Raw genomic sequence first — 57,671 nt, 5'->3', positions numbered from 1 at the left:
GAAGTCCATAGCTTGGCAGAACTTGACCGTGTGTTAGCCTTAGATGGAGTCTCCTTAGTAGGAATCAATAATCGCAATTTGGAAGATTTCTCTGTCGATCTGCAAACTACTTGCCAACTTTTGGCTGCAAGAGGTAGACAATTGCAAGAGAAAAATATCCTTGTTGTCAGCGAGTCAGGACTACACAACCCAGAAGATTTGAGTTTAGTGCTGACAGCAGGTGCATCTGCTGTACTCATTGGAGAATCTTTGGTAAAACAATCAGATCCCGGTGCTGCGAGCGCTCGTATATTACCGAGGAATTTTTAAAATAAACACCCCACCTGCCCTAAAAGGCGCAGGGCTGCACATAATAGTTGAGCAATTGGGCATACTATGCGTATACACGCAGCACTTTGCTATCAAATATCATCAATATCTTTGCCAAATCTTCATTGCTAATCAAACCAAAGCCATAAGCAACTAGTTATTTATTATGTAACAATTTATTAACAAGAAATAAACTGTAACTCATACAAAATCCCAAATATGAAATCAAAAGTTAACTTCATGGAGCAAATTCCTCTACCTTCGCCTATTCACTACGAACTTATACTTCAACTCTTAGAAAGACAAACTATGTTAGCAGTAAATGATAACCCAGATTTACGGCATCAGGTGAATCAGCTAATTATTACTCTCCGTAAAGCTGCTGTACAGCAAAAGCGACTAGAAGAAATTTGCGAGTTTTCCTCTGTAACTATCGATCACCGTTGGTCAATCAACCATCATAACGATAGCAAAGTTGTTGCCCCCGATTGAAAAAGATTGTCATCTTTATAAGATTTTAGTTCAGAGAAAGTTCATCTTGATTTAGACAAAACTGTAGATCGGTTAAAATAAAATATTGATGAGATTCTCTCTCGAATTTGACGAAAGATGAAATACAACAGCATTGATGAACTCCTCAGAAATAATCAGGCTTGGGTTGCCGAAAAGTTAGCTCTAGATCCAACTTACTTTCAAGAATTATCTAACGGACAAACACCACCTTTTCTATACATTGGGTGTTCTGATAGTCGTCTGGCGTTAACAAAATTTACCCGTACAGAACCAGGAGAGTTATTTGTACATCGTAATATTGCCAATCAAGTTTCTCTAACGGATATAAACTTTTTAGCCGTTTTAGAATACGCAATTTTACACCTAAAAGTGGAACACATTATCGTTTGTGGTCACTACGATTGCGGAGGAATTAAGGCAGCTTTAGAAGGGCGAACGATTGGAATTCTTGATAACTGGGTAAATCCAATTCGGGAACTGTATCTACAGAAACAAGAAGAAATTGATGCTTTGCCAACAAGAGAAGAACGTTTGAATCGCTTGGCAGAAATCAATGTTGTGGCGCAAGTGAAAAATATTTATCAAACTTCCATCATGCGTCAGGTACTCCATGAGCGAAAAGCGCCTATGGTTCATGGCTGGGTACTAGATATACACACTGGGTTAATCAAAGATTTAAACGTTTCAACTGTGCAATGGCAATTGCACATTTGCCCCTTGCTTTTAGAGTTTAGACTCTATGCCATGTTAACACATGAGAGTTAATTCGGTATTTTCAACCACACCGAAGCGTGCATTATAGAGTTGATAAATCGTGTTTTTACAAATCTTATTTAGATATCGAGTTTTATTGGGCAGTGCTTACGTGTATTTAAAAAATAAAATAGTATTTTTAGAGTTTTTTGTTTATTAAAGTAATGTCAAGATCGGGTGATTACTGATAATAAAATCTAGCAATATAAGTTGGATTAAATGTCAGTGAAACTGAACATAAACAAGCATCAAATATTGACTTTTCTCTTTCAAGAGAACCTACAAACATTATAAGTATTAAGTAAACCTGATATTACGAATGAATATATAACAGTAAATTTACTAATATTTTTTATAGAGGCAATTCATGAATTGCCTCTATTAGAATTAGTAACACCGATATGGATACGCTTAACCTACTCCGACAAAAAATTATTTCTTCGCAATTATCCACACTGCATGAATAATTCCAGGAATGTAACCAAAAAGCGTCAAAAGTATATTAATCCAAAAGTCTATACCAAAACCTACTTGTAAAAAAACTCCCAAAGGTGGCACGAAAATGGCACACAGAATCCGAACTAAATCCATTTAAACCTCCTGTTTATCTCAGAAAAGACAGCTTGTTGGCAAACTGATTCACCACTGTTCAAGTATATTTGTACATTTCAAAGATAACATTTCCTCTCTTCATCTAGATCGCGGTTTATATACGGTAAACCGCACTCAAGATTAGCCACCGCTAATTTTGACTTTGTAACCTAGCTTGGTCAAAATCTCAAGAATTTTCTGTTTGTGTTCGCCCTGAATTTCAATTTCGTTATCTTTAAGTGTCCCGCCTGTCCCACACTGGGTTTTTAACTGCTTCACCAAATCTGCTAAGGTTTCCGGTTTGGCTTGAAAACCGCTAACGACTGTGACGGTTTTGCCTTTGCGTCCTTTGCGGGAAGCTTGTACTTTCAAGTTTTGTTGTTGTGGGGGTAGTTCTGGAATTGGTCTTTCTGTGGCGGCGGAGTTGTCGTTGCCAAATTCACGGTAGACAAAGCTTTTGTCAGAAGATTGAGAATTGGAAGAAGACATAAATGAATGTTTAAGAAAAATTTCAAAAGCAGTGGAAAGTTCTACGCAACTATTCTACTGGGATACAATTTATAGGCTAACATTACACTTCCATACATCATAACCAAATTGACGTAATACTTGAATTAATCTTTCCTTCAGTAGAAAGTAGATTGAAATGGTTAAACTGATTCCAGAAAATGGCTTGTATATATCTATAATTCAACCTAATTTTACTTAAACCATCTCAAACTCTAATTGATGACTCTTGAGAAAATCATGGGTGAAATGATCCACCATATTTGTATCAGCCAGTTCCAAATTATAAAAATCCACAGCTTCATGGTCAAAATGAGGGCCAGCGTGCCAAGTACCCTCATGTAGCTTGATAAAACAATTCCCCGGAATGCGGAAAGCAGCAATTTCTTCTAATGTTGGTTCACTCACATCATTATGAGGAGGACAAACTGCAATTAACCAATCCTTCCCTTCCAAAGAACCCAGACATTGAGTGCATTGCATATGGCGAGTAATTTTGTGGAACTTTCGTCCTATTTTCTCCAACCGCATAAGATAAAATCGTGGAATCCCGTTTTGCAGGTTTAACTGGGCATCTTCCCCATCGTAAGTTTTGCCATCAAGACTTGCAAAAATAACCTGTCCATAACGCCGAAAGTTTTCAGGAGTCACCCATTGCACTTGCAACTGTTGCACTGTCTTTGATGTGCTCATATCAAATCATTAAGAGAGATTATCTAAGTTTATTTTCGCCCATAATGACTGAATTTTACATAGTTATGATGGTGACTTCCTGAGTTTAAATGCCCTAAACTCTGAAAAAATAACCTCAGCTAGCTAGATAACTACGTACTTGTTCTTTTTGGCGCCGGAGGAGACTAAGAGCTTTTTGTTCTATTTGACGCACCCGTTCTCGACTAATACCCATGCGATCGCCAATCTGTGCTAAAGAAAGTTCATACCCATCCGTTAGACCAAAGCGCAGGGTTAATATTTCTCGCTGCTGGGGAGACAGCTTTGCCAATAAGTCTTGTAAGTCTTGGTGGAGAGATTCTTCAACGGCATAATCTTCGGGAGAAGGGCCATCATCCTCCAGTATGTCTTGCAATTCTGTATCTTGTTGTTCGCCAACTCGCGCCTCTAAAGAGAAGGGTTGACGAGCTAAGTACAAACACTCTCGAACTTGGCTAGGTGTCAAAGATAAGGCAGTGGCAATTTCAGCAGTAGTAGGAACGCGACCTAAGTGTTGAGATAATTCTCGCTGTACCCGTTTAATTTTGTTCAGTTTCTCAAAGACGTGGATAGGTAAACGAATTGTACGTCCTTGTTGAGCGATCGCCCGTGTAATTCCTTGACGAATCCACCAGTAAGCGTAGGTAGAAAACTTATAACCAAGGGCGGGATCGAATTTATCTACCCCTCGCTCTAAACCTAAAGTACCTTCTTGAATTAAATCCATAAATTCCAGATTACGGTGCTGGTATTTCTTTGCCACAGCTACCACTAACCGGAGATTAGCCTGAATCATTTTCTGCTTGGCCTGGTGTCCTAAATTTAGCTGTTGCTCTAGCACCTCCACACTTAACTCCACCCGATCTGCCCATTCTTGTAGCGTGGGTTCGTGGTTTAATTTGACAGCCAATTCTTCCTTAGCAGCTAATAAATTCATCATCTGCTGCACTTGTTGGGCAAAAATAACCTCTTGTTCGCGAGTCAACAAATCTACACGCCCGATCTCTTGCAGATAACTACGCACAATATCATCTGTAGATCGAGGCTTTTTATCTGCGGTTAAACTTTTTTTCTTCGTTTTTTGAACTTCGGTATGTGGAGATGTTAAGTTGCTCATGGTTATTTGCTCCTCTGTAACCTCATCAATTTATTGGTATCAAGTCTAGATATTCAGACCCACAGCCATTTCACACTGCTAATCATAGATATCTTGCAAAAGTACTTAACACCCCATCCTTTAATTTCCTTCCCACTTTTGGGGAAGGTAGACAAAGCTACGCTTTGGCGAGGTGGGTTTGTTAGTTTGTAATTTATGCAAAAGGTCTAATCAATTTGCAACACTGATGAATTCTGGTCTATGATACATTACAAGTTAATTGTTGGAGATAATAAACCCAAAATCAACCTACCCCTTAATAATAACATCATCACCGATCGCAAATCAAATACCTAAAGTATCATTAGCATATCCTTTGAAGTGATTACATTCTTCTATCATTGATTTTTGCATATTTTAAAATACAATTAATAATTAAATTTAGTCTAGTTATCCAATGCGTTTACTGTAAAAGTAAAAAATCCTGAGCCACGATTCTATTTTCTAAGAGATAAATTATTAATACCAACTTTTAAAATATCACAAAAACTTTATTTCTTTAATTTTTCATAGTCTACTTATAAATCAATGTAATCTCATTAAATAAAAATTTATTAAGTATAAAATATCCATTTCTTAACTCGTTTTTTTTGTAATACAATCTAAGCATATCAAGCCAGATATATAGTGGGCGATCGCTAAACATGAAAGAACTTCTCCTGCTTCCCTCTTTAATAACCGCTTTCTTTAAGAATCTGGTCAAATACTTTAGTAATGAGGCATCTGGTGAAATTAATTATGCGGTATCCAGAACACTTGCACAGACTAGCACTGCTACATCTGTACATTCATTCTTACTCATATCTCTTTCCTGGGATTTAGGACGATCGAGAAGACGCAGATATCTGTGACAATTGCACTTATGTTATAATTTAACGCAGACATCTGTACTGGATGCGGTATAATCAACTTGATTACTTCTAGAGAAATTTTATGGACTAAAAGTGCTAACAGTGGTAACACTAACATCAAGGATGATACTTGGCAAGACAGTAACACCCGCGATCGCCCTAACTAATATCCTCTTGAAGCGAAAAGATTTTTGTGTAAGGGTATCTAGTTGATTGTTATGCAGCATAGCTTAAACAACAACATTCCCACTTTTTGGAGAAGTCGGAAATAGTCTAAAACTCCTAATGAAGGAATATCTTACAGCTTTCTCGCTTACTAGTTTCAACTTTTAGTTGCACAAAAGCACAGTTATGTATTTACAAAGATGGTTGGCTGATTGCAAATATTTTTAGGAAAATGGTATGATATTAAAGTTTTAATTTAACTCTTCAACTATGACTTTAGTAGATATTGGCTAAGAAAAGCATTCACCTCATTGGCACATAACCCAACATTAACTATTTTTCCTGCAATTCTGAGAATATCTAATCCTTTACCATTATTGCGGTGGTCTGGATCGAGTATAGATACATATATTTCATGTATCCGACAATCTTTAGCGATCGCTAAAGCACATGCAGGTGTGCGTCCATGAAAAGAACAAGGTTCAAGAGTTACATACATTTTCAACGAGTTGAAAGCTTTGCCTTGAATCTGTTTAAGTGCGTCAGCTTCAGCATGGTGTTTTCCTGGTGCTTGCGTGTATCCTTGAGCTACGATCTCTTGGCCATCTACGATGGCACAGCCTACTGGTGGGTTCGGCAAACATTCCGGCAAAGCTTTTCTACTTTGAGCTAAAGCAGCCAGCATAAATATTTCATCCATATTTGAGCTTAAATTATCTAGATAAATCACATAACCAAGAATTAGCTATTTTTTGTTAAAAAAGTTCCCATATCAAAATTTAGTAACTGTCACACTAATACCAGAATCCAGTTTCGGAACCTTGAGATATTCAATTGGTTCAGTACTTGGAGTCTTGATTGGCTCCTGACATTGCTTAAAAAAAGCGCTTGGGTTATTGATGAACTCAAGCGGGTTAATTTTTTGGCATCCTCGCTCCTGCATTAGCGAAATTGATTCAGCAGTTTGTTTTGAATTATTAGTCTGTCCGAGAAAATTACTCCATGTAGTATTAATCGTAGCTGGTTCTGTCAATAAAACTCCAGCGCGATCGCGATCGCCTATTGTTATGGAAACATTTTCTTGATTAGCATAGGCACTCTGACTGAAAGTGAGTGCGCTAATCACAACGGCTAAGATAATATAAGAGGATTTCATCATTCAATCTCTCAATATTTAATGTCAGTTTAATAATTACAATTGCCTAGATACAAAAACCAAGAAATAGCAGCCTAGCTTGAGTACCTTAGATTAACACAGGTAATAATAAATATAGGGAAATTTTATTAAAAATATAGTAAAATCTGACGGAAGTTTGCCTACGTTGAACAAGTTGTTTGAGCTATTTGTCTGCTTAATTGAGATAGTAGCTGGATTTTTGCTATTTTGTACTAGTCTGATGTAAACTAATTTTTTGCTCTAACCACGCTGTTATTTGATACTCCTTTGCTAGGCTACGTTAAATCTAAGCTGAAGCCAATTTACTTACTAGCCGTCTATATTTCATGCGTGTTACCATACAGGTACATTTATATTAAAAAATGTAATGTGTTTTTACATAAAGGCAAATTAAACTGATTGCGAACCTTTATAGGTTCAAGACTCAAATCATGCAATTTTATGATTGCTAGTCCTGTATTATTCCCAAAATTGACTATTATTTAGAGCAAGAATTAATTGTTAATTAAAGTTTTGAACTAGCTTATGTAAAGATTCATCCAGTCTTTATAAGTATGTGTTTTCACTGTCCAAAGTCTATCTCTGAAGTGCTTCCATTGTTTATAGAATGGCACAATTGCTCTATTCCTTACCCTGAACGAATTAACTCCTCTTGTCTTTTCAAAATCAGAAAACCGAGACTGAATATATTAGTATATTGTATAAATTTTTTGTAAAGATATAAAAATCAATGTTCTTACATAATATGATAGTGATTGTTAGCTTACTAATCAATACTTGTATTAGTAGTAAGACAAAACGAAATTAACTAAAATTAAGCCCTAAAAATGTAAAGTAACTAAATCAAGGATAAAATTGTGATTTATCCTGTTTTTGCTCTCACTATAATATCAATTTAAGTTAAAATTGCGGCTTACAAAAGTATATAGTTTACTTCAGATATTGAAGAAATCAGCAGCAATGTATTAACTAAGAATTAACGCAAATATTAATATCGCAAACTAGACTTCATTAGCACTGTAGTCAAAATTCTGAGAACAATTTTCTGTAAATAAATAGTCTTTTTATAAGAGTTTAGATATATTATGACGATGGAATCTTTACCAAGTTTTGAAGAAGTAAATATTCAGAAATACTTAGAAGTTATTCGACGGCGTTGGCTACCTCTAGTTGGAATTTTCACTATATCTGTTAGCCTTGGATGCTTGTATGCATTTTCACTAAAACCTTCATACAAGGCAGAAGGAAGTTTGATGATTAAAACAAATCGCTCTTCTTCACTCACAGGCTTACCAGATGACATAGGACGCCTAGAAGCTTTAAATGTGAACGACAATCCCCTGGAAACTCAGGTGAGAGTTATTGGATCGAATCCAGTAATTGAGAAAACGATTAATTCCCTCAATCTTAAAGATAGCCAAGGCAAACTGCTCTCGATTCCCGATTTGGCAAAACAACTAAAAATAGAAGGAATTAAAGGCACTGATATTGTACAACTTTCTTATAAAGGTGGCGATCCAGAACTAGCTGCCAAAATCGTTAATGAAGTTATTGACAGTTATATCGATCTAAATATCAAGGCTAATCAGAATGAAGCGCGAACAGCCAAACAGGTTCTTGTAACGGAAGTACCTAAAGCTGAGGAAGTTGTCAGAAGAGCCGAATCAAAACTGCGGCTATTTAAAGAAACGAATAAAGTTGTTGTTTTGGAACAAGAAGCAGCCGCAGCAGTCGATACCATTTCTAAGTTAGGAAACCAAATTTCTCAAGCTTTAGCTCAACTAGATGATGTGAAGGGTCGTCTAGAACAGTTAAGCAGTGAAGCTCAGATAGATTCACGGCAAGGTGTAATCGAATCTGAATTGAGTCAAGCACCTGGAGTTCAGAAAGTGCTAGCCCAACTTCAAGAAACAGAAAGCCAACTTGCACTAGAGCGTACCCGTTTTTCACCTGAACACCCTACAATTACTAACTTAGAAGAAAAAGTCTTAGCTCTTAAGAACTTGTTAAAAGAGCGGACAGGACAAGTAGCTGGTGGAGCACAGATAACACAGGGAAGTTTACAGGTTGGACAACTGCGGCAAAGCCTAATTGCAGATATTACTCGTGCTCAGGCAGAACGTGTTGGTCTGGAGAGACAAATTGTCACACTCAAACAACAGCAAAATGCCTATATCAAACGAGCAAATAATTTGCCAAGGCTAGAACAAAGTCAACGAGAGCTAGAACGGAAACTGCAAGCAGCTCAAACGACTTACGAAACACTCTTAAAGAAACGCCAAGAGATTGATATTGCACAGAATCAAAAGATTCCTAATGCTCGTGTTATTTCCTATGCTTTAACCCCTGATAAAGCAGAAGGGCCTCGGAAAATGCTGTTTATTATTGGTGGAGCAGGAGTTGGTTTTTTCTTAGGTATCATTGTCGCCTTTACTTTAGATTTGATAGACCGCTCAGTGAAGACCGTCAAAGAAGCCAAAGAAGTCTTGAGATACAGTGTTTTGGGAGTGATTCCTACACAAGGTAGAAATGGTAAAGATCATTCTTCTATACCAGGACTGGATAGAGCCATTCCCAAAGTTATTGGCAGAGATATTCCTTACTTCCCTGTTGGTAATGCATATCAAATACTACAAGTGAACTTGAAGTTCCTCTGTTCTGATAAACCGCTCAAAAGCATTGTAATTACAAGTTCCGTTGCCAAAGAAGGAAAGTCTGACGTATCTGCAAATTTAGCTGTGACTATGGCTCAGGCGGGGCGTAGGGTGTTATTGGTGGATGCAGATATGCGTCATCCCATACAGCATCATATCTGGGGGCTAACAAATACAATGGGATTAAGTAATGTACTAATTAATCAAGCTTCTTTAGATACAGTTGTTCAGGAAGTCATGCCTAATCTGGAAGTTCTTACTTCTGGAGTTTTGCCTCCCAATCCAGTGGCAATGCTAGATTCTCAACGTATGGCAACATTAATTAGTAACTTTGGGAGAGATTACGATCTTGTAATTTTTGATACTCCTCCATTGTCAGGAATAGCAGATGCTGCTGTTTTAAGCACTTTGACTGACGGTATCTTATTAGTCGTTCGTCCTGGAGTGGTTGACTTGAACAGTGCAAATGCAGCTAAAGAGTTTTTAACTCAGTCAGGTCAGAAGGTATTAGGAATAGTCATCAATGGTGTGAATAATAAAAATGAACCTAATAATTATTTTTATGATACTAAAAAACGACAAATTGAACAAGATTTGGTATTTTCTAGCAGCTTAACTAAATTTCGCCAAGAGCGTTAAGTTTTTTTATGAATTGTGAAAGCTAGCATCACTACAACTATCTCAATCTAATTTTTTGACTATAGTAATAATGGATAAAACTAAAATTAAAACTTCTTGTTTAATTAATAATTACAATTATGCTGAATTTTTATTTGAGGCAATTGATAGCGCTTTAAATCAGACAGTCAAATTTGATGAAATTATCATTGTTGATGATGCATCTACAGATAATTCTGTGGAAATTATCAATAAATTTACTCAAGTAGCTAATGTTAAGGCTATTTTTAAAGAACAAAATCAAGGACAATTATCATCTTTTAATGAAGGTTTTTTAGCTGCTACTGGTGACATTCTATTTTTTTTAGATGCCGATGATATTTATGAACCTCAATATTTAGAAAACGCCCTAAATTTTTACAATAGACGCAGTGAATGTGATTTTGTATTTTGTGCGTATAAAAAATTTGGAGCAGTAGAAGGCATATTTCAAGACGATCTAGTTGATTTAGATTTGGGTTATTCAGTAATTAAAACTTTATATAATGGTGAATGGATTGGTTCTATAACTTCAACATTATCAATACGTAGAGAAATAGTCAGAAAATTTTTACCTATTCCAAATTTAGAAGATTGGCGTGTAAGGGCTGATGACTGTTTGGTATGGGGAGCTTCTTTGGTGGGGGCTAAAAAGTTTTATATGTCTAAACCTTTAGTAAAGTATAGAATACATGATAATAATAAATATCATAATAATACTTTTTTAAAGGTAGACAAAAACTATGAATACAAAAGATTCTGGAAACGTAATTCACTGTTTAATTACATTATGCAAAAAAACAATTTTAGCTCTCCATTATTTTTAGCTTTTACATCTATCAATGAGTTCCAAACAATACCATGCCCAAAATATAAAGATTTTGTTATTTACTTGAAAATAATATTTTTATTTGAGCATAGTTTGTATTGGAAAATCAAAGGCATTGTTTTCTTATTTAGCTATTTCTTTAAAATTTTGATCGATGGTAAATTAAAAAACTTGTAGGTGATAAATAATGTGAGTTTTGGAATAAATAAACTTTATTTTGTATATGAGAATATTATAAATTTACATAAGCGAGATTGATAGGTATAAAAAACATCATATGATTAATTTATCAAAATAATGTTAAGCAAATTAAAAATTAAAAACTTATCGAAATTTAAATCTCGTTCTGGGCTGCGTGCAATTATTGCTAATACAGGTTGGTTATTTGCTGATCGCATTCTACGTATGGGTGCAAGCTTAGTTGTAGGAGTATGGGTAGCACGTTATTTAGGAGTGCAACAGTATGGTCTATTTAACTATGCTTTAGCTTTTGTTGCCTTATTTAGCCCAATTTTTACTCTCGGACTAGACGACGTAGTAGTTCGCCATCTTGTTCGTCAATCATCAAATAAAGAGGAAATTTTAGGAACTACTTTTTGGCTAAAATTTTTGGGTGGAATTGCTTCTGTTTTATTGGCAGTTAGCACGATGTTTTTCTTAGGTGAGCATGAAACACTAAAGATATGGCTAGTGGCAATTTTAGGAATAGCAGGAGTTTTTAGGGCATCTGATACTATTGAACTGTGGTTTCAATCACGGGTACAGTCGAAATACAGTGTAATAGCTAAAAACACAGCATTTCTACTAAATACTGTCATTAAAATCGCACTAATTTTAACAAAAGCACCATTGCTAGCTTTTGCTTTGGTAACATTAGCAGAATTTGCAATGAGTGCAATTGGTTTACTGATTGTTTACCAAGTCAAAGGATCTTCTTTGTGGTTATGGCGTTGGAGCATTGCGGCGGCCAAAACTCTTTTGAAAGAGAGTTTACCTCTAATTTTTTCGGGGTTCGCCATCATGATTTTTATGAGAATAGATCAGGTGATGTTAGGTCAAATGATCGGAGATAGTGAGGTTGGAGTTTATTCTGCTGCTGTGCGTATTTCTGAAATTTGGTATTTTATTCCAGGGGCTATTGTTTCTTCTGTTGCTCCGGCAATTTATGCAGCAAAAGAAAAATCAGAAAGTCTTTACTATCAGCGAATAGGACAATTATTCAGTCTAATGACATGTATATCTTTAGCAATTGCTCTTCCAATGTCCTTTTTATCTGACAAGATAATTATAGTGATGTTTGGAAGTGGATATGCAGATGCAGGAGCAATATTAGCAGTTCATATTTGGACTTCTTTGTTTGTATTTATGGGTCTTGCAACATCACCTTGGTTTATTGCTGAAGGTTTGAACCACGTTTCTTTAGGTAAAACTTTATTTGGAGCAATACTAAACATTATTCTCAATTTATTACTTATTCCTAAATATGCAGGACTTGGAGCTGCGATCGCAACAATAATATCTCAAGCTGCTGCTGCTTTTATATGCAACGCATTTGATTCCAGAACACAAAAACTTTTTAAGATTCAGGTGCGATCGCTTATTCATTTTTACAAATACTGATCGTTATTATTTAACTTTTATATGATGCAAACACCAGTAACTTTTATTATTTTTAAACGCCCCCAAATAACAGAAAAAGTTTTTGAAGCCATTCGCCAAGTAAAACCAACAAAACTTTTTGTAATTGCAGATGGGCCCCGCACTGACCGCGAAGGTGAGGCAGAAAAATGTGAAGCGACTAGGGCAATTATTGAGAGAGTTGATTGGGATTGTGAAGTAATAAAAAATTACTCTGATATTAACTTAGGTTGTGCAAAACGGGTATCAAGTGGTTTAGATTGGGTCTTTAATAATGTTGAAGAAACAATTATTTTAGAAGATGATTGTATCCCTCACCCAACTTTTTTTAGGTTTAGCGAGGAACTGCTGGAAAAATATAGAAATGATACCAGAATCGCCACAATTTCTGCTCAAAATCTTCAACTTGGACAAAAACGTACAAATTATAGTTACTATTTTTCTCGCTACAACCACTGCTGGGGTTGGGCAAGTTGGAGACGTGCTTGGCAACATTATGATTTGACTATCAAACTCTGGAAAGAGGTGCAAGCAGAAAACCTTTTACATGACATTCTTATAGATCAAAAAGCGGTAAATTCTTGGCAACGAATATTTCAATCTGTTTATGACAATCCTACAGGTATAACCTGGGATTACCAATGGACGTTTGCTTGTTGGATGCAGGGAAGCTTAAGTATTATTCCCAATGTCAATTTAATCTCTAACGTTGGTGTTGGTGCAGACGCAACTCATTTCAATTCAAATCAAGAATTTTCTTTTATCAATATGCCCATGCAGGCGATGGAATTTGCCTTAAAGCATCCACCATTTATTGTCAGGAATGTAGAAGCAGATAATTTTATACAAAAAACAGTTTATAAAGCAACTGTATTAGATATTTTTAAAGAAGAAGTAAAGAAAAGATTGAATGATTCAACGATAAAAAATAGAGCAATTAAATTTCAGAAATGAAAATAAAACTAACAGAAAAAATATTAACTATTTTGCTACTACTAATTTCTGTAGGGGCATTAACAATACACCCTGCACAAGAAGTTTCAATGTCTACACTTGGAGGTGATAAGCTAGATACCTTGTTCAATATAGTTTCATATTTAATTCTATTTTATTTCCTAATTTTATACTGGAAAGGTTTTATTTATGTAATTATTAGAAGTCCACTACAGTTTTTATTACTAGCAATAGTTATATTTTCTCTTTTATGGTCAGAAGACCTAAGTTCTAGTCTCACTTATTTAAGAGGTCTAATCCGAATATATTTTCTTGCCATCTATTTAGCAATGCGTTATCCCCTTAAGGAACAAATTAAGCTGATAGCTTGGGCACTTGGGGTAGCTGCATCATTATCTATGCTATTTTCTGCATTCGTACCAGGTTATATTCACGAATCACCTGAGTTACTAGGTATGTGGAGTGGAATTTATGGTCATAAAAATGAATTAGGTTACATGATGGCTTGGAGTGCAGGAGTTTTTTTGCACCTAGCTCTTAGTGGTCATCGATATCGTTGGTTGATGTGGGCATTATGTGGGATATCTATATGTCTAATTATCCTTTCACGTTCAACAACATCTTTAACGATTTTATTGACAATGATATTACTTTTACCTGTCTATAGATCCCTGAAGAAAACTAATTATAAGTTACAAGTTATTACGATCACTTCAACTTTGATGTTGCTGATGATTTCTTCAATATTACTTCTCAATAATGCCGAAACTGTAGTTGGTACTTCTGGTAAAGACCTTACCTTCAATGGACGCTCTGATCTCTGGGAGCTAGTAATTTCTAAGATTTTGGAGAGACCTTGGTTAGGTTATGGATTTTCGGGATTTTGGACTAGTAATGCTGCATCAAAATTAAGAGCTACTTACGATTGGGCAAGTAACGCCCATAATGGTTTTTTAGAATTATTATTAGAATTGGGATTCTTAGGATTTTTGACTTTTGCAGCAGGGTTTGTGCGGTTTTTCGTAATGGCACTGACTCGAATTATTTCTATCGCTAAAAAGCCAGAAGATTATTGGCCAATGCAGATGCTAATTATCATTGTCATAGTGAATTTTTCAGAAGCCAGATTATTAACTCCTAGCTGGAATTGGTTAATGTATATCACCACATCATTATCTTTAACTATTGAATCTCAACGAAATTATAAAAAGATTTTATTCAATTAGTTTTTATGACAATCAGAAATAGTTTTAGTGAATATTAAGTTAATAAAAATGAAAATTTTACATATTAGTACCCATGATATTAGTGGCGGTGCAGCTAGGGCTGCATATCGTTTACACACAGGTTTACAGAATATAGGACTACAGTCACAAATGTTAGTACAGGAAAAATCTAGTAATGATAAAACAATAGTTGCACCTAAAATTAGACTGTTTCAAGGCATCGCTAAGGCAAAGCTGACAGTTGAAAGTTTGCCATTAAAGCTTTATCGTCAAAAGAAAAATACCCCATTTTTTACTCAATGGTTGCCAGATAGAGTTATTCCTAAAGTTGCTCAGATTAATCCAGATATAATCAATCTGCATTGGATTAGCGGAGGTTTTATGCAAATAGAAACCTTTGCTAAACTGAAGCGCCCTTTAGTTTGGACTCTCCATGATATGTGGGGGTTTACTGGAGGATGTCACGTTACTGGAGAATGCGATCGCTACAAAGTATCCTGCGGGGCTTGTCCTCAACTCAACAGTGGTAATGAATGGGATTTATCCCGTTGGGTATGGCAACGCAAAGCAAAAGCTTGGAAAAATTTAAATTTAACCCTGGTTTCACCAAGTTCTTGGCTAGCAGAGTGCGCTTGTTCCAGTTCTTTATTCCAGAATTTGCGAATTGAGGTAATTCCTCACGGATTAGATACTCAAAAATATCGACCGATTAATCAATATTTTGCCCGCGAAGCACTCAATCTACCTCAAAATAAAAAGCTGATACTATTTGGAGCTATAGAAGCGACAAGCGATAACAATAAAGGATTTCATTTGTTGCAACCAGCTTTACAAGAATTGAGTAAATCTGGCTGGAAAGATGACTTGGAAGTTGTGATTTTTGGAGCATCTCAACCCGAAAATCCACCTGATTTAGGCTTCAAAACCCACTATTTGGGACACTTACACGATGCTATATCTTTAGCAACTGTTTACTCAGCTGCTGATGTAATGCTTGTACCATCTCTTCAAGAATCTTTTGGACAGACAGCTTCAGAATCATTCGCTTGTGGTACTCCAGTTGTGGCGTTTAATTCTACTGGCTTAAAAGATATTGTCGATCATCAGCAGAACGGCTATTTGGCTAAACCTTATGAAGTTGAGGATTTTGCCAAAGGAATTACCTGGGTTCTTGAAAATGAACAGAGATTGCAAAAACTTTCATTTTATGCACGTGAGAAAGCCGAGCAAAAATTTACCCTGGAACTTCAAGCACGTCGTTATTCAGCCTTGTTTCAGGAAATATTGATGATAGTAAATAAATCTTCATTGAGTAATTAACTTATTAAATCAATACTTCATACTATGTCAATACCTATAGCTTTTATAATTTGTACAGAACCTGGTCGTTTAGAAGGTCAATCTTTGATGCTTGCAGAAAGTATTCGTAAGTTCTGCGGCGAATTGAAAAATACACCTATATATAGTTTCCATCCTAGAGTAGGTGAACCGATTTTAAAGCAAACCCAACAAGCCTTTGAAGCATTGCAGGTGACTCATCAACAAATCCCGATAAATCGAGAATTCCATGAATATTATTTAGCTAATAAACCCCTAGTTTGTGCCTATGCAGAAGAAAATATCGATGCAGAAATATTGGTTTTTTTAGACAGTGACAAATGCTTTTTTTCTGAACCAAAAGAATTTTTATTGCCCGTAGATTGTAATGTGCGGATGCGTCCTGAGTATGGACAAGGAATTGGTTCTACAGGTTTGCAAGATCCTCAAGAATGGTATTGGCAAAAACTATATGAAGTACTGGGAGTAAAGCGTGAGGTATTTGTTGACACACCCATTGGTAATAAAAGAATCAGAGCCTACTGGAATTCTGGTTTGATTGCTGTAAGAAAAAGTGCGGGTATATTTAGAACTTGGAAAGAGAACTTTGAAAAAGTAATGCGCTTGGATATTACTCCTCCCCAGGGTATTTATTTTGTTGAGCAGTCTGTTTTGTCTGTAACTTTATGTGCCTTGGAAGAAAACGTTGAACATCTTCCTCCTAATTATAGTTATCCATTACCTTTACATAACCGTTTATCAAAAGAATTACAAATTAAACATTGGGATGATATTGTATCCATTCATTATTTCAACTTATTTTTTTATAACGATTGGCATGGACAAATAAAAAATTTGAAAAACTTTAATGTCAATTCAAAGAAATATCAATGGTTATCTGAAGAGGTTGTCAGACTTAATATGCCTCGTGTATCAGTTTGGCATAGATATTTGTTGGGAATCAGAAGAATGGAACAAAAACTAAAAAGCTTTAACTTAGATATTAATTTCAGTGGATGGATAGAAAACAGGGTGAAATTTTAAACTGACCTCACGATATATGAAAGTTAAAATTTTGATAATTGAGATTATGAATAAAATCCATCCAAAACGTATCTAAATTTATTATTTAGATTAACTCTTTTTGTACATATTATTATCAGGAAAATGAGATGAAGAAAGCGAATATAGCTGTAATTATGACATGTTATAACAGACGGAATACAACTCTTGCCTGTCTAAATGCTTTATATCAGCAAAAAAATTGTTGTGATATTTATTTAACTGATGATGGGAGTTCTGATGGGACTACAGAGGCTGTTAAAGCAGAATATCCAGAAGTACAAATTCTTCAAGGTAATGGCAATTTATTTTGGGTGGGAGGAATGCATCTAGCTTTTAGTGAGGCAATCAAATATCAATACGATTATTATCTGTGGTTGAATGATGACACATTTTTGGAAGCCAATGCTGTGAGTAAACTATTACAGGTTCATCAAAATTTGACAGAACTTGGTTATCGAGACTCAATTGTAGTTGGTTCAACTAAAGACTCAATTACAGGAAAAGCAACCTATGGAGGAGCGGTAAAATCTAAAAAGTGGTATTCTAATAAATTTGAATTTTTAGAACCAAGCTCCCTTATCCAACAATGCGATGCTATGTATGGTAACTGCGTGCTAATTCCTAAAAGTGTTGCTGCCAAAGTTGGTAATATTGATACAGCTTTTGTTCATAGTTTAGGAGATTTAGATTATGCTCTGAGAGCGCGTAAATTGGGTTGTAAAATATGGGTAGCTCCTGGGTATATTGGTACTTGCACTAAAAATTCTATCCGCAATAGTTGGGCAGATACCAATTTAAATCTCTTAGAACGCTTGAAAAAAGTACTACAAATCAAAGCTTTTCCATTGAAATCATGGACTATATTTTGTAGCAGACACTCTGGGCCATTCTGGATATTGTACTGGTTCTTACCCTATATTAGAGCAATTATTGGTTACAAAAATTTAGCAACTTCTCCGACATTTTCTGAGGATATTAATCAAAGTAACTCAGAAGCTTAATAATTGCACGATAGTTATTGATGGATGCTATTTAGAGAAATTATAACTATCTTAATCATTTGAGAAATGTAATTTAAAATTATAAAACAATCAACAACAATTTTATGGGTAAACGCTTACTGATTGTTTCAACCCTCGATTCTAGTCAGCCATTTGGTGCATTTACTAGACCTTTTTATCTAGGACAATATCTTACTAAATATTTTGATGTTTTTCAGCTAGGTTTAGATTGTTCATCTGTTAATTATGCACCTTCTTTTTCTACTGGATCGAGAAGCTTGAAGTCATATATTCAATCCATAGAAAAGTGCATCGACGAGTTTTGTCCAGACATTGTGTATGCTCAAGAAACACTACCTGGATTGGCTGCTTTAATTTCACTAAAGCTTAGAAAACACAGTAGCTCCTCTCTTGTCTTAGATTTTCATACATTTTCGCCTTATGAATACTGGATGCGCTTGTTTTCAGTTGCCAATCCTTTCAAAGAGTTTGCACAATGTATTAAGACATATATTGCTCAGGGAATTTTAATATTTTCTGGTAGTCCAATTATTGCAGCAGGTGAATCAATTCCTAAACTAATTTCCCAATGGTATGGAAAAACTCCACAACAAATTTATTCTATCGGGAATGGAGTTACTGAAGACTTACTCAATACTGAAGTTTTTCCAGATAAAGACCCCTATCAGGCATTCAGACCAGCTAAAATAGTCGTTATCATTGCTCCCAAAACATTTCAATTTCCAACTAATGATATGTCTGTATCAATGGCTATTGAGGTTGCTAAATACCTTGAAAATTATCAGGAAAAAGTACATTTTGTTGTCATTGGTAGGGATAGTAGCGATATTTCAGAACCAATACCCTCTAATATTTCTTTTTTAGGCTTTTTACCTAAAAGGGAAGATTTTATCGCCCATTTGAAATATGCAGATATTGCTTTATTGCCATTTTCAAAACAAGCAGTAGCAGGTGGCGCTCGCAATAAAGCACTAGATTATTTCGCTAGTAGAAAATTAGTTGTATCAACGCCAGAAGGTTTGCGAGGTTTAGAAGAATTTCGCCACTTGGAACATCTGTTAGTAACAGGATACTCTAGCGAAGAAGTCGCTAACACAATACTGGATGCTGTTTCAAATATTGATAAATATCAATCACTTGTAGATACAGCATATAGTTTAATTACCGAAAAGTATTCGTGGAATGCAAAAGCACAAAATATTGCAGACATCCTTCTAAGGATAAGTGCTTTTTAGTTATATTCAAAAAATAATTTTTAACTAAAAAACTGAGATATTTCAATATTTAATTATTTTCGTATTGAAATATTGCTGATTGATTTTACAACACTCACTTTGACTTTGAAATAACATCTCATATTTATCAAAAGAAAAATAAGATATGAAAAAGCGATTTTCTTATAAAATTATTGGTACTCAAGTAGATGCACTGTCTATCCTTGACTTAAATTCATTGATTAAAGAATCTATTGATCGGCATGAAAAATGGATTATTGCTAATCACAACTTACATAGTCTTTATCTCTTCCATAACGATCTAAAAATGCAAGCTTTTTATTCCAAGGCAGAATATACCCATATTGATAGTATGCCTTTGGTGTTTATTGGAAAGCTATTGGGTTTTCCAATTAAACGCGAACAAAGAGTAACCTATGCTGACTGGGTATGTCCTCTAATGGCAGAAGCTGCTACTAAAGGCTGGCGTGTATTCTATTTAGGTTCAAAGCCAGGAGTTGCTGAAACAGCAGCAAATATTTTATGCCAGAAATTTCCTGGTTTACAGATTGCTTGCGCTCATGGCTATATTGATATAGATAAAGATAGTCAAGAAAATCTCGCCACTGTAGCTGCAATTAATGCTTACAAACCTCATATATTAATGGTGGGAATGGGTATGCCACGCCAAGAGTATTGGATTTACGAAAATCTTGAACATCTTCATACCAATACTATTTTGACTAGTGGAGCCTGTATGGACTATATAGCAGGAGCAATACCTACTCCTCCTCGCTGGATGGGAAAGGTGGGATTAGAATGGTTGTATCGCTTGTTGTCTGAACCGAAAAGACTTTGGAGACGTTACTTACTAGAGCCTTGGTTTGTTGGCACATTATTTTTACGAGAAATTTGGAGTATCTCAAGTAAACGAAAAAAAAATAACCTCCTGGTATTTATAAGTACGAAATTTCAAAAGTTCGTAGCTTGATCGAGTCTCTTAGACTCTTACCAGTAGGTCGCTCAATTTGTCACGAATTTATGAAATGTTGTACTAAGGTTTAATGATTGATTAGTCAGGAAGCCTTATTCAACTTTCATAATCGTGAATAACTAAAAATATTTGCATTTATTTTGTTTAGAATAATACTTAAAAATCCTATAGCAGTTCCCGGCATAGTGAGGTACATTTTCAAAGCTACTAAGCTTGGTAAACAAGATTTGGGTGTACCTCAGTTGCTGAGGAAATACTATGTTTATGCCTAAGTGGAGTATTAAGTTGATTCCTGAAAAGCCTGGGCTATAGCATCGCGAGCTGGTTTAGATTGCAGGTTCTCATCGAAGGGAAGCGGACGCAGAAATTTCCAGAGACTTGGATTGTTTCTAAAGGTTTTTCTTGGCATCCATTCAGGGTGACGTATCCAGGTATGACGGTCGGTAAGTCCCCATGTAATCACAGTATCGACTTGATTCTCAAAGCACAGGTCAAGATATCGCTTGTAACTATCGGCTACCATTTGGTCTAGGCTTTTGATACTATCGGGTAGCGGGGTATCAATGATAATATCTAATTCTGTAATTATTGGTTTCACTTCAAGATCGTTAAGCCGTTTTAAGACCGAATTAAGTCCTTTCTCGTCAAAAGGATATGCAGTAGAAAACCATAGATGTGATTGGAGACCTGCCCCATCAATTTTTACGCCACTATTCTTCAGATATTCGACCATTTTTAAGAAACGATCTGATTTCCATGTAGCGCCTTCGATGCCGAAATCGTTTAGGTAAAATTTCTTGCTGTTATCAACTGAAGCGGCAATTAAAAATAAGTCTCGAATCAATTCTGGTTTTACCCCTTTACGCAAACCGATTGTTGCATTATCAGTTTCATTTTCACTATCAGCAATAATTTCATTGGCAATATCCCATGACTTTAAAACGGGACTATTGCGATAATGCCCCATGACTCCTTTGACATGGCGTTCGATCATCTTAAGTGTAGGAGGGTATGTTGCCCAGTCTGGTCTTCCCATATGCCAGAAAAGAGTATGCCCGTGCAATTCTATCTTATGTTTTTGGCAGAAATTAGCGATCGCATCTGCTGATTCAAAGGTAAATTGTCCTGGCTGTGGTTCAGTGGCGTCCCATTTTAATTCACCATTCGGTGTCACAATCGAACATTCACGAGCCATGAGGTCCGCGTAATCCTTATCTTTGAGCAAAAATTCACTAGAAATTGCTGCACCATAACGCTTTCCTTTGGCGGCAGCTAATTGCCGAAGGGGAGAATTTAAATTTTTACTTGTATAATCTGCTGCAATAGCATTCGTGTTTTGGTCTTGTTTTTGGTTATCCTTTTGTAAAAACCCCATAGTTAATAAGGCAGAAAGGGTTGTGTATCCTGCTCTCCTTAAAAAATTTCTCCGATAAGTCATAAATTACACTTAATAAAAAATCTATTGATTATTATTTTACCGTATAAAAATATATTGATTCTTATTTGACCATTCTACCTCCAGAATTTACGGAGTTTTTCCAAATCAAATCATAGTTTCATACTTAAGTGGCAAAGATGAAAATTGAGAAATATTACATCTAGGGCAAAACTAGATTAAACTATAACGCATGTTCGATTTAGATCGAAAGTTATGGGGTGATGAAACAATTGATTTTATGGAACAATGTGCGTTATTATGCAAAATGCTTACGGCATATTTGCCGCAATATAGGGTAATAGTGAAGAGTTAGATTTGATAACTAAATAACAAAATATTTATCTCTAACAATTATTAATTATTTGATATTTATTGATGGCTAATAATTTGTTTATCCGCGATTAACTCAGTAGATAAAAAATTTAGAGAGAGTAAAAAAGATTATTTAAAAGCTATCAAAAAAGCTTTCAATAAAGGGTTAGTTGCATTAGTAATTGCAGCTACTGCTATTACGGGTGGAATTATTGTTTATGGGATTTCTCAGTTTGGGTTAGTTGGTCAACCTGAGAAATCTGAGCCAGTAGAAACCACGCCCAAAAGTCAAAAAGTGGCTGCGTTAGGACGACTAGAACCGGAGGCTGAGGTAATTAGCTTGTTTGCGCCCTTGGCATTGGATGGCGATCGGGTTAAAGCCGGACAGGTGGTAGCAATTTTAGATGCACGCGAGCGATCGCTTGCAAACTGCTGTACTACAAGCTCAACAACAAGTCAGAGTTGCTCAAGCTAAACTCGCTCAAGTGCAAGCTGGAGCAAAAGCAGGAGAAATTCAGGCCCAACAGGCAAGTGTTGAACGTCTCCAGGCCCAATCCCAAGGAGACAGAATAGCGCGAAGCTAGCTAAAGAACAAGGATGTACGATTTTGCTAGTTACCCACGACAATCGATCCTCGATATTGCCGATCGGATATGGAAGATGGTCAACTGAAGACTGGCAGCAAGTAATACCAATTCGTAGTTCGTCAAACTTACTTAAGAATGGCTGTTTAAAAGTCATTTATAAAGTCAAAGTCAAGATAAAATTGAATTTAGTAAGCAAAATACCTAATTGCTTTCTCAAAATACTTAAATGCTTTATCAAAATGCTTAAATGCTTGCTCATTTCAGTAGATTCAGCAAGTAAAAAGGCATATTGCTTTATCAAAATGCTTAAATGCTTTCTCATTTCGGTAGATTCAGCAAGCAAAAAGGCATATTACTTTCTCAAAGTGCTTAAATGCTTTCTCATTTCAGTACATCGCGCATTCATTTTGGCGTATCGTTGAGCCATTAGCTAGCGATGTCTACGACGGGCTACGCCTACACCTTCAATTCATTCAGCAAGAATCCTGCAACGGCTGACTGTACTAATATAGTTGTGTAAATTAGGTTTCTAACTCTTGTGATGTCAACTCAGTTTTCATGGACTAAACAGTGGTATCCTATTATTCCTTTAAGCTACTTAGATAATTTGAATCCCACTCCTATCACTCTTCTGGGGAAAAAATTGGTGATTTGGAGAGACAAAAATCAAAAGTGGATAGTAATGGATGATGTTTGTCCTCATAAGTTGGTGCGACTATCTATGGGAAGCGTCACTGAAGATGGAAACTTAATGTGTAGACATCACGGTTGGTGTTTTGATGGTGAAGGTAAATGCACTAAAATTCCCATGTTGGCTGGTAGCCAAGCAGAAGTAACTGCTTGTGATAGTTTCAGGTCAAGAGTTACAACATATCCTACACAAATTATCCAAGAATTGCTTTGGGTATGGGCAGATGATAGTTCAACAGCCTTTGAGGATTGTAATTCAAAGCAGCCAGCTACCATCCCTGCATCAGAACTAGATATATCTTCCTCCTCCTGGCAGATGACAGAAGTTCCGGTTGGTTACACTGTGTCTGTTGAAAGTACTTTTGATCCTTCTCATGCAGAATTTCTTCATGAAGGAATAGGTCTTTTTTCACCTAAAACAGCTGTGCCTATGGAATATTTTGAATCTGTTGGAGAAATATCTGCTCAAGAAGGTTTTACTCTCAAACATCAAGGCTACAATCTCTTCAACAAAGATATGGAGGCGATACGAAAGTTTACTCCACCCTGTTCTAATACTACTATATATCGTTACCCCAACGGCAAAACTAATATTTTTCAGTTGTATTTTGTTCCTACACAACCAGGTTATTGTAAGTATATTGGCAAGTTGATTTCTGATGGAAGTGCAGTTAAAAGAAATTTTTGGTTTAAGATTCTCCCAAAGGATTTACAAACTGGGTTACAGCACTTATCCACATACAAGCTAAGTGACCAAGATTTATCAGCTATGCATTCGCAGGAAGTGAATCAGTCATCATTAGATAAAAAATGGCAAAAGGCATACTTTATGCCTTCTCCTTCTGACGTAGGTATTATAACTTTCAGAAAATGGCTAGATGAATTTGCTGGAGGTAGTCCTTCATGGCAAGGATGCCAAGAAGGCAGTATTAAACAATTGAATGATGAACAACTATATGACCGATGGCATAGACATACAAAGCATTGCCCAAGTTGTCGTAATTCTGTGGTTTTTCTAGAAAAGGTACAAACCTTTAGTAATATTGGCATTCTGGTATTTGCACTATTAACACTAGTTTTTGTTTCAATAGGTGTGAACGTAAGTCTAGTGATTATATCAGCAATACTTGCATTCTTGAGTTATTTTTTATCAGATAAATCTAACAATATCAAACAACTTTTTTTTAGTAGTATTCCCCAGAGAGGTTTACCTTTGGTTAAACTTTATGGCAGCAATAAGAAAATCTATGAATAAGGAATCGCCTCAGTTCATCAGCCATATTGTTTCAAGTTTACGGTCAATTGAGGGAATTACAGCGATCGCATTGGGTGGTTCGCGGGCACGAGGCAACCATACCCTAAAGTCAGATGTAGATTTGGGGATTTATTACAATCCAGAAAAACCGCCCGATTTAATTGCTCTAAATCGCCTCGCCTGTGAGCTTGATGATAACCATCGCGTAAATTTGATTACTGCGATCGGGGGATGGGGAAAGTGGATTAACGGTGGTGGTTGGCTTGTGGTAGAAGGTGTAGGTGTGGATTTTCTCTATCGCGATTTGGTGAAGGTAAATCGTGTCATTGATGATTGCCATAACGGGCGCATTACAATTGATTATCAACCAGGACACCCTCATGGGTTTGTGTCCTCTATTTATATGGGGGAAATTGCTCTTTGTCAGCCACTTTACGACCCCGATGGTGTTTTAGAAGCTTTGAAGGTAAAAACAAAACCGTATCCAGTTGGGCTGAAACAGGCAACTATTGATACTTTCGCCTGGGAAATAAGTTTTTCGCTGTTGGTTGCAAAAAAGGCGATGCCTGCGGCGGGCTGCGCCAACGCACGCGATGATGTTGTTTACGCAGCAGGTTGTTGTTTCCGCAGTGTGGCGTGTATGAATCAAGTTTTATTCGCGCTCAATGAAGATTACCTGTTGAATGAAAAGGGAGCAATCGCAGTTGCTAATAAGTTCGCTATTTGCCCGCAGAACTATCAACAACGGGTTGAGCAAGCGTTTGCACTTTTAGCTGCCGATGCAAAATCAATAACTGAAGCGATCGCGATTCTTGAAGCGATTGAGGATGATTTGAGTCAATGGTATGGAAATCGGCGATTAGTAATGTAATATTCCCGTCCCTATACCCCACAAAAAAGAATAAATTATCTAAAAGTCTTTTAAAACAAAGACTTTGGTCATTGAGTACATTATTAATACATATTAATAGATGCAGTATTGCAGATGAGATATTAATAGATGCAGTATTGATTGAAAGTTAATTTAAGAGCCTAAAGGTATCAACAAACTATGCTTTAAACACGGAGTAAATCCTACCGTGAAATTTTTAATGCAAATAATACACTTACTTTCTAGTACTGGCTATTTCTGATTCTTATATTCACGTGTTCTGAATAATGCAGCTTAAAGGCGGGGACAAAAATCATATTATGAACAAAACCTTTGCAACCATCGACGGGAATGAGGCTGTCGCCCGTGTTGCTTACAAATTAAATGAAGTGATTGCCATTTATCCCATCACCCCCTCTTCAGCAATGGGTGAATGGGCAGATGCTTGGTCAGCAGAAGGTCGTGCCAACCTCTGGGGTACTATTCCTAGCGTCGTGCAGATGCAGAGCGAAGGGGGAGCGGCTGGTGCTGTACATGGCGCTTTGCAAACAGGTTCTCTGAGTACTACCTTCACGGCATCTCAGGGATTGTTGTTGATGATACCCAACTTCTACAAAATTGCTGGTGAGTTGACTAGCGCCGTGGTTCACGTTGCCGCCCGCTCTTTGGCTACTCATGCTTTATCAATTTTTGGCGACCATAGCGACGTAATGGCAGCTCGTGCGACTGGCTTTGCTCTGCTGTGTTCCGCTTCGGTGCAAGAAAGTCAAGATTTTGCTCTTATTGCTCATGCTGCTACTTTAGAGACGCGAGTCTCCTTTATGCATTTCTTTGACGGCTTCCGCACATCACATGAAGTGCAGAAAGTCAAACTGTTGTCAGATGATGATTTGCGATCGCTCATTCACGATAACCTAATACTCGCTCACCGCAGCCGCGCCCTCACCCCAGATCGTCCCGTATTGCGCGGGACTGCCCAAAACCCCGATGTCTACTTCCAAGGACGTGAAGGTGCTAACCCTTATTACAACGCCTGTCCAGAAATTGTCCAGCGGCTCATGGATGAATTTGGAGAACGCACGGGAAGGCATTATCAAATTTATGAATATTACGGCGCTAAGGATGCCGAGCGCGTTATCGTTCTGATGGGTTCAGGTTGTGAAACCGTCCATGAAACAGTAGATTACCTGAACGCCCGTGGTGAAAAACTTGGTGTAGTGAAAGTGCGACTTTACCGCCCCTTTGATGTCCAAAGATTTGTTGCAGTATTACCAACTAGTGTACAAGCGATCGCAGTTCTCGATCGCACCAAAGAAGCAGGTAGCGCTGGGGAACCTTTGTATTTAGATGTAGTAGCTGCTATTCATGAGGCGTGGGGAGATAAAAGAGCAGGGGGAGCAGGGGAGGCAGGGGGAGAAAATACTTGCTCATCCCCTAAAATTATTGGTGGTCGTTACGGTCTTTCTTCTAAGGAATTTACTCCGGCTATGGTGAAGGGCATTTTTGACAATCTTGCTCAAGCTAAACCGAAAAATCACTTTACGATTGGGATTAATGACGACGTTAGTTATACTTCTTTGAGCTTTGACCCTAATTTCTCTACAGAATCGGATAATGTTGTTCGGGCAATGTTCTATGGGTTAGGTGCTGATGGTACAGTTGGCGCTAATAAAAATTCTATTAAGATTATTGGTGAAGAAACTGACAATTACGCCCAAGGCTACTTTGTCTACGATTCCAAGAAATCTGGCTCGATCACTGTCTCTCACCTCCGCTTCGGTAAAGAGCCAATTCGCTCTACCTACTTGATTAACCAAGCTAACTTTATTGGTTGTCATCACTGGGGATTTTTGGAACGCATAGATATTTTGAAGTCTGCTATTCCTGGGGCAACTTTGCTGCTTAACAGTCCTTATGATGCGGATACCGTTTGGGAATATCTGCCGTTGAAGGTACAGCAGCAAATTATCGGCAAGCATTTGAAGTTATATGTGATTAATGCTAGCCAGGTTGCCCGTGAAAGTGGTATGGGTGGCAGAATTAACACCATTATGCAAGTATGCTTCTTTGCTCTAGCGGGTGTCTTGCCGCAAGAAGAAGCGATCGCTAAAATCAAACAAGCGATTGACAAGACTTATGGTAAAAAAGGTGCAGAAGTTGTCCGTATGAACCTACAAGCTGTAGATAATACCTTAGACAACTTGCATAAAGTAGATATCCCACAAACAATCCACATTTCTAAATCTTCACTTCTAACTCCTAACTCCTCACTTAACTCTGCTCCCGAATTTGTGCGAGAAGTTCTAAGCAAAATCATGATTTGGGAAGGTGATGACTTACCTGTTAGCAGACTACCATTTGATGGTACTTTTCCTGTAGGTACTGCCAAGTGGGAAAAACGTAACGTTGCCGAAGAGATACCTGTATGGGAACCGGATGTCTGCGTTCAATGCGGTAAGTGCGTTATGGTTTGTCCCCACAGTGCCATTCGTGCAAAAGCTTATCAAGCGGATGAGTTAGTCAATGCACCAGCAACCTTTAAATCAACTGGTGCAAAAGATAAAGACTTTGCCAATCAAAAATTTACCATTCAAGTTGCCCCAGAAGACTGCACGGGATGCACGATTTGTGTAAATATTTGCCCTGCTAAAAATAAATCTCAGCCATCGCTAAAAGCAATTAACATGGCAAAGCAGTTGCCTTTACAAGAACAAGAGCGAAAAAACTGGGATTTCTTCTTGAGTTTACCTAATCCTGACAGGCGATCGCTAAAATTAAACCAGATTCGCCAACAACAACTGCAAGAACCTTTATTTGAATTCTCTGGTGCTTGTGCAGGTTGTGGTGAAACACCTTACTTAAAATTATTAACACAATTGTTTGGCGATCGCGCAATCATCGCCAATGCTACAGGTTGTTCTTCAATATATGGTGGGAATCTTCCTACAACTCCTTGGACAACCAACGCCGAAGGACGCGGCCCCGCGTGGTCAAATAACTTATTTGAAGATAACGCCGAATTCGGTTTTGGCTTTCGTCTTTCCCTCGACAAACAAGCTGAGTTTGCGGCACAATTGTTGCAACAACTGGGAAGTGGGGAAATAGTTTCTGAGGATTTAGTTCAATCTATTCTCAAAGCTGAACAAAAATCTGAAGCTGACATTTGGGAACAGCGCGAAAGAATAGAACTGTTGCAGCAAAAGTTAGATGAAATCGTAACTTTCGATCCTAATCTCAAATCTAAAATCCAAAATCTCAAATCCCTTGCAGATTACTTGGTGAGAAAAAGCGTCTGGATTGTTGGCGGGGATGGTTGGGCTTATGATATCGATTTTGGCGGTATCGATCATGTAATTGCTAGTGGTCGAAATGTCAACATCTTGGTGATGGATACAGAAGTGTATTCTAATACAGGCGGTCAATCTTCCAAAGCGACGCCAAAAGCCGCAGTTGCCAAATATGCCGCCAGTGGTAAGCCAGCACCAAAAAAAGACTTAGGGATGATTGCCATGACCTACGGAAATGTCTACGTAGCGAGTGTAGCGCTTGGTGCTAGAGATGAACATACCCTGAAAGCATTTTTAGAAGCAGAAGCTTATAATGGGCCATCAATAATTATTGCTTACAGCCATTGCATTGCTCACGGCATCAACATGACTACAGGAATGAATCATCAGAAAACTTTGGTAGAATCAGGTCGTTGGTTGCTGTATCGGCATAATCCAGAGTTGCTTAACCAGGGTAAAAATCCATTGCAGTTGGATATGCGATCGCCTACGCAATCTGTAGAACATTCGATGTATCAAGAAAATCGCTTCAAAATGCTCACGAAGAGTAAGCCCGACGTTGCCAAACATTTGTTAGAACAAGCGCAAGCTGAAGTAGATGCACGTTGGCAGATGTACCAATATTTGGCAAAGCGCGAAATTCTCTAAATATTAGCCCAATACGGTTTAGTTAAAGCTAAAATTCTTTATCAAAGTCAAAATTTTTAACGAACCGCAGAGGCGCAAAGAAAATAGAGAAAAGAGAAAAAAATGCTTAACTAAACCGTATTGAGTAAATAGACCACGCGGTAGGGGCGCAAGACCTTGCGCCCCGACGACAGGTGTGTTTCAAATACTCAAGTCGCAATTTTCGTTACAAAGTTACCTTTTTGGTTAGTAAAATCGTTATTTTTGTGACAAAATTATCTTTTTGGTTAGTAAAATCTTTATTTTCGTTACAAACATCATTATTTTTGTGACAAAATTACCTTTTTGGTTAGTAAAATCGTTATTTTTGTTACTAACACTGTAGTTTAAGTTGTGTTTAACCTAAACTTTAGCTAACAAACGTGCAAATGTTGGGTTTCGTTTTTCAATACAATTTGTAAAAAGAGTGCAATGTCTACGAGAAGCTACGCCGCGCCAACTCTTACGACATCAGATTGTGTCTTGCAAGTGTAGTTTGTCCAAAACACCAAACTACTAGCTCGGAACTTTGCAATTGAATTATTTACTAATATCAATTCAATTAATGATTGCAACATATTTTTGGATAAAGACGCGATTCATCGCGTCTCTACAAATGGTCTATTTGTCGCATTCTTTTTTCCAATTGGTATAACAAGTCTGGATTATTTAGATAGACGAGTCATTTCAAACAATTGCTGGGCATTACTTCCTAAAAAAGCATCAAAAAGCTGCTGCTTTCCAGATTCCACTTCTACTAGATAGCGCTGGGCAATTTCATAATAAGCATAAGTCCAAGGAATCTGAATTTCTGCACCACTGTTATCATCTAATACCGTCACCATTTCCGTTACTGCTTGAGTTGCAGTTTGCCGCAAACCACAAGCAACATTTCCCTCTATCTCTGCTTTCATTGGTACACCCAGGTTAGTCAAAGCACTAGCAGTAGTATCAATGTCTGGATATTCTGGGGTATTCTGTCCATTAACGTAACCTGTAAAGTGGTTGACAGCATATCCATGCAGCAACACCCAAGCCCCATACTGAGTAACCTGATTCACCTCTTCGACAACAGAACGCTGGGGAGGTAGCCAAGGACGGGTGAAGACTTGTTGGAGTTGTTTGGCGATAATTTCCAAGTCCGCGTCTTTTTGTAGAAGAGGAAGGGGGGAGATGAGTTTGTCTGGGATTGAAGATACTGTTTTAGAGATGAGTTGGGCAATATTGCTAGGCAATTCATCGACAATCAACTCGCTGATAAACAGCTTGGGTAAATTAAATTCCTCTTGCTGTGGATGACGATAATGACGGGCGTACAAATGAGTTTGAGCAAAAGTATACTCTCCAGCCGCCACGTAACCCAAAGCTTCTGCAAGTTGTCCAAGGTAGTCAATTCCTAAGTTAAGTTTACCTTGTGGAGTATCTACTAATAAACGCAATGACCGAAAGGCGATGTGGTCGTTGGCAACAGTCCCACCCGCAGCAGTAATCATTTGCTGGTAGGTACGAGCATGATTTACCCTAGCGCTGTATTCTTGCCAAAGTAATTTCCATAAATTAAGGGCTATTTTATTTGTCATTTGTCATTTGTCACTTGTCATTTGTCATTTGTCATTTGTCGTTGGACATTAAGCACTGGTTATTTCTTTTTTGTTCTTCCTAATATTTTAAGAGCTTAAAATCTCGCTGATAATCTGAAGGGCAGTTTGAATTTGGTTGCTGTCGATAACTAAAGGGGGACAGAAACGAATTGCTGCTTTACCGCAACCTAGCAATAATAAACCGCGTAAAAAAGCTTCTTGAATAATGCGATCGCGCAATTTATAATCGAGATTACCCTGTTCATCTAATAAATTTACCGCTACCATCAAACCTTTACCTCGTGGTGGTGATACTCTGGGAAATCTTTGATGCAACTCGGTAAGACTAGCTTGTAAGAATTCTCCCATCTGGGTAGCGTTGGTCATTAAACCACTTTCTAGCAGTCGCAATGTGGCAATACCAGCAGCACAAGCTACGGGATTACCGCCAAATGTAGTAGCGTGAGAACCAGGAGGCCAAGTCATTAACTCTGGTCTAGCAAGTATCGCTCCTAACGGCATACCACTGGCGATACCTTTAGCAGTAGTAATGATATCAGGCATCACATTCCAATGCTCGATCGCAAATAAGCGACCAGTCCGCCCCATTCCCGCTTGTACTTCATCCACTACCATCAGAATACTGTAGCGATCGCATATCTCCCGAATTCGCTGCAAGAAACCATCTTCGGGTACGATATATCCACCTTCTCCTTGAATCGGTTCGACGACGATCGCCGCTACTTCTTGCGGTGGTAAAATCGTTGTAAATAGCTGTTGTTCCAAGTAATCTAAGCTAGCGTGAGTGCCATAAGCGATATGAGTTACCCCAGGAACTAAAGGCCCAAAGTTAGCTCGCTGCACTGCTTTGGAACCAGTCAGAGACATCGCTCCATAAGTGCGTCCGTGAAATGCACCTAAGAAGGCTACGATTAGCGATCGCTTGGTGTAATATCGAGCTAGTTTGATTGCTCCTTCGTTCGATTCTGCCCCGGAATTGGTGAAAAATACTTTTGCAGGAAACCCAGCATTACCTTGTGGGTGGGGAAAAGGAGCGCGAATTGCTAATTGTTCCGCTAGTTCCACCATCGGCTCATAATAAAAATCCGTCCCTGACATGTGCAACAGCCGCGCCGACTGTTCTTGAATTGCTTTGACAACTTCGGGGTGAGCGTGTCCGGTAGCGGTAACAGCAATACCTGCGGTCATATCCAGAAATACATTGCCATCCACATCTTCTACCATACAGCCCTGACCGCGAGATACAACTAACGGGTAATCGCGGGTATAAGAAGGAGAAGTTACGGCGCGATCGCGTTGTACAATTGCTTGAGCGCGAGGCCCAGGTAAGGAAGTTACTAAACGGGGTGTACGAGGTAAATTTAAGTTAATAGGAATACTTAACATAATTTTTTTCTATTTTTTAAAGATTACTGATGATTAAACGCTAAAGCTTGATTGGTTACAGTAGCATTTGATGCCATTGATATAGGAGTTACGCATTTAACGAAAAAGCTTTATAGTAAAGATTTTCGTATTTTGTAAGACTTTGCCCGTGTTTATAACACAACTTCTGCGATCGCGTCATATTACATTTTTTGAAGCAAGCATAACAGCTGTACAAGCTACAGAACATTTATTGAGAGAACCTGTATTACATCCACAGGAGAATTGCTGTATGCAAAAATTAATATAACTTTCTGAGATAATCAACGAATGACTTGGGCATCTAGACAAAAGTTACACCGCGATCGGTATGAAATTAAGCAACAGTTAGGACAGGGGAACTTCGCTATTACTTATCTTGCTGAGGATCGGGATGGCAAGAATGTTCTGATTAAAACATTGGATTCCAATTTGCTCAATCAATTAAGTAACGAAGACCGCGATCGCTTAAAATCAGGTTTTGCAGATGAATCCCGTAAACTAGCAATATGCAAACATCCGAATATTGTTCAAGTCATTGATACCTTCGAGTCAGGTGATTTAAAATGCATGATCATGGAGTATATTCAAGGAGATAATTTAGCCAATATTGTCCAACCGCGAGGATTTCTCCCAGCAAAAGAGGCTCTAGATTACATCCAACAAATTGGGAAAGCACTCATTGCAGTTCATAAACAAGGATTTTTACATCGAGATGTGAAACCTGAAAATATCATTTTGCGGTCGGGTACGCATCAGGTTGTTTTGATAAACTTCGACTTAGCACGAAGATTCGTTGATAACCCAGTATCAAGTCGCGGTAACTTAGTTGACAAATTTACACCAATTGAACTGTATTCCAACTCTCCTAGACAACAGGCGCGACGTAAACCTTGGACTGATATTTATTCTCTTGCTGCAACTTTATATTTTTTATTAACAGGAAAACTGCCAGAAAGTGCTATTGAGCGTCAAGATAACAATAAGCGTTTAATTCCACCTAACGAATTGAATGATAAGATTAGCGATCGCGTCAATCAAGCCATTCTGCACGCAATGGAATTAGAACCAGACAAGCGTCCCCAAACAGTAGAAGACTGGTTAAAAGAATTAGGTTTAAACACAGCAAGTCTTTCTCTTCCCAAACTTCTTTGGGCGCAACCTTTGTGGGCACGGATATTAGAGATTATGGGGGTATTAGCATTATTTGCAGCCTTGATATCAGGAATCAAAGACGGCGCAGATTTATTCAAAGATTGGTTCCCAGACAAATCAGCACCTATCAATCGCCCAACACAACAAACGCCATCATCTTCTGCTAAACCACAAAATAGGTAATATGCTAGACTTACGCAAAAGTTGGTTTTCAAGTCACATTAGTTGCTTTTGCGACTCCAATAGTTAGTTTTCAAGTCACATTAGTTGCTTTTGCGACTCCAATAGTTAGTTTTCAAGTCGCATTAGTAGCTTTTGCGACTCCAATAGTTGGTTTTCAAGTCGCATTAGTAGCTTTTGCGACTCCAATAGTTAGTTCAGCAGTAGCCAGAAGACCTCAACCTTCCTCTCTGCGCCCCTGCATGAGCTAATTCAGCAACGCCAACCACGAGAACTCAGAAAAAGCGTGTCACAATCAACATTAGCCATCAATAAATTGGGTATATGTTCTGGCAAGACGGACAGCTAATATACAACGGCAAATACAAAATAGAAAAATACTTGGGTGGTGGCGGTTTTGCACTTACCTACCAAGCAATGCATACCAAGCTAAACCGTCGAGTCGTCATCAAAACCCCTAACATCAGCGTTCAACGAGATCCAGACTATCCCAAGTATGTTGAACGCTTCAAAAAAGAAGCACAGATGCTAGCAATGTGTTGTACAGACTCACATCCCCATATTGTGCAAGTATTCGACTTTTTTGTTGAAGAAGATGGTCGCTACTGCTTAGAGATGCAATATATAGCAGGCGAGAGTTTATGGGAATACGTGCAACGCCAAGGGAAATTACCCGAAACTGAAGCTGTAAAATACATCCGCCAAATGGGTTTAGCCTTGGTAGATGTACATAAAAAAGAAGTTTTTCATCTCGATGTCACTCCTCCTAATATTATGCTCAACTTTGATTCAAAGGTTCATAACTCTGGCAAAGCGGTGTTAATAGACTTTGGTATTGCTGGCGATATGTCCCCACCGAGTACCCTATCTAGGTCTTTTGGTAACAAAGCATTTGCACCTTATGAGTTAACACGCAAAGGGATTCGTCACCCAACAGTTGATGTCTATTGCTTGGCTGGATCTTTGTACTATGCCATAACTGGACAACGCCCCACCAATTCGTTTGACCGCAAGTACGATCAAGAGGAATTAGTACCACCAAAGCAACTTGTCTCTAGTCTTAGTGATGAGGTAAATCAAGCGATTTTGCAAGGAATGGCATTAGAGGCAAAAAACCGACCCCAGACAATGGAAGAGTGGTTGAATTTACTCTCCTTCTCGCAAGCGGGGAGCTATTTTGTAGAAATTGAGAGTATAAAAGTATTGATATTAGCTTCAGATGTGAGGGTAGACTACCACACGCTACAAGAATTACTCAAAGCGGGCAAATGGAAAGCCGCACATGAGGAAACCACCAAAGTCATGCTGAAAGTAGTCAAAAGAGAACAGCAAGGCTTGCTTAATTATGAAGACATACTAAACTTTCCCTGCACCGACTTACGCACTATTGACCAATTGTGGGTAAAATACAGCAATGGTCATTTTGGCTTTAGTGTACAAAAACGTATTTGGCTAGAGTGTGGCGGCAAAGTAGATTATGAAACGGAGAGAATGTTGGGCGATCGCGTAGGCTGGTACAAAGAAGGAACTTGGCTGTCCTATAATCAGTACAACTTTTCTCTAAATGCCCCTGTTGGGCATCTGCCGAAGGTCTTTTACACATGGTCGGGGTTCAAGGGGGAAAATCTCTTCTCTCGTTTCCAGACTTGTAAATTGTAATCTATAAAGGTTTTAGAGATTTGGAAAACTTTGTGAACAAGATATATTCCACGAAGCCTTGCGGGTTCTAGCTTTTCGTTACCTGGCACTGTTTAAATAGGCGACCACTAGGGCGCATACCTCGCAAACACAAAAACCGCAATTGATATTAAATAATATATAAATCAATATCCAGTTTTTCAACCATGTAAACACAGGGGTAATAATGACTATTAAAGAACAAATTAACCAAGAATTAGAAAAATTATCTGAACCATTATTACAAGAAATTTTAGACTTTGTACAATTTTTGCAAGTCAAACATGAAAAAAATAGTATATCTTCAGATAGTCAATCTGCTCAAACGCTTATAACAGAGCATAGCTTAACAGGTTCTACTGCTGAAGATTTATTAGAATTTGTGGGCAGTTGGGAAGGTTCAGATATTAGAGAATGCCTACAACTAGTGCATGACAGTCGGATATCTCTAGAATTTTAATTATGTATCTACTAGATACTAATCACTGTTCTTTCTTGATGGAAGGTGTGCCTAGCGTTGTAAATCACTTGCGATCGCTTGGTCAGGTACAATTAGCAACCAGTGTTATTGTTGCTGGTGAGTTGCACTTTATGGCACAAAACTCACATCAAAAAGCTGCTAATTTAATAAAAATTAATGCATTTCTCAAACGAATTAACCTATACGGTATCGACAAAGAAACAACAGAAATCTATGGTGATTTTAAATCAGAAATTATCAAGCAATTCGGCCCAAAAGACAAAAATAAACGTAAAACAACCAAACTAAATACCATAGGCATTAGTGAAAATGACCTCTGGATAGCTGCTACAGTTCTACGTCATTCATTGACTCTTGTTTCATCTGATAGCGACTTTGAGCGAATGCGACAAGTAAGAGAAATTTCTTGGGAAAGTTGGGTGTAAATTAAACAGGGTAAAAAAACAGCTAATTTACACCTACTCAATTAATTCAAAAACTTCTCCACGCATCTCACGAATATTTCCACACCCATTCCCAACGCCGTACTTGTAGAAAATATTTCCCATTCCCCATTCCCTATCCCCTATTCTCTCTATGGGAACCACCAACTTCCTCTATTGCTGTAAAACTGAAATCGTGCAAAGCCAAGAAATTGACCGTGAGATTTTTCACCCACAGGGAATGCAGTAACACCCAATAAGTAAACACCAGAAAAGCTGGGATTACTTATTGGGCGGAGGGCGATGGTAATTGTCTGTCCTGGAGTTACAGGTGGGTCAAAGCTTACAGAAACCGTGCGTGTCTTGCGCTCGTTTATGACTGAAGCTAGTTGCAGTTGCGTTTCTTTGCGATCGCGTGTGCCGACAAATGCACGGGTATCATCAAGATTGTAGCGGATGTATTCTGACCCCTCTTTTTGGGCGATCGTTACCTTCTGGAGGGATTCTCCAGCATTTTCCGGCACATTGATGGTGAAATAGTAAGTTGCGCTCAAAACATTAACATCTTTGTAAGTAGTTATCGCTTCAACAAGTTTTGGCGGTTGGACGAAATAGACTAAGCCATCTCTAAGCTGCACAGCTTGAGCCACCGGCAGCGTAACTTCTCCAATGCCAATTGTTAACGAGAGTGTTATTCCAAACAAAGTTGTAAGGCGCATAATTCAGATATAAAAAAACGCACTTATTCTTATTCTAGTTCCTTGGGAATCAATGACTGAGGAACGATCGAAGCTTGTTTTTCCCCAAAGGAAGATTTTGTATACCACCAAGCCCAAGCAATTAAAACGGCTTGAAGGGGAAGCCTAACTACGTGTACCCAAGGTGAATTTGGTATATGTTCAATCTTAATCAGATTAGCCGCCATGTAAATATTGGCAGGGTAAACAGCAATAAAAAGAGCAAGAAGTCCCCAAGCAGCAGCTTGACTTACAGGCGGAACTAATAACCCGATGCCACCCAAAATTTCATAAAAGCCACTGAGATAAACTAATCCTAAAGGATAAGGTAGTTGTGGCGGCACGATTTTGACATATTCTTGTGGAACAAGAAAGTGTGTTACTCCAACCACAATGATAGATATAGCAAGGATGACACGTAATGTTTCCTTATGCTTATTCATGGTTTTTGCCTCTTTATATACTTGCCCTATTACTTCAGTTTGACTGATGGATGTTAATCTGCATTGAGTCAATAGGAGTAAAAATCGACAAAATTTTCCCAAGTACTTACCAAAACAATGCTGAGTAAAAAAGCAATAATTGCACTCAGCACGGGCTAAACCTAGCTATCCGCTAACGGAACTCACAACTGGGCTACTCCTGAAAAAAGTGATTGCAACTATAAATAAAACTGATGCACCGGACTGTACTAAAGGATTTATTAACTATGTCACGGCTCGGTTAGTAAAGCAAAACCACATTTTTATCAAAATTTTTTTAATTACGCTTGCATTTTTAACTACTCTTGTATTAGTATAACTACGACAGCGCAAAACAGTAATATTTGCTGCTTAACAATACTTTTGCCAAAATAGCCTAAGACAAGCGCTTGCTTGAATATGAGGCAGAAACTAGAATCTGCACTAAGATGTACACGACAGTTAAAAATACTTCTGTAAAACCATACAGAACAAAATTTTCATGACGGAATTTTTTGTTACATGGCAAAAAGGAGCATTTAAAATCTTAGGTTTGTTCGATGTCAAGGCTCATAATTTGGCGAAGGTATTGTTAATTGTGCGTAATTTTTTCCAAATCAAATTGGATTGCTATAGATTCACTTTGACTAAACAATCAAAACTTTGGAGGAAAACAATGACAGCTACAACAACCACTAATGCTAATAATCTATACAATGTACAAAATCAGTGGGGTGGTGCATCTGCTCCGTGGAATCCTGGTGGAGTATGGGTAATTGGAGCTAGAGCAGATCAGCGCATTGTCGAACTCAAAGTTTCATCAAGTGACAACGGCAAAACACTTAATGGAACTACGACTTATGCTGGTGAAGGCCCCATCGGTTTTAAGGCTACCTTAACTGGAAGCGACAACTACAACGTAGAAAACCAGTGGGGAGGCTCATCTGCTCCGTGGAATCCTGGCGGGACTTGGGTACTTGGCGCTCGATCAAATCAAAATGTTGTTGCGATCGATATTACATCGAGCGACGGCGGTAAAACCCTGACTGGAACTATCACTTATGCTGGTGAAGGCCCCATCGGTTTTAAGAGTGCTGCTGTTGATGGCCGTGTCTATAATGTGGAAAACCAATGGGGAGGCTCATCTGCTCCGTGGAATCCTGGTGGGACTTGGGTACTTGGCTCTCGATCGAATCAAAATGTTGTTGCGATCGATATTACATCGAACGATGGCGGTAAAACCCTGACTGGAACTATCACTTATGCTGGTGAAGGCCCCATCGGCTTTAAAGGTAACATTGTCGCTGGCAACAACTACACAGTAGAAAACCAGTGGGGTGGTAATACAGCACCCTGGAATCCTGGTGGGACTTGGATAATCGGTGCTCGTGTGGGACAGAATGTAGTAGCGCTCAATGTCACATCTAATGATGGTGGGAAGACCCTAACTGGAACCACGACATATTCTGGTGAAGGCCCTATCGGCTTCCGATCGCACCAAATCTAAAAAGGCGATCGCCCTATATAGGTTTTCGGTTAAGTAGGTACTGAACCGCACCCCTAACCCCCTGCTCGCTGTTTCGTGGCAGGGGGTTATGATGTAACTATAGGGTAACTCAGCACTCAGCACAGGCTAAACCTTAGCTATCCGCTAACAACACTCCTGAAGCTAAATCTAATTTTTCTCGAACTATTCTCTCATCTCTAAAGCCGACCAACACAGCTGTTCCATCTTTGATGAAAAGTGGACGTTTGAGCAGCATCGCATCGTGAGTGAATGCATCAACCCACTGTTCATCAGCCCAAGTCTTCTTTTCATCTCCTAAAGCGCGGTAGGATTGACCAGAGGTGTTTCGCATGGGAGCAAAACCCAAAGACTTTACCCAGTTTTGAATCATCTCACGAGTCGGCGGAGTATCTTTGGTGTTGATAAATTCATGGTCAATGTTGTTGTGTTGGAGCCACGTCAAAGCTTTTTTGCAAGTGCTGCAATTGGGAATTCCGTAGACTTGAATAGACATAAAATAATTAAGCAACAATCTCCATATATGACATAGTAGGTGGAACTTCTGCTATCAATGCTCTTGTCGTAGAGTCTCTACGACAGAAATTTAAGAGTAGCGATCGCTTTTAGCAATCGGTAATTCCAAGTATGGAACTGGTTGATCCATAATTCGAGGGTTCTAAAATACCAAGGAGTAGTTTTACTAACACTTTTATCCATAAAAAATATGAGCGATGCCTTTAACCGACTTGCACCTTTCATTCAAGAATATATTTATCATCACCAGTGGACTGAATTACGACCAGTTCAAATTGCCGCTTGTCAAGTTATATTTGACACTGATGCTCACTTGCTAGTTACTGCTGCAACTGCTGCTGGGAAAACAGAAGCAGCTTTTCTGCCAGTTTTGACTCTATTACATACCAACCCTGCTGCCACAATTGGCGCATTATATATTAGTCCAATCAAAGCTTTAATTAACGATCAATTTGAGCGTCTTAATGACTTACTAAAAGAAGCAGATATTCCAGTTTGGCACTGGCACGGTGATGTTTCGCAAACTCGAAAAAACAAACTGTTAAAAAATCCGCAAGGCATTCTCCAAATTACCCCAGAATCTCTAGAAAGTTTGCTAATTAACAAAAATCAAGACCTACCTCGCTTATTTGGTGATTTAAGGTTTGTCATCATTGATGAAATTCACGCCTTTATGGGTTCAGAACGCGGTTGTCAAATTATTTGCCAATTACAACGTTTAGCAAAGTTGACGCAAAAACAACCGCGTCGTATTGGTTTATCGGCAACTCTTGGGAATTACTCAATAGCGGAAAATTGGTTGAGTTCAGGAACAGATAAGCCAGTAATTACACCAAAAATTGATGGTATAAAACGCCAGATAAAACTAGCTGTAGAACATTTTTATATTACTGATGAAGTAGATGAATCAGAAGCAACAGCAGATGAACAATATATTTTCAACCTCAGCAAGTCTCGCAAATGCCTGATATTTGCTAATAATCGCACACGTACCGAATCTATAATTGCATCTTTGCGACAAATTGCTACAGAACAAGGACTACCAGATATATATCATGTGCATCATGGGAGTATATCTGCTAGCTTACGGCAAGCTGCTGAAAATGCGATGCGTGAACCCAACAATCCAGCCGTTACCGCCGCCACTCTGACTCTAGAATTAGGTATAGATATCGGTCATTTAGAGCGAGTGATTCAGTTAGAATCACCCTTGTCTGTAGCTAGCTTTTTACAACGCTTGGGACGAAGTGGTAGAAGAGGAGAAGCTGCTGATATGCGTTTTGTCTGCGCTGAAGATAAGCCATTAGCAGAAGCTTCTCTAGCAGAACAAATACCCTGGCAACTTTTGCAATGTATTGCTATTATTCAACTTTATTTAGAGGAACAATGGATTGAACCAATTAGACCAATTAAATATCCTTTGAGTTTGCTTTATCACCAAACCATGAGTATTTTAACAGCAGCAGGGGAAATTTCAGCTAATGCTCTAGCTAAACAAATTTTTAGTCTACCCCCCTTTAATGCTCTTTTAAAAGAAGATTTTCAATTATTACTACACTATTTAATTGATATTGGTCATATTCAGCAGACTGAACAAGGTAAATTAATCCTGGATTTGGCAGGAGAAAAGGTGGTGAGAAAATTTCAGTTTTATGCTGTCTTTGCTGAACAGCAAGAATATATTGTTAAGCAAGGTACAACAGAAATTGGCAGTATTGTCACACCGCTTCCTGTTGGCAATCAATTTGCTTTAGCTGGCAGAAGTTGGGAAGTCGTAGAAGTTGACTTCAAGAAGAAGGCTATTTTTGTTAAACAAGCTGAGGGTAAATCTAGTATTTATTGGCGTGGTGGTGGTGGGACTATTCATACCAAAGTTTTGCAACGAATGCAGCAAGTATTATTTGAGAATATCCAGTATAGTTACTTACAAAAAAATGCTTGGAAACGGTTATGTCAAGTTCGCCAAATGGCGCAGCAAGTTGGATTAGATAAGCAGAATATTTTGCAATTAGAAAAAGGTAAATGCTGTATTTTTCCTTGGATGGGTACGGTTGCTTATCGCACCTTAGAAAGATTACTCAACTCATACTGTCGCGAATCGTTGGAAATTACAAGTATTGGCGGAGTAAATCCCTATTATTTGACAATTAAATTAGGCAAGGATAAATTTAAATATCTTTATCGTGAAATTACTTCATTATGTGAACAAAGAATTATTCCAGAAGATTTAGTCAGTAGCTCAGAAGCACCGGAAATTCAAAAATATGATGGTTTTATTCCTCATTCCCTTTTACGAAAAGCTTTTGCTACTGATTATTTGGATATGAATGAACTCAAAAAACAAGTGGCATTGTGGGAAGAATAAAAATATAATTCGGAACTCTTTAAAAGTAGCTATTTTTTAATTAACTTTTGGAGCGATCGCAAATCATAATTTAAGATTTTTCCAGTCTTCAAAAGTTTTAAATTGGAATTTGAATCCAGAATTCTGTGCCTTTTCCTGGTTCTGATAGACAATTCAAAATTCCACCATGTTTTTCTACTATAATTTGGTAGCTAATTGATAGTCCTAAACCTGTTCCCTTACCTACCTGTTTCGTGGTGAAAAATGGATCGAATAACCGCTTTTTAATATCTTCTACCATTCCTAATCCGTTGTCAGCAATTCGGATGACAACAAATTTACTCTCTAAAACTTCAGTACGAATTACAATTTGCGGTTTATGATTTGTTTTTATCTTAACCATTGACTCTTCTAAAGCATCGATCGCATTAGTTAAAATATTCATAAACACTTGATTTAACTGGCCAGCATAACAATCAACTAGAGGCAAATTACCATATTCTTTAATTATAGATATATCTAAGCCAATTCCGTTGTTTTTCCAACGGTGATGCAAAATTAATAAGGTATTTTCAATTCCTTCGTGAATGTCAACTAATTTTTTATCTGCTTCATCATGGCGAGAAAAATTTCGCAATCCTAAAACAATTTCACGAATACGATTAGTACCCATATTCATCGATGATAGAAGTTGATAAAGGTCACTAGTAAGAAATTCCAAATCAATTTTTTTAGCAAAATTTTCAATTTCTACTTCTGGATGGGGATAATGTTGCTGATAAAGGTGCAAAAGAGTTAACATCTCTTGAAAGTATTCATTAGCAAAGGTTAAGTTACCATGAATAAAATTAACTGGATTGTTGATTTCATGAGCAACTCCAGCGACTAATTGCCCTAAGCTAGACATTTTTTCATTTTGGATCAGTTGAGATTGAGTTTGTTGCAATTTATGCAAGGTTTCGGTGAGTTTTTCAGCTTGGGTTTGAGCTTCTAAAGTAGCAGTGCGACTTTGGGTATAAAGTTGTGCATGATCGATAGCGATCGCTAGTTGATCGCAAACAGCTTGTAACAGGTTAATTTCACTGTTAGTCCAAATGCGATCGCCACTACAATGACTGCACACAATTGCTCCAATTTCTCCAGAATTACTTTTAACTGGTAGCATTAGTTGAGATGTGATGCCAAACTCAGTTAAAAGTTCTTGTATATCATAATCAAGTTGTGATTTACTATTAATATTTTCGATGCAGATTAGCTCTTGAGAGAGAAGATTTTGAGTTAAAAAATTGCTTTTTTGCAGTGGAATACTGCCTAGCATACTTGTTAAGTTAGGGTTTCGTGCTTCATAGGTAATAGTTAGGCTTGCTTGGGATGGGTGCGGTAAATAAGAAAGAAAGTAGCAACGGTCAATTTGTAATAAGCTGCGAATTTCATTCACAGCAGTTTCTAGGATCATATCTAGGTCAAGAGAACTGCGAATTTGACTAGCTAGACGCAGTAACAAAGCTTCCCGACGGCTGAGGAGTTCTTCTCGTGCCCAGATTCGGTCAATAGCCACAGCAATATTATTAGCAATCCAATTTAATAGATTATGAGTTGGTTCGGTAAATAATTGTTTGCTAAATAAAGCCATTATACCGATTATTTGCTGCTCTACTATTAAGGGATAAGCAGAAAATCGAGAAATTGAGAATGTAGACTCTATAAGCTTTTCTGAATGATTAACAGATAATTCTTGGTTAAAAATAGCTTGATGGTTTTGAATCATTAAGCCAATAATATTATTGACTAAAGCAATATGTTCTGGGAAATCTTGGGTATCGCTCAAAGTACTACAGGTAATATCTGTGCAATGAACACCAGCTTGTAATTGTAGCTGGTTTGTTTGTCGTTCAAATGTCCAGATACAAACAAAGCCGATATCAAGGTATTGGGAAATAGTATTTGTACAATTTTGCAAAATTTCTGGAAGTGTGCCACTTTGAGATAAGGCTAAACTGACTTCTGCACTCAAAACTGACAAGCGCGATCGCTCCAATAAAGCTAACTCTGAAAGCTTACGCTGTGTAATATCTGTGCGAATCGATACATATTGATAGGGCTTTCCGTCTTGTCCCAACATTGGGGCGATCAAAGTATCCACCCAATAAAAAGTGCCATCCTTAGCTTTATTTTGAATTTCTCCTTTCCAGATTTTCCCTTGGGCGATACTTTTCCATAAGTTTGCAAAGAATTCTTTTGTATGGTGTCCAGAATTGATAATCCGATGATCTTGCCCTAAAAGTTCTTCTGAAGAATATTTAGAAACTTCACAAAATAAGTCATTGACATAAGTTATTTTTCCAGTTCTATCAGTAATAGCTACCAGTGAATGAGCATTTAAGGCAAATTTAAAAGCTTCTAATTCTTGGATAGAATTTTTTAGCGCTATCTCATTCTGTTTATTAGCAGTAATGTCACGAGCTACTGCATACATCAATTTTTCTTCACTGAAAGCAGTTACATTCCATGACAGCCATTTGTAAGAACCATCCTGACAAAGATAACGGTTTTCAAAGCTGACTGCATCTACAGATTGTGTGATATTTTGGGCTGCTGCAATAGTAGATTCGCGGTCTTCAGGGTGAACAAATTCGATAAAGGGTTGAGCAATAAGTTCCTGAATTGACCAACCTAATATTTTTGTCCAAACCGGATTTAAATACTTAAAATAACCATCAAAGTTAGCAATACACAATAAATCTAGAGAAAGTGAGAAAAAGCGAGAATATTTTTCTTCAGATTTATTGAACTCATATTGAACTAGTTTCATCAGCTTTTTAGGTATGAATCTTTTTTGAAAAAGGTTAAATAAGTTAATACGTTTCTTTATTGAAGTTGAATTACTATTTTGATGTAATCTATCAACCCAGAGACTCACGTCATGCTAGTTCTAACCAAGACTGTTGAGCTTACCAATAAAAACGTAATTAACTTGATGTAGAGCCAATAAGTATCTAGTCGTTTCTACTGAGTAAACTAGCTAGCTATCGAGTTAATTCTCTACTAAATAAAGGTTTCCCTAAAAAGCTGTAAAGTAAACATTTAGATTTTAAATTTAAAATAAGAAGTGTTACGTAAACTGAATTAATCAGAATTTTTATTTGTAATTGTCCTTAAGTAGCTAAGGCATTAGTACCACAAAGCGTAATTCGTAGTTAAGAATTCAATTACGAATTATGAATTACGTTAGCGAAAGCGTTGCGGTAGCGAGTATTCGAGCATCCGCAGGAGCGTCATTACAAATTATTTTTAAGCAATACTCCCGCGCTTTCTGGCTTCTTTGTAGGAAGTTCCCACGTTTTTCAAGCCAGCTTTAATCATTTGTTGTTCGAGAAGAGCAAAGAAACGCGCTTTATCGCCACCTTTTACCACTGCTTGATTGTGCGCTTCGGCGATCGCTACAGGGTAGCCATATCCTTTTTGTACTTGTGCTAACATCAGTCCCAGTGCTTGGTCTAACATGGTTGCATTCTCGGCTACCCATACTGGAACTTCGATTCGGGCGATTTCGGTGCCAACGTGGACGTAGCAAAAGTAAATTGTTTGATCGCCATAAAGTTCGAGAATAGGAGAATTGCTGCGCCACAGAGTACTGCGTTGTCCTGGTTTGAGTCGGGTTGACCAAACAGAAGTATCTCGCAACTGTTCAAAAATTTTACAAGCTACTTTTTCTAACTGATTTGGGCAATAAGTTTTACAGTCTGGCACTGGATGGGGACAAGCTAATAACCGTAAAAAGTTCATTGTTTCGATGCTGCGAGAGGCGCTAAGATAGCCCATTAAAGGAATTTGAGCATCACGCATCTGCTGCCAAGCTTCTAGGATGGGTGGTAAAATGCGATCGCGTGCATCCATCGGCAACTGTTCTAAAAACCAGTAAATTAGCGAACCATCTACCATCGCTAGCGCTGGCGTTTCCGCTTGTGCTGCATCACACGCAAGTTCTGCTAACACCGTTGTTTCTGAAGCAGTGCGGCGAAAACTCATCCATTCCTCGGTTCTAATTCCCCATTGCCGAGACATATATAAATCTTCTGGACGATAAAATACTTCTGGTAAACTATCGAGTAGCGGATGGCGATTTTGTCCGTAGTGCAAGACGACTCTGCCAATATTTAGCAGATAACAGTAAGCAATTTCATGATGGTTGGGGGCAATTTGAGAACCATCGGTAGCGATGACAGTATGAATTTTTGGGGGAACTGGGATATCGATGCAGGTTTCTAGCGCCTCAATTGGGGTAGCATTAGCAAAGAGAATGCGATCGCGCCATTTTTCCTGGCGATCGATTAAATCTTGTTGACACTCGTAGGCATTTTTTAAATGTTGTTGTGCCAGTTCTAAACGCTGACGACTAGCAGCAGCTTCTAAGGTAAGATGCTGACTTAAACCCTGCATTTGTCGCGCCAGTTTTGTTAGGTCAAGCATAAAAGTAAGTGCGAAGTGAGGAGTGAATACTTGTGAGTTATTATTTCACTAAATTGACAAAATACATATTTGATTTATATAAATACGTCAGAAATTAAATATGCATTATTCAAAATCTTTATAGAGACGTAGCACTGCTACATCTCTTTTTGACTAAATATTTAATATATTAAAGCCAAGCTGAGAAATCTTTGGCAAACTGAGAAAGTGATAACAACTGAATTCGCGGATCGTTTTGAGCAGCTTCTCGTTCTACTTGGGTATTATAGCCCCAGTCTGCAAGAAAAAGTTTCACATCTTCAAGGTCTGCTTGCTGTTGGACTAATTGTAATGTCTTGAGTCTATCTTCTACAAACCAGAGACTAACAGATTTGTCTTCTGATGACTGAATTAATTCTCGCAAAATTTCATATTTGGGACGCTTAACTTCTTTCCCAAAGATTGATTCTGGTGGTAAATTTACTCCTTCTTGTTGTAACAACTGCTGTACAAAACGCCCTTCTTTAGTTGTCACAATGTATAGCTTAACTCCACTGTCGATAGTTAATTTGATTTTTTCTACTACAGCCGGATAAAATCTATGCAGACTCAGCCAACCACTTAAATCCGTGGTAATCCATTCATCTCGTTGGTTATCTAGTTTTACACCAATTTCTCTTGCTTGAAGCCGATCGTTTAACAAAATTTGTGGGGCAATGCTCACCCATTCATGAAGAATCTTTTCGTCAGAAATTCCATCTATCAAGGCTTTAATTAAAATGGGCATTTCCCAACCTGTTTCAATAACAGGTCTTAGTCGATAGAATCTTAAAGCCAAATCATCTGGCGGTGTGTCGTTAGCAGAAGACCAAATTTCACAGTAGGTACGCCATGCTACCTCAAAATATTCAATTAATCCGTCGCAAATCACTCCATCAAAGTCCAGGGCTAAAATTTGGGGACTACTTGTGGTCATTGGTTTGAGAATAAAACTGCTGTTGTCAGCTTACCCGACAAATTTAAATCATGCAGTAATTTTTGTTAGTCTTTTATAATTCATAAATTTGCTGAAAAACTGTGGTGGCATTGTAAAATTTGATTTGTTAATGGTAGGTTAACGAGGATCTACAGCAGGTTTGCGATCGACTAAACGAATTTGATTTTGCTTGACTACTACGGTGATTAGTGGTAAAGAGCGTTTAGCTGGCCCACGAACAACTCGGCCTTGAGAATCGTATTGAGATCCATGACTTGGACAAATAAAGTGATTCTTCTCAAGATCCCACTTGACTGTACATCCTAAATGGGTACAGATTGGACTGATAGCGTACTCAGCAATCTGTGGCCCGTTTTGAATAATCAGATAATTTTACCATTAGTAGAATAATCTTCCATGATGATTGGATTTAGCCACAAAGGTCTACTAATATACTACGGTGCGATCGCATTAATATTAATATACATTTGTGTTTACTGTGGGTTGATTTTCATAAAATTAGTTTTTTTAAGAGTTGCGCCTAAACTGTAATTTTTAATTATTATTTATTTCTGGAGTAGGAGGTTATTTATAAACCTCAGAGCTAAACTATAACCTCAGATATGCTCCTTAAAAAAAAATTCTTCAAAATATCTTCTCAAACTCTCTCCAGAGAAAGAACTCTTTATGTCTTTAATTTTTTAAGCTGTTGTTAGTCGAGTTCCATTTTTGAATAACTGAAAGCGCCATGAGTGATAAAAATCAAGAAAATCAAATTAATCAACCAGTAGGCGAAGATCGGGATTCTCGTGAAAAGCCAGATGTGAACGAAAGAAACTTAACCGCGAATCCAGGAGATAGAATTTCTGATAAGCCTCAATCAGTTGAAGAGAAGGCTAAACAGGCAGCTGTTGATGATGTACCAGACATTACAGGCGACAAAATCACAGTGCCAACTTACTTCGTTGTGGATGAACCTGATGGTGAAAAAAAGGCACTCCACCACGTTAAAGATGCTGAAGAAATTTCCGACATGATTCGGGAAGCACGAGTTGACGAAAATGGAAATCGAGTTTGGTGGTAGTTGTCTATTAAATACGCACAGACGCAGAGAAGTTATTAAATACTCTCTGCTTCTTTGTGTCTCGCGTTGACAGCAGATTGAAGATATTTTCCTCTGCATTGGAATACACTCTAAATTAAATCAGAATCTTTAGTTGTATTAGTATTTATTTCGCTCCAAATCTTTGCAACTTCGTTTCCTATTTCTTTTGGTGAGAACTTAGTTCTTTTTGTCTGTAGTTTAAACCTTTTATATGCTTCATCTACTGGATAATGCATTATTTCCATTTTTCCATCTGAACCACTGATTCCATTAATATTATCTATAATTGACACTGTTTCTAATTCAGCTTCTAACTGCTCAAAAAGTCTTCACCACCAACTTCAAGATAGTATTGACTACCTACAAAAGCAAAACCAACTCCTAACTCTATTAAAAAATCGCGCATGTGTTTGATTAAAGCACGTTCCAAATCACGTTCCAGAAAATCTTCTCCTAAATTGAGAAAATCAAAAGTGTAGGGGTCTTTCAACAATTGCTGTGCTAATTCTGATTGTGCTTGAGGTAAAGTGCGGTTAAAGTTGGTAGTTGCTTTACCCTGACGATGATACAACTTGCTTTCAATCTGGTGAACTAAAATATTCCGACTCCATCCATGCTGGATAGTTTGTTGTACATACCACAAGCGTTCTGTTTGGTCTTTAACAGTATCCAAAATCCGAACATTATGACCCCAGGCAATTAGTGCAACAAGTTGTTGCACTAATTGCTCATCTGGATAAGCTTCGGCAAATGCCCGCATATATTTAAGGTTGCGAAGCAAAAAGCCTTTCATTTCTGGAAAAGCTTTCTGCAAGTCAATTGATAACTTTTGCGCCCCAACCCTGCTGCTGTTGACGATTCAGAATATCTCGCCCAATTTGCCAGTAGAGTAATAGTAATTCTTTATTGACTGCAACTGCGGCTCGTAACTGAGCGCTAGAAATTCGTGTTTTTAGTTCAGTTAAAAAATCTTCATAACCAACGATCGCAGATGCACTCTTTTGTGAAGTTTCGGATTTATCGTCTCTAGGCATAAAAAAGAATTAGTGCTACTTTTATTCTGCCACCATCACACCAAATTCTGGTATCAGATACAGATACAGCAGAATTTAGAAGTAAAACACTCTTTCTGTCTGGGTAATAGACTTAGTTTGTGTACTTCACCAACTTGAAACCTGCTGTATACAAGTATCCAGCATTATGGCAGTATTTTTGCTGTATCGGTTAAACAGGATGTGAGTGGAATTTGCCAGAATTTACGCAAGAGCGATCGCCACAACTTCAATCTTTTTTCATTAAAAACCTTTTTTAGCCCTGAAAAATTAAAGGTTCTAAGAAGTCGTCACTTGTACCTTTGACATCAGAGTGTATAGCCTGAATAATATTTTTACGTAAAAATCCATACTTATATAAGAATCATATTTGATTTTTGCTAAATATACTGAGAGCAAAACCCGATCGCGCTTGCTCTGAGTTAGCTTGGCTTTTAAAAATCAAATTTGATTGTTATATAAACTGGTATTAATAGGGTTGCATTATGCATTTCTCGAATTCAAAAACCAGCTTAAAAACTCGTCAAAAAAACAAGAAAATAGGTACATTTATTTTGACTCATAGCAACATTTTACTGCTGACTGCATATTTAATCACTCTACCAATTGGTACATTAATAATTTTATCTTTATTATTACCCTTATTCAGTGCTAGCTTATTCGCTTCCATTGGAAACTCGTATCACTCTACATCGATTCCTTGGATAGATAATGCATCTGAATGCGAACATACTGGCAGAAATTGGAGCGATCGCAAGTGTTGGGATAATGAACACAATCCCATGTTTTGAATGGTGATTGCAAAAAAGCGTAGGTCTAGCCCGTCGTAGACATCGCTCTCATCCATGCCACTGAGTAAATTCCGATCTAACTCGCCAATTGCAAAATAATCATCATTAATATGCAATTATCGCATCAATACGGATTTACTATAGCTTCACAGATGCGATTCTAAATGAGGGAATAAAGATGGATACCCCTGGTGTTTACCAGGGGCTTTTTATTTGGCAGCTACCCCTTAAACGTCAACACCGGACTCAATCGCGCCACAACGTTTACCATTTCTGCCTCAACTTGCACATCAATCACAGACTGAATCGGTTTGTAGGCAGCAGGTGCTTCCTCAATTCGGCGTTCTTCACGCAAGGTGATGCAGTCTACTCCGGTTAATCCCAGTTCTGCCTGACTTTGAGATGCACCTTTGCGACTGAGGTCGAACCGAGAACGAATTCTTCCCGCCCCATGTGAGGCCGAATTACAAAATGCTGGATTCCCTCTACCCACCATCAGATAAGAATAAGCACCCATCGAACCAGGGATAATCACTGGTTGTCCTATATGGGCAGGACAAGCGCCCTTGCGTGTTACCCATCCCTGACCTTCTGGTAAAGTGATGTTATGGGGCAAGTCATAAACTAAAGGTGCTTCCACATCTTTGTATACTTCCCGCAAACGCAGACGTAGCAATTCCGCTAACAGCAGGCGATTGATAAAGCCATAGTTAGCAGCAGTTGCCTCAGCTTGTAGGTAACTGGCAACTAGTTCCGGGTGAGAAGAAGTAGAGAGAGGAAAAATCTGAGAATCAGGGTACTTTAGACCTTTTTGCCAAGTCGCCTTAGCTTTATCTCGCCACATTCCCCCAATATACTTACCCACGTTTCGAGAACCAGAGTGAATCATAAAAGCTAGCTGTCCCTCGCGCACTCCCCAGGCGTGGGCAAGTGGGCGATTTTCAACTTTATCAACCCGTTGCACTTCGACAAAATGATTGCCGCCGCCAATGGTTGCCAGTCCGCCATCGCGTACTAGTCCAGCATCGGGAACCAATTCTTCAGGCGCTAGTTTCCAGTCACCATCCATTGAACCATCTAAGAAAATGCGTTCGCTCTCTTGGGCAAGTTGTGACAAATCAGATTTGATTACACTCCCCGTAGGCTCGTCTAGCATGGCATCCAGCCAACCGGGAACTCCGTACTGAAATAGCGATCGCATTGCTTGAGCAGTCATTGTCACATCACGCGTACCGAAGAAGTAATCCCCCTTCATCCGTTCTACGAATTGGTCGCGCTTTGCCAGGAATTCGTCGATTGTCAAATCAACAACATGCAGGCGCATCCCACAATTGATGTCAGAACCGACAGCACCAGGAATGACTTGACCCACCGTTTCTACGACTGAACCAATGGCAACACCCGCATCACCTGGGTGAAAGTCAGGCGTAGCACAGGCACGACAAACGCATCCACCTGATGGGTGACGGACGCTTGCTAAATTTGCTAACTGCTTCAATGCCTTAGCTTCTACGGGGAAGTCTTCTGGCAGCAACACTTCTGCTACAGGGGCATCAGGAGAATTAATTAAACTAACTGAATAAGTGCGATTGTTATAAGTTACATCTAAACCTTGCCGCTCTAAAGCACGCAGGAGACGTTTAAGATTTTTTGGCTGCATGAAAACTCCAAATAAGGTCTTAAATAAGACCTCTTGTTGTGAAGAGAGGAGGAGACTTGGTTCAGCAGCCGCGTCTCAATTAGTGCAGAAGGTCATTTTTCCAGAACTGTGGGCAAAACAACAAGTTAATTCTGACTAATGTGGTTATATAGCCTTAATAACACACTGTTTCATCAAATGACAAGTGTTTTGTAGTACGTTGTATTTTTGATGGGCAACGGTTACTCAGTCAAACCAAAGTTGTAAATAAATTTGAAGTTTGGCGAAAAACTTTTAAAAATCTCTAGACTCTCCAGCCGGCTAGAGAGTCTAGGATAAATTCAAGGCGACTCTCTTTCCAGTTATTTCTAATGTGTGAGAGATACGTCTCAATCATCCGTTCATTTTATCCCGTAAATCTATGACTCTCCAACTCACAGTTCCCAACATGGCTTGTTCTGCTTGTGCAAGCACCATCACCAAAACACTTCAGGCAGTCGATGCCAATGCTAGCGTTCAGGCCGATCCAACAACCAAGCTTGTCAATGTTGAAACTCAAGCATCAGAAACAGCAATTAAGGAAGCGTTAGCTGCTGCGGGTTATCCAGTTGCTTAATTTTTAGCAAGAAAGGCACGAGGTGGTGTTTCGACTACGCTCAACAACCAGACAGGAGGCAGAAGGAATAATTCTCTGGAGCCTCCTGCCGCGTTAAGTCCCTAATCAAAATTTATGATTTGGTGGCTTGCAATTAGATGGAGTTGAGAGCAACAGATAATATTCCTGCCTCCTGCCTTCTTCACGCTCCTCTCACACCAATTACAGGGGTTCATCTAGTTATGGATACTCTCACACTCAAACTTCGAGGCATGAGTTGCGCCGCTTGCGCCAACAATATCGAAAAGGCAATTCGCTCTGTTTCTGGGGTAATTGACTGCAACGTTAATTTTGGAGCCGAGCAAGCTACCATCAAATACGATCGCTCTCTAGCCAATTTAGAGAAAATCCAAGGTGCGATCGCTGCTGCGGGATACTCTTCCTACTCACTCCAGGAAGAATTGCTCACTGAAGAAGATGATGCCGAGATTGCAAGTAGGCAAGCATTACAACGCCAACTCTCCCTCAAAGTAGCAGTGGGAGGTGTAATCAGCATTTTCCTATTTTTGGGGTCGTTGCCCATGATGACTGGGCTAAATTTACCCTTGATTCCAAGTTTCCTGCAAAATCCTTGGATACAATTACTGCTGACAACACCCGTTGTGTTCTGGTGTGGTGGATCTTTTTACCGGAATGGCTGGAAATCCCTTAAGCGGCATACAGCGACGATGGACACGCTGATTGCTTTGGGCACAAGTGCAGCGTATCTATATTCTTTGTTTGTCACTGTTTTCCCGAACTTTTTTATTACTCAAGGCTTGATACCTCATATTTATTACGAAGTAGCCGCCATTGTCATTACCTTAATTTTGTTGGGGCGGTTGCTGGAAAATCGCGCTAGGGGACAAACTTCTGAAGCCATCCGCAAACTCATTGGACTGCAAGCTAGAGATGCCAGAGTCATTCGCGATGGTAGAGAAATTGATCTTCCCATCGCCGAAGTCAGAATCAACGATGTAATTTTGGTGCGTCCTGGTGAAAAAATTCCGGTAGATGGCGAAGTGATTACAGGCGCTTCGACAGTAGATGAAGCGATGGTGACGGGTGAAAGTTTGCCAGTCAAAAAGCAGCCAGGAGATGAGGTAATTGGGGCGACGATTAACGGTGCGGGTGCATTTAAGTTTCGGGTGACACGAATCGGAAATGATACATTTTTGGCTCAAATCGTCAAACTAGTGCAACAAGCACAGGGTTCTAAAGCACCAATTCAGCGCTTGGCAGATCGAGTTACAGGATGGTTTGTACCAGCTGTGATTGCGATCGCGATCGCCACTTTCATCATTTGGTTTAATTTCACGGGCAACCTTACCCTAGCAACAATGACAACGGTGGGTGTACTAATTATCGCTTGTCCTTGTGCTTTGGGTTTAGCTACGCCCACTTCTGTAATGGTTGGGACGGGCAAAGGTGCAGAAAATGGCATTTTGATTAAAGGTGCTGACAGTTTAGAACTAGCACACAAAATTCAAACTATCGTTCTAGATAAAACCGGCACTTTGACTCAGGGTAAACCGACAGTTACAGACTTTGTAACAGTCAACGGCACAGCTAATGGTAATGAAATCAAGCTTTTACAGTTAGCAGCAACGGTAGAACGCAATTCTGAGCATCCTTTAGCTGAAGCGGTTGTAAAATACGCCCAGTCTCAAGAAGTGAGTTTAATAGATGCAAAGAACTTTGCAGCTAATGCAGGTAGTGGCGTGCAAGCAGTTGTTGCAAATCAGCTTGTGCAAATTGGTACACAACGCTGGTTAACAGAACTTGGAATTAACACCATGAGTCTCCAGCAGTATAAAGATGCCTGGGAAGCCTCTGGTAAAACAGTCATTTTGATTGCTGTGGATGGCGAACTACAAGGAATAATGGGTATTGCCGATGCCCTAAAACCTTCGTCAGCAACAGTGGTGAAAGCCTTACAGAAGTTAGGTTTAGAAGTAGTAATGCTTACTGGAGATAATCGTAAAACTGCTGAAGCTATCGCAAGACAAGTTGGCATCCAGCGAATCTTTGCCGAAGTGCGTCCAGATCAAAAGGCAGCGATTATTCAATCTTTGCAAGGGGAGATAGAGAAATTTCCCAAATCCAAAATCCAAAATCCAAAATCTAAAATTGTCGCAATGGTAGGTGATGGGATAAATGATGCGCCAGCGCTAGCACAAGCTGATGTGGGAATTGCTATTGGGACGGGAACAGATGTAGCGATCGCAGCTAGCGATATCACTCTAATTTCTGGCGATTTGCTCTTAATTGTCACGGCTATTCAACTTAGTCGCGCCACCATCAACAACATTAGGCAAAATCTATTCTTTGCCTTTATTTACAACGTCATTGGTATTCCTATTGCGGCGGGAATTTTGTTTCCCATCTTTGGTTGGTTACTCAATCCAATTATCGCTGGCGCGGCGATGGCTCTTTCTTCGCTGTCTGTTGTTAGCAATGCCCTCAGATTGCGTAACTTTCAACCAAAAACTATCTGATAATTGTAGGGTAATTTAGGAAATGTTCACTCAAAAAACGCTTTGGGGAAGCCTTACAGCTTTAGTGCTGCTCGCAGGAACATCAGGCGTAACATTAGCAGAAATGCCAGCCCATTCACCAGAGCAAAACAGCGAATTTCATAGTATTGAGCAACCTTTGGGCTTGAAAGTTGGTGTTGCGATCGCAGGTTTAGCTTTAATTGGACTAGAGTTGTGGTGGTTTCTTCTCTATAAAAGTCCTGATTCCTGATTAGTGTCAGTCCTGAGAGGTGTTTTGAATAATCGGACAAATTGTCTTCTCATGATGGTTGCTGATATTCTTCCAGCCTGAAAGTAATCCCTTAATTTCAGAGCGCAAAGTTAACAGCTGATCGATTTGGCGATCGATCTGCAAGACTTTATCTTCAAGCTTTTCTTTGATTTCACCACAGGGAGTTTGCCCTTGGTCATAAACTTGAAGAATATTTCCAATCTCTTCTAGGCTAAGACCAAGATTTTGTGCCCTTTTAATGAATGCTAGACGAGTTAGCACATCCAATGAAAACTGGCGAAAGCCTCCCTCGGTTCGTCTTAATGAATTGATTAAACCTAAACTCTCGTAATAACGAATTGTTCTGATGGGTATTCCAGTTAAATCTGTTACCTGACCAATTAAAAGCAGTTTTTTATCTTGAGTTAACATGGTAGATTTTCCCAAGGCTTGTAAATATTATTACATATTTTGCTAAACATCAAGTGGTTTGAGAGGTAAGCGAAATATTATCACCAGTATTAGAACTTTTTATCGTAAATTAAAAGGCTTAAGACCCCTACATCTACATGTAGCACCAATTCTAGTCAGGGTTTAAATCCATATCTGAAATGTCTTTAATTTTGAATTGTTAATGGGTAGCTGTTTCTCATGGTACTGAAAGTAACTGTTTTTTTGGAGTTGCCATGTTACTTCTAGATTAACTGCTTCACTTCAAGTGAAACCATAAAAATGAATCTCAACTCGCAGACTTTTAGCTCAATCCGTAAACCTAAAATTTTCAATAATCCAGAGCGTTTTATTGAGGGATGGTATTGGGTAATACCCTCTCAAAATCTGCGGGTGGGTGAAGTAAAACCTGTCACGATTTTGGGTAGAGAATTAGTAATTTACCGTGGTAAAGATAAAATAGTAGTTACCTTAGATGCCTACTGTCCACACATGGGCGCTCACCTTGCTGAAGGCAAAGTTGAGGGTAATGCACTACGTTGTTTTTTCCACCACTGGAAGTTTGATGCTGAAGGAATGTGTACTGATATTCCGTGTTTAGATGTACCAGCTTCCCTAAAGTTACAAACTTGGCCCACTGCTGAAAAGTACGGGATGATTTGGGTTTGGACTGGAGAAATACCACAGCAACCTCTACCTTTTGTTCCAGAGTTAGAGCAAAAAGAGTGTGATGTCGCCATCCATTCCCACTTCTTGCTGAACTGTCATCCTAATGTGGTGATGATTAATGCGATTGATGCTCAACACCTCAATACAGTTCACCAATTGCCACTAGAAATTATTTTTGAAAGACACGAACTAAACGAGAATGCGATTATCTTCAGTAATACTACACCCATCAAAGACAATTTCTTTTTGATTAAGCTCATCCGTCTTTTCTACAAAAATGTCATAACTTACAGTATTTGCTATTGGTTCGGTAGCATTGGCATTGTGACACTTGGGCCTGATTTCTTTCATGTCCACATGATGGTTGCAGTTCGCCTCCACGAAGGGGGAAAAACTGAAGGTCAAGTTTTGTTGATGACTAAAAAACGTAAAGGAGTTTTTGGTTGGTTATGCAATCGAGTTGTGCTATGGCTGACTAAAATTGCGGCTAAGTACTTTCTCATGGGTGACATCAAGATTCTTCAAACAATTCAGTTTGATTTGAAAACTCCCATCAAAGCAGATTACTCAATTATGCAGTTTATTAACCATGTTGAAAAACAGCAATCCCTAATGTGGGGGACTTGGCAAGAAATGCGATCGCGCGATGTGGAAAGCAAGCCCAAACGTGAGAGATGGGAAGATACAATGAGTAATGACTAACACCATGTTTATTATGACCAAAAGTTCGTCAGACTGCTTGGCCAATTAAATGCACGCATTATAACTATTGTCAACAATCTTTTCAAGAAATGAATCGTTTGTAGAGGCGTATAGATGTACGCCTCGACCAATGGATGTCTAGCAAATGTTTTCCAAAATGATCTAACGATTAATAAAAATTAAAAGTTTAACAAAGTTACTTTTTTACTGGATTACTAGATAAATAAAAAGAAGTGGCATAAGCCACTTCCTAATTCCCAGGTAGAACCTAAGTTATGAGTATAACGACTACAAAAAAATGAAATAGTATAAACAAACACCAATTAACTGAATATCTCTATTTTCCTTGTTTCTAGGTGAGTAAATCCTGATTTTTATGTACTAAATAACTGTATATTTACATAAATCTCATGATTGTAATGCAGACTCAAGTTTATCAAGTTCATCGTTGAGATATGCTAGTTTCGCTTCTTCATCAAGAAGTTGCTGTTCTAAGCTCGACTTTATCCATTTTTGGCTACGGGTCATCACAAATGTAGGCGAT

General features: G+C 38.4%; 48 protein-coding genes and 2 pseudogenes (1 of these 50 running past the window's edge). 28 read left to right on the top strand and 22 right to left on the bottom strand.

Features of this window, described 5'->3' with window-relative positions; translation table 11 throughout:
• From trpC to RMY64_RS26660, 3 genes are all read left to right on the top strand, one after another.
• Positions 1–309: the end of an indole-3-glycerol phosphate synthase TrpC gene (gene trpC, locus RMY64_RS26670; protein ID WP_322701580.1), read on the top strand. Its footprint begins 582 nt before the window's first position; 309 of the gene's 891 nt are visible here — the last part of the coding sequence; its start codon lies off the left edge, out of view; it ends in the stop codon at positions 307–309.
• A 240-nt stretch (positions 310–549) separates the two neighbouring features.
• Positions 550–801 carry a DUF5340 domain-containing protein gene (locus RMY64_RS26665; RefSeq protein ID WP_069072137.1) on the top strand — a complete coding sequence of 84 codons (252 nt, stop codon included), beginning with the start codon at positions 550–552 and terminating at the stop codon, positions 799–801.
• A gap of 117 nt (positions 802–918) precedes the next feature.
• Positions 919–1,587: a carbonic anhydrase gene (locus RMY64_RS26660; RefSeq protein WP_322672108.1), complete on the top strand. Its 669-nt coding sequence runs from the start codon at positions 919–921 to the stop codon at positions 1,585–1,587.
• A 420-nt stretch (positions 1,588–2,007) separates the two neighbouring features.
• On the opposite strand, the gene RMY64_RS26655 is transcribed toward RMY64_RS26660, so the two are convergent.
• The 6 genes from RMY64_RS26655 to RMY64_RS26630 all read right to left on the bottom strand — a co-directional run bounded on the left by RMY64_RS26655 (position 2,008) and on the right by RMY64_RS26630 (position 6,715).
• On the bottom strand, positions 2,008–2,166 hold the full coding sequence (locus RMY64_RS26655; protein ID WP_322672109.1) for a YqaE/Pmp3 family membrane protein: 159 nt from the start codon (positions 2,164–2,166) through the stop codon (positions 2,008–2,010).
• A gap of 141 nt (positions 2,167–2,307) precedes the next feature.
• The gene (locus RMY64_RS26650; protein ID WP_322672110.1) at positions 2,308–2,655 is read right to left on the bottom strand and encodes a translation initiation factor; all 348 of its coding nucleotides are present in this window, start codon (positions 2,653–2,655) and stop codon (positions 2,308–2,310) included.
• Between the two features lie 216 nt (positions 2,656–2,871).
• Positions 2,872–3,366 carry an ureidoglycolate lyase gene (locus tag RMY64_RS26645; protein ID WP_322672111.1) on the bottom strand — a complete coding sequence of 165 codons (495 nt, stop codon included), beginning with the start codon at positions 3,364–3,366 and terminating at the stop codon, positions 2,872–2,874.
• Positions 3,367–3,481: 115 nt separating this feature from the next.
• Positions 3,482–4,501 (bottom strand): RpoD/SigA family RNA polymerase sigma factor, encoded by a 1,020-nt coding sequence (locus RMY64_RS26640; protein ID WP_322672112.1) that lies wholly within the window; start codon positions 4,499–4,501, stop codon positions 3,482–3,484.
• A 1,323-nt stretch (positions 4,502–5,824) separates the two neighbouring features.
• The gene (locus RMY64_RS26635; RefSeq protein ID WP_322672114.1) at positions 5,825–6,256 is read right to left on the bottom strand and encodes a bifunctional diaminohydroxyphosphoribosylaminopyrimidine deaminase/5-amino-6-(5-phosphoribosylamino)uracil reductase RibD; all 432 of its coding nucleotides are present in this window, start codon (positions 6,254–6,256) and stop codon (positions 5,825–5,827) included.
• Positions 6,257–6,328: 72 nt separating this feature from the next.
• Positions 6,329–6,715, bottom strand: a complete 387-nt coding sequence (locus tag RMY64_RS26630) for a hypothetical protein (RefSeq protein ID WP_322701579.1) — start codon at positions 6,713–6,715, stop codon at positions 6,329–6,331.
• Between the two features lie 1,103 nt (positions 6,716–7,818).
• Here RMY64_RS26630 and RMY64_RS26625 point away from each other — a divergent pair.
• From RMY64_RS26625 to RMY64_RS26580, 10 genes are all read left to right on the top strand, one after another.
• Positions 7,819–10,026 (top strand): polysaccharide biosynthesis tyrosine autokinase, encoded by a 2,208-nt coding sequence (locus RMY64_RS26625; protein ID WP_322701578.1) that lies wholly within the window; start codon positions 7,819–7,821, stop codon positions 10,024–10,026.
• 70 nt (positions 10,027–10,096) lie between these two features.
• Positions 10,097–11,050 carry a glycosyltransferase family 2 protein gene (locus tag RMY64_RS26620; protein ID WP_322701577.1) on the top strand — a complete coding sequence of 318 codons (954 nt, stop codon included), beginning with the start codon at positions 10,097–10,099 and terminating at the stop codon, positions 11,048–11,050.
• A gap of 120 nt (positions 11,051–11,170) precedes the next feature.
• On the top strand, positions 11,171–12,493 hold the full coding sequence (locus RMY64_RS26615) for a flippase (RefSeq protein WP_322672118.1): 1,323 nt from the start codon (positions 11,171–11,173) through the stop codon (positions 12,491–12,493).
• Positions 12,494–12,517: 24 nt separating this feature from the next.
• Entirely contained in the window at positions 12,518–13,465 is a 948-nt protein-coding gene (locus RMY64_RS26610) for a glycosyltransferase family 2 protein (RefSeq protein ID WP_322672183.1), read from the top strand.
• Complete coding sequence (locus RMY64_RS26605; protein WP_322701576.1) at positions 13,462–14,691, top strand: O-antigen ligase family protein; 1,230 nt, start codon at positions 13,462–13,464, stop codon at positions 14,689–14,691. Before RMY64_RS26610 ends, RMY64_RS26605 begins: the two co-directional genes overlap by 4 nt.
• A 48-nt stretch (positions 14,692–14,739) precedes the next feature.
• Positions 14,740–16,011, top strand: a complete 1,272-nt coding sequence (locus tag RMY64_RS26600; RefSeq protein WP_322672120.1) for a glycosyltransferase family 4 protein — start codon at positions 14,740–14,742, stop codon at positions 16,009–16,011.
• A gap of 24 nt (positions 16,012–16,035) precedes the next feature.
• Complete coding sequence (locus RMY64_RS26595) at positions 16,036–17,052, top strand: hypothetical protein (protein ID WP_322672121.1); 1,017 nt, start codon at positions 16,036–16,038, stop codon at positions 17,050–17,052.
• Between the two features lie 128 nt (positions 17,053–17,180).
• Positions 17,181–18,074, top strand: coding sequence for a glycosyltransferase family 2 protein (locus tag RMY64_RS26590; protein WP_322672122.1), 894 nt, complete (start codon positions 17,181–17,183; stop codon positions 18,072–18,074).
• Between the two features lie 104 nt (positions 18,075–18,178).
• Complete coding sequence (locus RMY64_RS26585) at positions 18,179–19,330, top strand: glycosyltransferase family 4 protein (RefSeq protein ID WP_322672123.1); 1,152 nt, start codon at positions 18,179–18,181, stop codon at positions 19,328–19,330.
• Between the two features lie 145 nt (positions 19,331–19,475).
• Positions 19,476–20,300, top strand: a complete 825-nt coding sequence (locus RMY64_RS26580; RefSeq protein ID WP_322672124.1) for a WecB/TagA/CpsF family glycosyltransferase — start codon at positions 19,476–19,478, stop codon at positions 20,298–20,300.
• 283 nt (positions 20,301–20,583) lie between these two features.
• Here RMY64_RS26580 and RMY64_RS26575 read toward each other — a convergent pair whose 3' ends face one another.
• On the bottom strand, positions 20,584–21,741 hold the full coding sequence (locus RMY64_RS26575) for an endo-1,4-beta-xylanase (RefSeq protein ID WP_322672125.1): 1,158 nt from the start codon (positions 21,739–21,741) through the stop codon (positions 20,584–20,586).
• A 400-nt stretch (positions 21,742–22,141) separates the two neighbouring features.
• Here RMY64_RS26575 and RMY64_RS26570 point away from each other — a divergent pair.
• From RMY64_RS26570 to nifJ, 4 genes and pseudogenes are all read left to right on the top strand, one after another.
• Positions 22,142–22,625: pseudogene (locus RMY64_RS26570) on the top strand (hypothetical protein); the annotation flags it as partial.
• Between the two features lie 556 nt (positions 22,626–23,181).
• Positions 23,182–24,585, top strand: a complete 1,404-nt coding sequence (locus RMY64_RS26565) for a Rieske 2Fe-2S domain-containing protein (RefSeq protein ID WP_322672126.1) — start codon at positions 23,182–23,184, stop codon at positions 24,583–24,585.
• A complete protein-coding gene (locus tag RMY64_RS26560) occupies positions 24,578–25,456 on the top strand; it encodes a nucleotidyltransferase domain-containing protein (RefSeq protein ID WP_322701575.1) in 879 nt (292 codons plus the stop codon). Before RMY64_RS26565 ends, RMY64_RS26560 begins: the two co-directional genes overlap by 8 nt.
• A gap of 320 nt (positions 25,457–25,776) precedes the next feature.
• Complete coding sequence (gene nifJ / locus RMY64_RS26555) at positions 25,777–29,391, top strand: pyruvate:ferredoxin (flavodoxin) oxidoreductase (protein ID WP_322701574.1); 3,615 nt, start codon at positions 25,777–25,779, stop codon at positions 29,389–29,391.
• Positions 29,392–30,074: 683 nt separating this feature from the next.
• On the opposite strand, the gene RMY64_RS26550 is transcribed toward nifJ, so the two are convergent.
• Positions 30,075–30,989, bottom strand: coding sequence for a DUF1338 domain-containing protein (locus RMY64_RS26550; protein ID WP_322701573.1), 915 nt, complete (start codon positions 30,987–30,989; stop codon positions 30,075–30,077).
• Positions 30,990–31,076: 87 nt separating this feature from the next.
• Positions 31,077–32,396, bottom strand: coding sequence for an acetyl ornithine aminotransferase family protein (locus tag RMY64_RS26545; RefSeq protein WP_322701572.1), 1,320 nt, complete (start codon positions 32,394–32,396; stop codon positions 31,077–31,079).
• A 309-nt stretch (positions 32,397–32,705) separates the two neighbouring features.
• Here RMY64_RS26545 and RMY64_RS26540 point away from each other — a divergent pair, with 309 nt between their 5' ends.
• The 4 genes from RMY64_RS26540 (at position 32,706) to RMY64_RS26525 (ending at position 36,332) form a co-directional block, all read left to right on the top strand.
• Positions 32,706–33,752, top strand: coding sequence for a serine/threonine-protein kinase (locus tag RMY64_RS26540; protein ID WP_322701571.1), 1,047 nt, complete (start codon positions 32,706–32,708; stop codon positions 33,750–33,752).
• Positions 33,753–34,073: 321 nt separating this feature from the next.
• On the top strand, positions 34,074–35,408 hold the full coding sequence (locus RMY64_RS26535; RefSeq protein WP_322701570.1) for a serine/threonine-protein kinase: 1,335 nt from the start codon (positions 34,074–34,076) through the stop codon (positions 35,406–35,408).
• 205 nt (positions 35,409–35,613) lie between these two features.
• Positions 35,614–35,886, top strand: coding sequence for a DUF2281 domain-containing protein (locus tag RMY64_RS26530; RefSeq protein WP_322701569.1), 273 nt, complete (start codon positions 35,614–35,616; stop codon positions 35,884–35,886).
• Between the two features lie 2 nt (positions 35,887–35,888).
• Positions 35,889–36,332, top strand: coding sequence for a type II toxin-antitoxin system VapC family toxin (locus tag RMY64_RS26525; RefSeq protein ID WP_322701568.1), 444 nt, complete (start codon positions 35,889–35,891; stop codon positions 36,330–36,332).
• 149 nt (positions 36,333–36,481) lie between these two features.
• On the opposite strand, the gene RMY64_RS26520 is transcribed toward RMY64_RS26525, so the two are convergent.
• Positions 36,482–37,048 (bottom strand): DUF2808 domain-containing protein, encoded by a 567-nt coding sequence (locus tag RMY64_RS26520; protein WP_322701567.1) that lies wholly within the window; start codon positions 37,046–37,048, stop codon positions 36,482–36,484.
• A 29-nt stretch (positions 37,049–37,077) separates the two neighbouring features.
• Positions 37,078–37,509, bottom strand: coding sequence for a DoxX family protein (locus RMY64_RS26515; protein WP_322672138.1), 432 nt, complete (start codon positions 37,507–37,509; stop codon positions 37,078–37,080).
• Between the two features lie 694 nt (positions 37,510–38,203).
• Here RMY64_RS26515 and RMY64_RS26510 point away from each other — a divergent pair.
• Entirely contained in the window at positions 38,204–39,034 is an 831-nt protein-coding gene (locus RMY64_RS26510; RefSeq protein ID WP_322672139.1) for a lectin ESA-2, read from the top strand.
• Positions 39,035–39,167: 133 nt separating this feature from the next.
• Here RMY64_RS26510 and RMY64_RS26505 read toward each other — a convergent pair whose 3' ends face one another.
• Entirely contained in the window at positions 39,168–39,548 is a 381-nt protein-coding gene (locus RMY64_RS26505) for a Spx/MgsR family RNA polymerase-binding regulatory protein (RefSeq protein ID WP_322672140.1), read from the bottom strand.
• A 210-nt stretch (positions 39,549–39,758) separates the two neighbouring features.
• Between RMY64_RS26505 and RMY64_RS26500 the strand changes: the two genes are divergently transcribed.
• Positions 39,759–41,933: a DEAD/DEAH box helicase gene (locus RMY64_RS26500; RefSeq protein ID WP_322701566.1), complete on the top strand. Its 2,175-nt coding sequence runs from the start codon at positions 39,759–39,761 to the stop codon at positions 41,931–41,933.
• Between the two features lie 97 nt (positions 41,934–42,030).
• Here RMY64_RS26500 and RMY64_RS26495 read toward each other — a convergent pair whose 3' ends face one another.
• The 4 genes from RMY64_RS26495 to RMY64_RS26480 all read right to left on the bottom strand — a co-directional run bounded on the left by RMY64_RS26495 (position 42,031) and on the right by RMY64_RS26480 (position 47,685).
• A complete protein-coding gene (locus RMY64_RS26495; RefSeq protein ID WP_322701565.1) occupies positions 42,031–44,724 on the bottom strand; it encodes a PAS domain S-box protein in 2,694 nt (897 codons plus the stop codon).
• A 479-nt stretch (positions 44,725–45,203) separates the two neighbouring features.
• Positions 45,204–46,382, bottom strand: a complete 1,179-nt coding sequence (locus RMY64_RS26490; RefSeq protein ID WP_322701564.1) for a DNA double-strand break repair nuclease NurA — start codon at positions 46,380–46,382, stop codon at positions 45,204–45,206.
• A gap of 169 nt (positions 46,383–46,551) precedes the next feature.
• Entirely contained in the window at positions 46,552–47,337 is a 786-nt protein-coding gene (locus RMY64_RS26485) for an HAD family hydrolase (RefSeq protein ID WP_322672144.1), read from the bottom strand.
• Positions 47,338–47,475: 138 nt separating this feature from the next.
• Positions 47,476–47,685: a Rieske 2Fe-2S domain-containing protein gene (locus RMY64_RS26480; protein ID WP_322701582.1), complete on the bottom strand. Its 210-nt coding sequence runs from the start codon at positions 47,683–47,685 to the stop codon at positions 47,476–47,478.
• 400 nt (positions 47,686–48,085) lie between these two features.
• On the opposite strand from RMY64_RS26480, the gene RMY64_RS26475 reads away from it, so the two are divergent.
• Complete coding sequence (locus RMY64_RS26475) at positions 48,086–48,421, top strand: hypothetical protein (RefSeq protein WP_322672145.1); 336 nt, start codon at positions 48,086–48,088, stop codon at positions 48,419–48,421.
• Positions 48,422–48,531: 110 nt separating this feature from the next.
• Here RMY64_RS26475 and RMY64_RS26470 read toward each other — a convergent pair whose 3' ends face one another.
• The 5 genes and pseudogenes from RMY64_RS26470 to RMY64_RS26450 form a co-directional block, all read right to left on the bottom strand.
• Positions 48,532–48,735 carry a hypothetical protein gene (locus RMY64_RS26470; RefSeq protein WP_322672146.1) on the bottom strand — a complete coding sequence of 68 codons (204 nt, stop codon included), beginning with the start codon at positions 48,733–48,735 and terminating at the stop codon, positions 48,532–48,534.
• Positions 48,736–48,752: 17 nt separating this feature from the next.
• Entirely contained in the window at positions 48,753–48,932 is a 180-nt protein-coding gene (locus RMY64_RS26465; protein WP_322701581.1) for a PDDEXK nuclease domain-containing protein, read from the bottom strand.
• Between the two features lie 129 nt (positions 48,933–49,061).
• Positions 49,062–49,476, bottom strand: a pseudogene (locus tag RMY64_RS26460) (DUF1016 N-terminal domain-containing protein); the annotation flags it as partial.
• 700 nt (positions 49,477–50,176) lie between these two features.
• Positions 50,177–50,401 carry a hypothetical protein gene (locus RMY64_RS26455; RefSeq protein WP_322672149.1) on the bottom strand — a complete coding sequence of 75 codons (225 nt, stop codon included), beginning with the start codon at positions 50,399–50,401 and terminating at the stop codon, positions 50,177–50,179.
• A 104-nt stretch (positions 50,402–50,505) separates the two neighbouring features.
• Positions 50,506–51,945, bottom strand: coding sequence for an RtcB family protein (locus RMY64_RS26450; RefSeq protein ID WP_322701563.1), 1,440 nt, complete (start codon positions 51,943–51,945; stop codon positions 50,506–50,508).
• A 400-nt stretch (positions 51,946–52,345) separates the two neighbouring features.
• Here RMY64_RS26450 and RMY64_RS26445 point away from each other — a divergent pair, with 400 nt between their 5' ends.
• From RMY64_RS26445 to RMY64_RS26435, 3 genes are all read left to right on the top strand, one after another.
• A complete protein-coding gene (locus tag RMY64_RS26445; RefSeq protein WP_322672151.1) occupies positions 52,346–52,540 on the top strand; it encodes a heavy-metal-associated domain-containing protein in 195 nt (64 codons plus the stop codon).
• A gap of 221 nt (positions 52,541–52,761) precedes the next feature.
• Positions 52,762–55,056, top strand: a complete 2,295-nt coding sequence (locus tag RMY64_RS26440; protein WP_322701562.1) for a heavy metal translocating P-type ATPase — start codon at positions 52,762–52,764, stop codon at positions 55,054–55,056.
• A 22-nt stretch (positions 55,057–55,078) separates the two neighbouring features.
• The gene (locus tag RMY64_RS26435; protein WP_322672153.1) at positions 55,079–55,306 is read left to right on the top strand and encodes a hypothetical protein; all 228 of its coding nucleotides are present in this window, start codon (positions 55,079–55,081) and stop codon (positions 55,304–55,306) included.
• Positions 55,307–55,312: 6 nt separating this feature from the next.
• Here the strand turns inward: RMY64_RS26435 and RMY64_RS26430 are convergent, their stop codons facing one another.
• Positions 55,313–55,738, bottom strand: a complete 426-nt coding sequence (locus tag RMY64_RS26430) for a heavy metal-responsive transcriptional regulator (RefSeq protein ID WP_322672154.1) — start codon at positions 55,736–55,738, stop codon at positions 55,313–55,315.
• Between the two features lie 300 nt (positions 55,739–56,038).
• Here RMY64_RS26430 and RMY64_RS26425 point away from each other — a divergent pair, with 300 nt between their 5' ends.
• Positions 56,039–57,127 (top strand): aromatic ring-hydroxylating dioxygenase subunit alpha, encoded by a 1,089-nt coding sequence (locus RMY64_RS26425; protein ID WP_322701561.1) that lies wholly within the window; start codon positions 56,039–56,041, stop codon positions 57,125–57,127.
• Positions 57,128–57,671 lie beyond the last annotated feature (544 nt).

Origin of the sequence: Nostoc sp. DedQUE08 (genome assembly GCF_034530895.1) — a bacterium.
Lineage (GTDB): Bacteria > Cyanobacteriota > Cyanobacteriia > Cyanobacteriales > Nostocaceae > Nostoc.
The sequence above is the reverse complement of the archived record's forward strand: the minus strand, read 5'-3'. Positions and strand labels throughout refer to the sequence as shown.

What these genes read in the sequence shown, in the direction of transcription:
- RMY64_RS26635 (WP_322672114.1), bottom strand. Translation starts at nt 6,256, where the DNA reads ATGGATGAAATATTTATGCTGGCTGCTTTAGCTCAAAGTAGAAAAGCT.
- RMY64_RS26505 (WP_322672140.1), bottom strand. Translation starts at nt 39,548, where the DNA reads ATGTCTATTCAAGTCTACGGAATTCCCAATTGCAGCACTTGCAAAAAA.
- RMY64_RS26565 (WP_322672126.1), top strand. Translation starts at nt 23,182, where the DNA reads ATGTCAACTCAGTTTTCATGGACTAAACAGTGGTATCCTATTATTCCT.
- RMY64_RS26615 (WP_322672118.1), top strand. Translation starts at nt 11,171, where the DNA reads ATGTTAAGCAAATTAAAAATTAAAAACTTATCGAAATTTAAATCTCGT.
- RMY64_RS26575 (WP_322672125.1), bottom strand. Translation starts at nt 21,741, where the DNA reads ATGACTTATCGGAGAAATTTTTTAAGGAGAGCAGGATACACAACCCTT.
- RMY64_RS26425 (WP_322701561.1), top strand. Translation starts at nt 56,039, where the DNA reads ATGAATCTCAACTCGCAGACTTTTAGCTCAATCCGTAAACCTAAAATT.
- RMY64_RS26550 (WP_322701573.1), bottom strand. Translation starts at nt 30,989, where the DNA reads ATGACAAATAAAATAGCCCTTAATTTATGGAAATTACTTTGGCAAGAA.
- RMY64_RS26525 (WP_322701568.1), top strand. Translation starts at nt 35,889, where the DNA reads ATGTATCTACTAGATACTAATCACTGTTCTTTCTTGATGGAAGGTGTG.
- RMY64_RS26620 (WP_322701577.1), top strand. Translation starts at nt 10,097, where the DNA reads ATGGATAAAACTAAAATTAAAACTTCTTGTTTAATTAATAATTACAAT.
- RMY64_RS26585 (WP_322672123.1), top strand. Translation starts at nt 18,179, where the DNA reads ATGGGTAAACGCTTACTGATTGTTTCAACCCTCGATTCTAGTCAGCCA.
- RMY64_RS26640 (WP_322672112.1), bottom strand. Translation starts at nt 4,501, where the DNA reads ATGAGCAACTTAACATCTCCACATACCGAAGTTCAAAAAACGAAGAAA.
- RMY64_RS26580 (WP_322672124.1), top strand. Translation starts at nt 19,476, where the DNA reads ATGAAAAAGCGATTTTCTTATAAAATTATTGGTACTCAAGTAGATGCA.
- RMY64_RS26510 (WP_322672139.1), top strand. Translation starts at nt 38,204, where the DNA reads ATGACAGCTACAACAACCACTAATGCTAATAATCTATACAATGTACAA.
- RMY64_RS26530 (WP_322701569.1), top strand. Translation starts at nt 35,614, where the DNA reads ATGACTATTAAAGAACAAATTAACCAAGAATTAGAAAAATTATCTGAA.
- RMY64_RS26595 (WP_322672121.1), top strand. Translation starts at nt 16,036, where the DNA reads ATGTCAATACCTATAGCTTTTATAATTTGTACAGAACCTGGTCGTTTA.
- RMY64_RS26445 (WP_322672151.1), top strand. Translation starts at nt 52,346, where the DNA reads ATGACTCTCCAACTCACAGTTCCCAACATGGCTTGTTCTGCTTGTGCA.
- RMY64_RS26545 (WP_322701572.1), bottom strand. Translation starts at nt 32,396, where the DNA reads ATGTTAAGTATTCCTATTAACTTAAATTTACCTCGTACACCCCGTTTA.
- RMY64_RS26665 (WP_069072137.1), top strand. Translation starts at nt 550, where the DNA reads ATGGAGCAAATTCCTCTACCTTCGCCTATTCACTACGAACTTATACTT.
- RMY64_RS26435 (WP_322672153.1), top strand. Translation starts at nt 55,079, where the DNA reads ATGTTCACTCAAAAAACGCTTTGGGGAAGCCTTACAGCTTTAGTGCTG.
- RMY64_RS26495 (WP_322701565.1), bottom strand. Translation starts at nt 44,724, where the DNA reads ATGAAACTAGTTCAATATGAGTTCAATAAATCTGAAGAAAAATATTCT.
- RMY64_RS26520 (WP_322701567.1), bottom strand. Translation starts at nt 37,048, where the DNA reads ATGCGCCTTACAACTTTGTTTGGAATAACACTCTCGTTAACAATTGGC.
- RMY64_RS26535 (WP_322701570.1), top strand. Translation starts at nt 34,074, where the DNA reads ATGTTCTGGCAAGACGGACAGCTAATATACAACGGCAAATACAAAATA.
- nifJ (WP_322701574.1), top strand. Translation starts at nt 25,777, where the DNA reads ATGAACAAAACCTTTGCAACCATCGACGGGAATGAGGCTGTCGCCCGT.
- RMY64_RS26625 (WP_322701578.1), top strand. Translation starts at nt 7,819, where the DNA reads ATGACGATGGAATCTTTACCAAGTTTTGAAGAAGTAAATATTCAGAAA.
- RMY64_RS26645 (WP_322672111.1), bottom strand. Translation starts at nt 3,366, where the DNA reads ATGAGCACATCAAAGACAGTGCAACAGTTGCAAGTGCAATGGGTGACT.
- RMY64_RS26500 (WP_322701566.1), top strand. Translation starts at nt 39,759, where the DNA reads ATGAGCGATGCCTTTAACCGACTTGCACCTTTCATTCAAGAATATATT.
- RMY64_RS26590 (WP_322672122.1), top strand. Translation starts at nt 17,181, where the DNA reads ATGAAGAAAGCGAATATAGCTGTAATTATGACATGTTATAACAGACGG.
- RMY64_RS26610 (WP_322672183.1), top strand. Translation starts at nt 12,518, where the DNA reads ATGCAAACACCAGTAACTTTTATTATTTTTAAACGCCCCCAAATAACA.
- RMY64_RS26540 (WP_322701571.1), top strand. Translation starts at nt 32,706, where the DNA reads ATGACTTGGGCATCTAGACAAAAGTTACACCGCGATCGGTATGAAATT.
- RMY64_RS26605 (WP_322701576.1), top strand. Translation starts at nt 13,462, where the DNA reads ATGAAAATAAAACTAACAGAAAAAATATTAACTATTTTGCTACTACTA.
- RMY64_RS26660 (WP_322672108.1), top strand. Translation starts at nt 919, where the DNA reads ATGAAATACAACAGCATTGATGAACTCCTCAGAAATAATCAGGCTTGG.
- RMY64_RS26600 (WP_322672120.1), top strand. Translation starts at nt 14,740, where the DNA reads ATGAAAATTTTACATATTAGTACCCATGATATTAGTGGCGGTGCAGCT.
- RMY64_RS26650 (WP_322672110.1), bottom strand. Translation starts at nt 2,655, where the DNA reads ATGTCTTCTTCCAATTCTCAATCTTCTGACAAAAGCTTTGTCTACCGT.
- RMY64_RS26560 (WP_322701575.1), top strand. Translation starts at nt 24,578, where the DNA reads ATGAATAAGGAATCGCCTCAGTTCATCAGCCATATTGTTTCAAGTTTA.
- RMY64_RS26440 (WP_322701562.1), top strand. Translation starts at nt 52,762, where the DNA reads ATGGATACTCTCACACTCAAACTTCGAGGCATGAGTTGCGCCGCTTGC.
- RMY64_RS26515 (WP_322672138.1), bottom strand. Translation starts at nt 37,509, where the DNA reads ATGAATAAGCATAAGGAAACATTACGTGTCATCCTTGCTATATCTATC.
- RMY64_RS26430 (WP_322672154.1), bottom strand. Translation starts at nt 55,738, where the DNA reads ATGTTAACTCAAGATAAAAAACTGCTTTTAATTGGTCAGGTAACAGAT.
- RMY64_RS26475 (WP_322672145.1), top strand. Translation starts at nt 48,086, where the DNA reads ATGAGTGATAAAAATCAAGAAAATCAAATTAATCAACCAGTAGGCGAA.
- RMY64_RS26630 (WP_322701579.1), bottom strand. Translation starts at nt 6,715, where the DNA reads ATGATGAAATCCTCTTATATTATCTTAGCCGTTGTGATTAGCGCACTC.
- RMY64_RS26655 (WP_322672109.1), bottom strand. Translation starts at nt 2,166, where the DNA reads ATGGATTTAGTTCGGATTCTGTGTGCCATTTTCGTGCCACCTTTGGGA.
- RMY64_RS26450 (WP_322701563.1), bottom strand. Translation starts at nt 51,945, where the DNA reads ATGCAGCCAAAAAATCTTAAACGTCTCCTGCGTGCTTTAGAGCGGCAA.
- RMY64_RS26485 (WP_322672144.1), bottom strand. Translation starts at nt 47,337, where the DNA reads ATGACCACAAGTAGTCCCCAAATTTTAGCCCTGGACTTTGATGGAGTG.
- RMY64_RS26490 (WP_322701564.1), bottom strand. Translation starts at nt 46,382, where the DNA reads ATGCTTGACCTAACAAAACTGGCGCGACAAATGCAGGGTTTAAGTCAG.